General features: G+C 43.2%; 54 protein-coding genes (2 of these 54 cut by a window edge). 4 read left to right on the top strand and 50 right to left on the bottom strand.

Annotated features, from left to right (window positions below):
* The 14 genes from trkA to JMF81_RS04955 form a co-directional block, all read right to left on the bottom strand.
* Window positions 1-962, bottom strand: partial view of a Trk system potassium transporter TrkA gene (gene trkA / locus JMF81_RS05020; protein ID WP_201310356.1) — the 5' portion only. 400 nt of this gene lie to the left of the window's left edge; 962 of the gene's 1,362 nt are visible here — the first part of the coding sequence; its start codon is at window positions 960-962; its stop codon lies beyond the left edge, outside the window.
* A gap of 142 nt (window positions 963-1,104) precedes the next feature.
* Entirely contained in the window at window positions 1,105-1,707 is a 603-nt protein-coding gene (locus tag JMF81_RS05015) for a manganese catalase family protein (RefSeq protein WP_201310355.1), read from the bottom strand.
* 1 nt (window position 1,708) lies between these two features.
* Entirely contained in the window at window positions 1,709-1,969 is a 261-nt protein-coding gene (locus tag JMF81_RS05010) for a spore coat protein CotJB (RefSeq protein WP_201310354.1), read from the bottom strand.
* Entirely contained in the window at window positions 1,966-2,223 is a 258-nt protein-coding gene (locus tag JMF81_RS05005) for a spore coat associated protein CotJA (protein ID WP_243282542.1), read from the bottom strand. Before JMF81_RS05005 ends, JMF81_RS05010 begins: the two co-directional genes overlap by 4 nt.
* A gap of 157 nt (window positions 2,224-2,380) precedes the next feature.
* Complete coding sequence (gene putP, locus JMF81_RS05000; RefSeq protein WP_201310353.1) at window positions 2,381-3,907, bottom strand: sodium/proline symporter PutP; 1,527 nt, start codon at window positions 3,905-3,907, stop codon at window positions 2,381-2,383.
* Between the two features lie 110 nt (window positions 3,908-4,017).
* Window positions 4,018-4,206, bottom strand: coding sequence for a PspC domain-containing protein (locus tag JMF81_RS04995; RefSeq protein WP_201310352.1), 189 nt, complete (start codon window positions 4,204-4,206; stop codon window positions 4,018-4,020).
* A 19-nt stretch (window positions 4,207-4,225) separates the two neighbouring features.
* On the bottom strand, window positions 4,226-5,023 hold the full coding sequence (locus JMF81_RS04990; protein ID WP_201310351.1) for a DUF4097 family beta strand repeat-containing protein: 798 nt from the start codon (window positions 5,021-5,023) through the stop codon (window positions 4,226-4,228).
* The gene (locus JMF81_RS04985) at window positions 5,020-5,733 is read right to left on the bottom strand and encodes a DUF1700 domain-containing protein (protein ID WP_201310350.1); all 714 of its coding nucleotides are present in this window, start codon (window positions 5,731-5,733) and stop codon (window positions 5,020-5,022) included. Before JMF81_RS04985 ends, JMF81_RS04990 begins: the two co-directional genes overlap by 4 nt.
* Window positions 5,730-6,050, bottom strand: coding sequence for a PadR family transcriptional regulator (locus JMF81_RS04980; RefSeq protein WP_201310349.1), 321 nt, complete (start codon window positions 6,048-6,050; stop codon window positions 5,730-5,732). The genes JMF81_RS04985 and JMF81_RS04980 overlap by 4 nt, the downstream gene beginning before the upstream one ends.
* Window positions 6,051-6,225: 175 nt before the next feature.
* The gene (locus tag JMF81_RS04975; RefSeq protein ID WP_201310348.1) at window positions 6,226-7,140 is read right to left on the bottom strand and encodes an RpnC/YadD family protein; all 915 of its coding nucleotides are present in this window, start codon (window positions 7,138-7,140) and stop codon (window positions 6,226-6,228) included.
* Window positions 7,141-7,392: 252 nt separating this feature from the next.
* Window positions 7,393-8,706, bottom strand: a complete 1,314-nt coding sequence (locus tag JMF81_RS04970) for a glycoside hydrolase family 10 protein (protein WP_201310347.1) — start codon at window positions 8,704-8,706, stop codon at window positions 7,393-7,395.
* Window positions 8,666-9,439: an HAD-IIB family hydrolase gene (locus JMF81_RS04965; protein WP_201310346.1), complete on the bottom strand. Its 774-nt coding sequence runs from the start codon at window positions 9,437-9,439 to the stop codon at window positions 8,666-8,668. Before JMF81_RS04965 ends, JMF81_RS04970 begins: the two co-directional genes overlap by 41 nt.
* A 16-nt stretch (window positions 9,440-9,455) precedes the next feature.
* A complete protein-coding gene (aroA, locus tag JMF81_RS04960; RefSeq protein ID WP_201310345.1) occupies window positions 9,456-10,736 on the bottom strand; it encodes a 3-phosphoshikimate 1-carboxyvinyltransferase in 1,281 nt (426 codons plus the stop codon).
* 2 nt (window positions 10,737-10,738) lie between these two features.
* Window positions 10,739-11,848, bottom strand: a complete 1,110-nt coding sequence (locus tag JMF81_RS04955; protein WP_201310344.1) for a prephenate dehydrogenase/arogenate dehydrogenase family protein — start codon at window positions 11,846-11,848, stop codon at window positions 10,739-10,741.
* Between the two features lie 218 nt (window positions 11,849-12,066).
* Here JMF81_RS04955 and JMF81_RS04950 point away from each other — a divergent pair, with 218 nt between their 5' ends.
* The gene (locus JMF81_RS04950) at window positions 12,067-12,603 is read left to right on the top strand and encodes an HD domain-containing protein (protein ID WP_201310343.1); all 537 of its coding nucleotides are present in this window, start codon (window positions 12,067-12,069) and stop codon (window positions 12,601-12,603) included.
* Between the two features lie 98 nt (window positions 12,604-12,701).
* On the opposite strand, the gene phnX is transcribed toward JMF81_RS04950, so the two are convergent.
* The 11 genes from phnX to JMF81_RS04895 all read right to left on the bottom strand — a co-directional run bounded on the left by phnX (window position 12,702) and on the right by JMF81_RS04895 (window position 23,512).
* A complete protein-coding gene (gene phnX / locus JMF81_RS04945) occupies window positions 12,702-13,478 on the bottom strand; it encodes a phosphonoacetaldehyde hydrolase (protein ID WP_201310342.1) in 777 nt (258 codons plus the stop codon).
* Complete coding sequence (locus tag JMF81_RS04940; protein ID WP_201310341.1) at window positions 13,468-14,571, bottom strand: 2-aminoethylphosphonate--pyruvate transaminase; 1,104 nt, start codon at window positions 14,569-14,571, stop codon at window positions 13,468-13,470. The genes phnX and JMF81_RS04940 overlap by 11 nt, the downstream gene beginning before the upstream one ends.
* 4 nt (window positions 14,572-14,575) lie before the next feature.
* Entirely contained in the window at window positions 14,576-15,598 is a 1,023-nt protein-coding gene (locus tag JMF81_RS04935) for an extracellular solute-binding protein (protein WP_243282541.1), read from the bottom strand.
* A 47-nt stretch (window positions 15,599-15,645) separates the two neighbouring features.
* A complete protein-coding gene (locus tag JMF81_RS04930; protein ID WP_201310340.1) occupies window positions 15,646-17,274 on the bottom strand; it encodes an ABC transporter permease subunit in 1,629 nt (542 codons plus the stop codon).
* 30 nt (window positions 17,275-17,304) lie between these two features.
* Entirely contained in the window at window positions 17,305-18,087 is a 783-nt protein-coding gene (locus tag JMF81_RS04925) for an ABC transporter ATP-binding protein (RefSeq protein ID WP_201310339.1), read from the bottom strand.
* A gap of 230 nt (window positions 18,088-18,317) precedes the next feature.
* Complete coding sequence (locus JMF81_RS04920; RefSeq protein WP_201310338.1) at window positions 18,318-19,196, bottom strand: MurR/RpiR family transcriptional regulator; 879 nt, start codon at window positions 19,194-19,196, stop codon at window positions 18,318-18,320.
* 142 nt (window positions 19,197-19,338) lie between these two features.
* Window positions 19,339-20,007: a YoaK family protein gene (locus tag JMF81_RS04915; RefSeq protein WP_201310337.1), complete on the bottom strand. Its 669-nt coding sequence runs from the start codon at window positions 20,005-20,007 to the stop codon at window positions 19,339-19,341.
* The gene (locus tag JMF81_RS04910; RefSeq protein WP_201310336.1) at window positions 20,007-21,287 is read right to left on the bottom strand and encodes a M18 family aminopeptidase; all 1,281 of its coding nucleotides are present in this window, start codon (window positions 21,285-21,287) and stop codon (window positions 20,007-20,009) included. The genes JMF81_RS04915 and JMF81_RS04910 overlap by 1 nt, the downstream gene beginning before the upstream one ends.
* 1 nt (window position 21,288) lies before the next feature.
* Window positions 21,289-21,972 (bottom strand): deoxyribose-phosphate aldolase, encoded by a 684-nt coding sequence (deoC, locus tag JMF81_RS04905; RefSeq protein WP_201310335.1) that lies wholly within the window; start codon window positions 21,970-21,972, stop codon window positions 21,289-21,291.
* Window positions 21,973-22,086: 114 nt separating this feature from the next.
* Entirely contained in the window at window positions 22,087-22,620 is a 534-nt protein-coding gene (locus JMF81_RS04900; RefSeq protein WP_201310334.1) for an alpha/beta hydrolase, read from the bottom strand.
* Complete coding sequence (locus tag JMF81_RS04895; protein ID WP_201310333.1) at window positions 22,568-23,512, bottom strand: LysR family transcriptional regulator; 945 nt, start codon at window positions 23,510-23,512, stop codon at window positions 22,568-22,570. The genes JMF81_RS04900 and JMF81_RS04895 overlap by 53 nt, the downstream gene beginning before the upstream one ends.
* Window positions 23,513-23,635: 123 nt before the next feature.
* On the opposite strand from JMF81_RS04895, the gene JMF81_RS04890 reads away from it, so the two are divergent.
* Entirely contained in the window at window positions 23,636-24,640 is a 1,005-nt protein-coding gene (locus tag JMF81_RS04890) for a YeiH family protein (RefSeq protein WP_201310332.1), read from the top strand.
* Here JMF81_RS04890 and JMF81_RS04885 read toward each other — a convergent pair.
* The 13 genes from JMF81_RS04885 to JMF81_RS04825 all read right to left on the bottom strand — a co-directional run bounded on the left by JMF81_RS04885 (window position 24,633) and on the right by JMF81_RS04825 (window position 41,809).
* Window positions 24,633-25,490: a nitroreductase family protein gene (locus tag JMF81_RS04885; protein WP_201310331.1), complete on the bottom strand. Its 858-nt coding sequence runs from the start codon at window positions 25,488-25,490 to the stop codon at window positions 24,633-24,635. The genes JMF81_RS04890 and JMF81_RS04885 overlap by 8 nt on opposite strands.
* The gene (locus JMF81_RS04880; protein ID WP_201310330.1) at window positions 25,490-26,245 is read right to left on the bottom strand and encodes an ATP-binding cassette domain-containing protein; all 756 of its coding nucleotides are present in this window, start codon (window positions 26,243-26,245) and stop codon (window positions 25,490-25,492) included. Before JMF81_RS04880 ends, JMF81_RS04885 begins: the two co-directional genes overlap by 1 nt.
* A gap of 12 nt (window positions 26,246-26,257) precedes the next feature.
* On the bottom strand, window positions 26,258-27,793 hold the full coding sequence (locus JMF81_RS04875; RefSeq protein ID WP_201310329.1) for an ABC transporter permease/substrate-binding protein: 1,536 nt from the start codon (window positions 27,791-27,793) through the stop codon (window positions 26,258-26,260).
* Window positions 27,794-27,959: 166 nt separating this feature from the next.
* Window positions 27,960-28,676 carry a tRNA threonylcarbamoyladenosine dehydratase gene (locus tag JMF81_RS04870; protein WP_201310393.1) on the bottom strand — a complete coding sequence of 239 codons (717 nt, stop codon included), beginning with the start codon at window positions 28,674-28,676 and terminating at the stop codon, window positions 27,960-27,962.
* A 155-nt stretch (window positions 28,677-28,831) separates the two neighbouring features.
* A complete protein-coding gene (locus tag JMF81_RS04865) occupies window positions 28,832-29,803 on the bottom strand; it encodes a carbohydrate kinase family protein (RefSeq protein WP_201310328.1) in 972 nt (323 codons plus the stop codon).
* Entirely contained in the window at window positions 29,793-31,259 is a 1,467-nt protein-coding gene (locus tag JMF81_RS04860) for a glycoside hydrolase family 32 protein (protein WP_201310327.1), read from the bottom strand. The genes JMF81_RS04865 and JMF81_RS04860 overlap by 11 nt, the downstream gene beginning before the upstream one ends.
* Before the next feature lie 31 nt (window positions 31,260-31,290).
* Window positions 31,291-33,204 (bottom strand): sucrose-specific PTS transporter subunit IIBC, encoded by a 1,914-nt coding sequence (locus JMF81_RS04855; protein ID WP_201310326.1) that lies wholly within the window; start codon window positions 33,202-33,204, stop codon window positions 31,291-31,293.
* A 166-nt stretch (window positions 33,205-33,370) separates the two neighbouring features.
* Window positions 33,371-33,913 carry a putative ABC transporter permease gene (locus tag JMF81_RS04850; protein WP_201310325.1) on the bottom strand — a complete coding sequence of 181 codons (543 nt, stop codon included), beginning with the start codon at window positions 33,911-33,913 and terminating at the stop codon, window positions 33,371-33,373.
* 43 nt (window positions 33,914-33,956) lie between these two features.
* A complete protein-coding gene (locus tag JMF81_RS04845; protein ID WP_201310324.1) occupies window positions 33,957-35,291 on the bottom strand; it encodes an ATP-binding protein in 1,335 nt (444 codons plus the stop codon).
* On the bottom strand, window positions 35,288-36,502 hold the full coding sequence (locus tag JMF81_RS04840; RefSeq protein WP_243282540.1) for a metallophosphoesterase family protein: 1,215 nt from the start codon (window positions 36,500-36,502) through the stop codon (window positions 35,288-35,290). The genes JMF81_RS04845 and JMF81_RS04840 overlap by 4 nt, the downstream gene beginning before the upstream one ends.
* Window positions 36,499-37,515 (bottom strand): LacI family DNA-binding transcriptional regulator, encoded by a 1,017-nt coding sequence (locus JMF81_RS04835; RefSeq protein ID WP_201310323.1) that lies wholly within the window; start codon window positions 37,513-37,515, stop codon window positions 36,499-36,501. The genes JMF81_RS04840 and JMF81_RS04835 overlap by 4 nt, the downstream gene beginning before the upstream one ends.
* 144 nt (window positions 37,516-37,659) lie before the next feature.
* Window positions 37,660-39,594 carry a PTS beta-glucoside transporter subunit IIBCA gene (locus tag JMF81_RS04830; protein ID WP_201310322.1) on the bottom strand — a complete coding sequence of 645 codons (1,935 nt, stop codon included), beginning with the start codon at window positions 39,592-39,594 and terminating at the stop codon, window positions 37,660-37,662.
* Window positions 39,595-39,610: 16 nt separating this feature from the next.
* Window positions 39,611-41,809, bottom strand: coding sequence for an alpha-galactosidase (locus JMF81_RS04825; RefSeq protein ID WP_201310321.1), 2,199 nt, complete (start codon window positions 41,807-41,809; stop codon window positions 39,611-39,613).
* Between the two features lie 123 nt (window positions 41,810-41,932).
* Between JMF81_RS04825 and JMF81_RS04820 the strand changes: the two genes are divergently transcribed.
* Window positions 41,933-42,754 (top strand): AraC family ligand binding domain-containing protein, encoded by an 822-nt coding sequence (locus JMF81_RS04820; RefSeq protein WP_201310320.1) that lies wholly within the window; start codon window positions 41,933-41,935, stop codon window positions 42,752-42,754.
* A 1-nt stretch (window position 42,755) separates the two neighbouring features.
* On the opposite strand, the gene JMF81_RS04815 is transcribed toward JMF81_RS04820, so the two are convergent.
* Genes JMF81_RS04815 through JMF81_RS04805 form a run of 3 tightly spaced genes read right to left on the bottom strand, consistent with a single transcriptional unit; the run spans window position 42,756 to window position 44,634 of the window.
* Window positions 42,756-43,403 carry an ABC-2 transporter permease gene (locus JMF81_RS04815; RefSeq protein WP_201310319.1) on the bottom strand — a complete coding sequence of 216 codons (648 nt, stop codon included), beginning with the start codon at window positions 43,401-43,403 and terminating at the stop codon, window positions 42,756-42,758.
* On the bottom strand, window positions 43,400-44,257 hold the full coding sequence (locus JMF81_RS04810; protein ID WP_201310318.1) for an ABC transporter ATP-binding protein: 858 nt from the start codon (window positions 44,255-44,257) through the stop codon (window positions 43,400-43,402). Before JMF81_RS04810 ends, JMF81_RS04815 begins: the two co-directional genes overlap by 4 nt.
* Window positions 44,254-44,634, bottom strand: coding sequence for a GntR family transcriptional regulator (locus tag JMF81_RS04805; protein WP_201310391.1), 381 nt, complete (start codon window positions 44,632-44,634; stop codon window positions 44,254-44,256). The genes JMF81_RS04810 and JMF81_RS04805 overlap by 4 nt, the downstream gene beginning before the upstream one ends.
* A 172-nt stretch (window positions 44,635-44,806) precedes the next feature.
* Here JMF81_RS04805 and JMF81_RS04800 point away from each other — a divergent pair, with 172 nt between their 5' ends.
* Window positions 44,807-45,001: a hypothetical protein gene (locus JMF81_RS04800; RefSeq protein WP_201310317.1), complete on the top strand. Its 195-nt coding sequence runs from the start codon at window positions 44,807-44,809 to the stop codon at window positions 44,999-45,001.
* A gap of 13 nt (window positions 45,002-45,014) precedes the next feature.
* On the opposite strand, the gene JMF81_RS04795 is transcribed toward JMF81_RS04800, so the two are convergent.
* From JMF81_RS04795 to JMF81_RS04755, 9 genes are all read right to left on the bottom strand, one after another.
* Window positions 45,015-45,821 (bottom strand): methyltransferase domain-containing protein, encoded by an 807-nt coding sequence (locus tag JMF81_RS04795; protein ID WP_201310316.1) that lies wholly within the window; start codon window positions 45,819-45,821, stop codon window positions 45,015-45,017.
* 419 nt (window positions 45,822-46,240) lie between these two features.
* The gene (locus tag JMF81_RS04790; RefSeq protein WP_201310315.1) at window positions 46,241-47,641 is read right to left on the bottom strand and encodes a phospholipase D-like domain-containing protein; all 1,401 of its coding nucleotides are present in this window, start codon (window positions 47,639-47,641) and stop codon (window positions 46,241-46,243) included.
* A gap of 134 nt (window positions 47,642-47,775) precedes the next feature.
* Window positions 47,776-49,200: a 6-phospho-beta-glucosidase gene (locus JMF81_RS04785; RefSeq protein ID WP_201310314.1), complete on the bottom strand. Its 1,425-nt coding sequence runs from the start codon at window positions 49,198-49,200 to the stop codon at window positions 47,776-47,778.
* A gap of 12 nt (window positions 49,201-49,212) precedes the next feature.
* Entirely contained in the window at window positions 49,213-51,147 is a 1,935-nt protein-coding gene (locus JMF81_RS04780; RefSeq protein ID WP_201310313.1) for a beta-glucoside-specific PTS transporter subunit IIABC, read from the bottom strand.
* A gap of 81 nt (window positions 51,148-51,228) precedes the next feature.
* Window positions 51,229-52,002 (bottom strand): BglG family transcription antiterminator LicT, encoded by a 774-nt coding sequence (licT, locus tag JMF81_RS04775; RefSeq protein ID WP_308805585.1) that lies wholly within the window; start codon window positions 52,000-52,002, stop codon window positions 51,229-51,231.
* Window positions 52,003-52,393: 391 nt separating this feature from the next.
* A complete protein-coding gene (gene fucO / locus JMF81_RS04770; protein WP_201310312.1) occupies window positions 52,394-53,539 on the bottom strand; it encodes a lactaldehyde reductase in 1,146 nt (381 codons plus the stop codon).
* A gap of 119 nt (window positions 53,540-53,658) precedes the next feature.
* A complete protein-coding gene (locus JMF81_RS04765) occupies window positions 53,659-54,228 on the bottom strand; it encodes a TetR/AcrR family transcriptional regulator C-terminal domain-containing protein (protein ID WP_243282539.1) in 570 nt (189 codons plus the stop codon).
* Between the two features lie 99 nt (window positions 54,229-54,327).
* Window positions 54,328-56,952, bottom strand: a complete 2,625-nt coding sequence (ppdK, locus tag JMF81_RS04760) for a pyruvate, phosphate dikinase (protein WP_201310311.1) — start codon at window positions 56,950-56,952, stop codon at window positions 54,328-54,330.
* Between the two features lie 355 nt (window positions 56,953-57,307).
* A protein-coding gene (locus JMF81_RS04755; protein WP_201310310.1) for a C39 family peptidase crosses the window boundary here: on the bottom strand, window positions 57,308-57,671 show its 3' portion. 350 nt of this gene lie beyond the right edge of the window; 364 of the gene's 714 nt are visible here — the last part of the coding sequence; the start codon falls outside the window, past its right edge — the gene reads right to left on this strand; its stop codon occupies window positions 57,308-57,310.

Raw genomic sequence — 57,671 nt, 5'->3', positions numbered from 1 at the left:
GCTTCTGTCTGTTCCTGTACATAAAGAGCAAGGAAAATGTTTTCCTCATCATGATTTGTAAGGGCAAGGAACGCATCCATGTCAGACAGTCCTTCTTCCATCAAAAGATCATGATCCATTCCGTTTCCATTGATCACCATAACTTTCGGCAGAAGATCGCTCATCTCCTCACACCGTTCCATTTTCTTATCCACAAGTTTTACATTGATTCCGCTGGCTACCAGCAGTTTACAAAGATAAAACGCGATTTTGCTTCCTCCGACAATCATAACGTCATGAATCTGGTTTTTCTTTTCTCCAATCTTCCGGAAAAATTCCATGGCATTGTCCGGTCTTGCTACAAATGAAATTATATCTTTTTCCTTTAACTCAAACGAACCTGTCGGAATTATTAATTTCTTCTCCCGCTCTACCGCACAGATCAGGATATCACAATTCAAATGCTCGCCAACCATGCTCAGATTCATACCGTCTAATCTGGATCCGGATGGGATGCGATATTTCAGCATTTCAATTCGGCCTTTTGAAAATTTATTAACCTCCATTGCGGATGGAAACCGCATCAGCCTTGCAATCTCATAGGCTGCCCCCAATTCAGGATTTAAGACCATGGAAATACCCATTTCTTCCTTAATAAATGCAATTTCATCATAATACAGAGGATTTCTCACTCTGGCAACAGTCTGACAGTCTCCGGCTTTCTTCGCAATCAGGCAGCACAGAAGATTTAATTCATCGGAATTTGTTACCGCAATTACAATATCTGCTTTCTCAATTCCTGCCTCTACCAGAGTGTTGTAGCTGGCCCCATTTCCTATAACGCCCAGGACATCATAGGTATCTGCCATCTCCTGTACAATATCCGCTTTTTTATCAATGACCGAAATATCATGATTCTCTCCACTCAGCTCTTCCACCAGTGTAGAACCAATCCTTCCGCATCCAACAATAATAATATCCATTTTCTTTTTCTCATCCCCACTTTTTCTATCATTTTATATTATTTCGCTTTCATTCTAACATAACCTCTGCTAAAAGACAAAAAGAGCCATATGAAAATGACTCTTTTTTACAAAATCTTAACGGCTCAAAAATCTTTGTTTTTTAAGACTTACAGTCAAACGCCGGATTGAATGCATAGAAGTTCTTGGAATCCAGTCTCTCCTGAACCCGCCTTAAGGCTTCTCCAAATCTCTGGAAATGCACAATCTCTCTCTGTCTTAAAAATGCGATCGGATCCCTGACATCCGGGTCTTTGATCAGACGGAGCAGGTTGTCATACGTTGTCCTTGCTTTTTGTTCCGCAGCCAGATCCTCACTTAAATCCGTAATCGGATCCCCGACGGACTGAAACATAGAAGCACTGAATGGCTCACCGCTGGCTGCCTGCGGCCAGATTCCTGTTGTATGATCTACATAATACTGATCAAATCCACCGGCTACAATCTGTTCCGGCGTCAGATTGCTGGTCAGCTGGTGAACGATGGTTGCTACCATTTCCAGATGTGCCAGTTCTTCTGTTCCAATATCTGTCAGAACTCCGCAGACTTCTTTATACGGCATTGCAAAACGCTGGGACAGATATCTCATAGATGCTCCGATTTCACCATTTGGTCCGCCATACTGACTGATGATTACTTTGGCAAGTTCCGGATTATTTTGTTTGATCTTAATCGGATATTCCAGTCTCTTCTCATAATTCCACATATCAGCATCCCTCCTTCATCCACGGCCATGAGTCTGTTGCCCACGTAAACGTATCTGTTATTTCTGCAGAATCAATGGTTAAAGGCTCAAAGTATTGGGAATACTCTTTTACAGCCTTATTTCTTGCCTGCTGATACTGGTGAAACTGATGGACTGCTTCCTGATCTTCCGGGTGAGTATCCAGATAAAGCGTTGTATCAACCAGAGCAAAGCTCACCGCATTGATATAATCCAGCAGTTTTTTCTGATCATACTGATTCATCGGCGGCACGCTCCTTTCCCATAAAACGGCTTATTTAATTCCGGAAAAATGGTTCCGTAGTTTAATCCTTCTTCCGGGCAGTACACCTGATCCCAGTGCTGCCACGGCACGTACTGCATTGCTGCCTGCATGGAATCTACGCCTTCATGCCGATGCCACTGATCCCCTTTTTTCATATGAGAATCATACCCACATCTGGAATCCATAGGACGTTCTCTGCGGCAGGAGCAGTTCTGCCCAATATATTTCTCCACAATCATTCTCCTTTCTTACCTGTACTAACATTTTATGTGAACAATAAAAGAATGTGCAGAATGCGGAAAAAAGATACGATGGGAAAAAAGACAAGTTTTTCAAAAAAAGCCGGCTTTCTCAATAAAAAGAAAACCAGCTTAAAAAATTTGTATGATTTTATTCTTCCATACTCAGTTGTTTTGCCTGATCAAACTCCTGTTTCACCACATCATCGGGCTCTTCCGTACATAAACTGACGACGACGATCAGCAAAGATGAAACGATAAATGCCGGGAGAAGACAGTAAATTTCAAAAATTCCTCCAAGCTTTGCCAGAGTAAAGGGCCATACCAGCGCTATGATTCCTCCGCTCAGCATACCGGCAGCCGCCCCTTTCAGATTTGTTCTTTTCCAGAATAGTGAAAACAGCATCAGCGGACCAAACGCTCCTCCAAATCCTGCCCATGCATTCTCCACCAGTCCAAATACTGAACTATTTTCATCCATGGCAATAACGATTCCAATCAATGCGATTAAAATTGTTGTCACTCTGGAAATCATAAGAACATGCTTTTCGGATACTTCTTTTTTCAGTAATCCCTGGAACAGGTCTTTTGAAACACAGGAGGAAGCAATCAGAAGCTGGGAATCTGATGTACTCATGGTTGCCGCCAAAATTCCTGATAATATAATCCCGGCAATAAAGAGCGGTATGATTCCCTGGAACAGGTGTGTTGTCATATAAATAAAAATCCTCTGATTTCCGTTTCCCGCAAGTTCCGGCACATCAGAATACAATGCCGCCCCGGTAAATCCTATGCATACAGCAACCGCAAGAGAAATCAGCACCCAGGTCATCGCGATATTTCTTGATTTCTTTACTTCCTCCGGATCACGGATTGCCATAAAACGCACAAGAATATGAGGCATTCCAAAATACCCCAGTCCCCACGCAAGACCTGAGACGATCGGAAGAATCCCCTGAGAAACCGCATGACCGGATGCCGGATCGTGATATTTCATAATATCAAAAAAACCTTCCAGTCCTCTGCCATACTCTATCACACTGCCGACGCCTCCTGCTGCCACAATGCCCACGATCAAAACTACTACTATGGCAAAAGACATTAAAAGTCCCTGAATCAGATCGGTTGTACTTGCTGCCAGAAATCCGCCCAGAGATGTATAAATAACAATAACCGCCGCACATACAATCATACTTGCCTGATAATTCAATCCAAAAACTGAATTAAACAGTGTTCCGCAGGCTGCAAATCCGGATGCCGTATAAACCGTAAAAAATATCAGGATCATAATCGCTGAGATACTGCTTAAAATTTTCTTATCGTCCTTAAACCGGTTGCTGAAAAAATCCGGCACAGTGATGGAATTCTCTGAAACTTCCGTATAATGGCGCAGTCTTTTCGCTATGATCTTCCAGTTCAGATAAGTTCCAAGAATCAGTCCAATTGCCGTCCATCCCGCCTGACTGAATCCAGTCGCAAACGCAAGACCCGGCAGCCCCATTAACAGCCAGCTGCTCATATCCGAAGCTTCCGCACTCATTGCCGTGACCCATGGCCCCAGGCCTCTTCCTCCCAGAAAATAGTCCTCTGAATTCTGATTTTTCTTGCTGCAGATAAATCCAATTCCTATTACCATAGCCATATATAAAACCATAGCAATCAAAATAGGTATGCTCATAATATAATCCTCCTCTTTTTCCCTACAAAAAAGGGCAGAAAATGAATCTGCCTTTTTCGTGTTAAAATTTCGTTAAGAATTATATCATATTTTTTATCTCTGCTTCAAGTTTATTCCACTTTTTCCGGCATAACGATTGCTGCCACAATGTATACAAAAAATCCATATCCACTGCAGCATACCAATGCGGCCGCAATCCGGACCAGAGTAGGATCCACATCAAAATATTCTGCCAGTCCTCCGCATACGCCACAGATAATTTTATCCTGTCTTGATTTGTATAATCTTTTCTTACTCATACTCTTTTCCTCACGATCTTTATTTATCTTCTTTAAAGTCTATTCTAACATCCCCGCTTCCGGAATCCAATTCCAGACTTTTTGATCCGGCGCCTCCCTGATAGGAAGATTTTACACCAGAATAATTTCTGGAACCAATATGAACATCTCCGGAGCCGCAGTCAATTTCATAATGATAGTCATCCTCTGTTCCCGCAAGCATAAGGGTTAGATTTCCGCTCCCTATATCATTCTCTATGGTGTCTGCTTTCAGCAGACCGATTTCAATATCACCGCTGCCGCAATCAATAGAAACGTCATTTCCTCTGAGTGCATCAATCATGATATCGCCGCTGCCGCAGTCAACCGATATTTCATCACCGGATATATTCTGCGCCGTCATATCTCCGGAACCGCAGTCAATATCCAGTTCCTCCAGCTTCATATTCTCCGGCAGAGTCAGCACGGCCGTACCTCTCGGTTTCCAAAAACGCCGCAGCCAGGAGGCGAACCTTCCCTCATCAATCTTCAGGGTCTCTCCACTGTCTTTCACTTCCGCTCTGACCCAGGATTTTCCGTTATTTTCCAGAGAAATTTCATCACTGGCGCCCTGCTGGATTTTAAGATTGCCGCCTCCTATATCAATTTCCAGCTTCCGGATTCCCTGACTTCCAAAACTGTACTGGGAAGCAGTTTCCTCATCTTTAAAATTTTCTATTACATTATCCATCACCGCCGGTATTGTGGCTCCGCCTCTCCAGGCAGCAATCAGAAATCCGATTCCCGCAACCAGGAATAAAATGACCATGACCGAACATATTTTGAAAAACCTTTTCATACTCCTTCCCCTCCTCTGTGAAATAATTTACGAAATATTCCTACAATCCATCGGATCAATTTAGGGAGCACTCCCCCAATGATCCAAACTGCCAGCATAAGGAGAAGCAGTCCTGCTGCTGCCATAAGACATCCGCAGCCAAGAAGGAGCATTCCGGTCGGCGCCACAGTAAACATTTTCACAATTCCTGAAATGACAACCACAATTCCTCCGATCAGCAGTCCAATACAGGAAGCACAGGCAGCAGCAACGATTCCAAGGATTCCTCCTGCTAAGCCAAGAACGCCGCCTCCAATTCCAAGCACAAGACCCAATGCCGCCGGAATAACAGCGCCGCTGGCCAGAACCAGAATAATAACCAGCAGGATGATATTGCGGTTTCGTGAGCCCTTCATATGCCAGGATTCTTTTTCTTTCCCTTCTTTCATCTTTTTCTCTGTCTGCCCCGGCATCTGATTATGGTCATCATATCGTTTGTTGTAATATCCGTTTTCCGTATATTCCCAATCACCGTCTTTTTCCTTGACAGAGTCTCTGATCATGGCCGCAATCCGCTCCGGTCTTCCCAGTTCCCGGATCACTTCCTGTTCCCGGTCAGGCCCCGCCTCTTCAAAATAATCTTCATAATACTCCAATGCGTCTTTATATTCTTCTTCCGGCAGATCCTGAAGAAGATACGACAATCTTCTTAAATATTCTTCCCGATTCATACTTCTCCTCCCTCAAACATCATAGATATCCGATCAGAATATGTCTTCCATTCTTCTTTGTACAGTCCAAGCTGAGCTCTTCCTTCCGCCGTTATCGTATAATATCTCCGATTCCTGCCCTGATATTCTCTATCATGGACTTCAAGACATCCGTCTTTCTTCAGCCGCCGGAGAACAGGATATAACGTAGATTCTGATACATCCAGTGCCTGACGTACATCCTGGGTAATCTTATAGCCGTAAGTCCCTTCTTCCTCTCTTGATACGACAGCCAGAACAACTGCATCCAGAAGCGCTGCTCCCGTATTAAATACCATCAGCATCCTCCTTCTTATACTTTTCGCAATATTATTTTTTCTTTAATACTATATGAAATATAATATAATTTTGTTTACAGTAAGTCAATACGATTTTAAAAAGTTAAGAAATATGACAGAAAAACAGCCAGTCCGTCATTTTTGCGAACTGGCTGTCGTCGTATTAAGATTCATTTTATATAAGACCATACTCCTTCAGGAGCTTTCTCCGGTAATCTTTATCCTCCCTGACTCGGGAAATCTCTTCTGTCCGGTCTTCTTTCCAGAGGCATTCCAATAACTGCATTCCTAATTCCATTCCTTTTTCCATTCCCTTTTCTATTCCCTTTTCTATTCCCCGGTTTTCTATCCGGTCCAATATTACACACATATTAATCTCCTCCTTCTCCTGGTCCAGATGCAGATTCAGAAAACGCTGATCTTCTGCAAATACTGACATAAACTTAAGCACTGCGTCCACATGACGGATTGGCTGCCGGTTTCCTTCATAGGCTTCTCCTCTCCGTCTCTTTACAAAATATTCTGCTATAATCCTGAAATCGCTCCGAAACATGGCAGTCTGTTCATCCGTAAGATGTGCAATTTCAAATACATGAATTTTGTAATCTTCCCCGCAGAGTCCTTCTACTTCACCGACTCGTTCCCGCAGAGTCTTATTTTTCTTCCAGGGCCGGTTCCCAAAGTATAATACAATGGTCACCACCGGATACCTGACCGATTTTGGCTTTACGCCCTCTGCTCCGCCTCCGTCTGCTTCATTCTCCTGTTTCCCAGAATCCTTCAGCAGCTGTTTTCGATAAGATGCCCCATCGTAATTGATGATCCGCAGAGGCATATCTGCATCAGATGCTGTCTGATTTTCCACTCCCAGATAAACCGTCTTATCTTTCCTGACCCACAGCTTCAGGATGTCCCGCTCTTGCTGATGAAGCCGCGTTGTATCCGCCTTGTACTGCGACAAAACGTCTGTCTCCTGCAGTTCCTCTTCCCTGACGACCTGTTCCCCATGAAAGAGAAACACATTCATAATATCCGCAAATACATCCGGATAATCTTCCAGCAATTTTTCTGTGATATCCTGCTGTCCCATACTTTTCTTACCTCCTCTGTTGTCTGGCAGATATGGGATTCCCACAGAGATATCAGGCAGTCCCATACCTTTTTCTTGTGTGTTAACTTGAAATGCTGGCAGAACCGCCAATAAATGCATTAGATATGCAAAAAGAACAATTCATAAATATAGTTTATCACACAAAATTACATTCGGCAAGGAACGTTTCCTGTTTTTTCCATATATTTTCTATATTTAAATAATATCATATGTATACTTTTTTGTCAATTTTCAATATGATTCTGTTTTCAATGCCTCTGTCAATCTCTCTACCGCTTTCTTTGCTGTCTTCCCGGCCAGATCCCGGTAGTCAAAGAAGGCAAATCCATCCACTTGCTTCTTTCGTCCGTACTCCACCTGGTTTTTCAGTACGTCTGCATCGGATTTCCATTCTTTCTGTTCTTCCAGGCTGTCTCCTTCATCATGGCCTGCCCGGTAAACACCGATTCCCAGATATAATTTCACCGGACTTTTTTTACAGGCCTTTACCCATTGGTCAGTCACCCGGTCGAAAGACGCCGTCGGATGCTTAAATCCCCAGTAAATCTGCGGACAGATATAATCAACATATGCATTGGAAGACAGCCACCGGTAAATATCTACATAATAAGCATACCGGCTGGTCAGCGTTTCAAAATTTCCCGCAGGACTGATACCATATACCACAGAAGAATCGGTTTCCCGGATTGTCTCTTTTATCTGGCGCACAAGGCTGTTTACCTGTCCGCACCGGTAAGTATAAATATCTTTTCCCTGTCTTTTTTCCTCTGACTCGTTATATTCTCTGGCATCAAATGCGGTATTTACATTTTCTTTTGTAAAAGACGGATAAAAGTAATCATCCATATGGATGCCGTCCACATCATAGTTTTCCACAATTTCGCGGACGCCGCTTGTGATCAGTTCCCTGACTTCCTTTTTTGACGGGTTATAGTACAGACTTCCCCCATAGGATAAGACATTCCGTTTCGTGGATTTTCCTTCATGCCATTTTCTCGCTGGATTATCTTTTGACAATTTTCCATAGTCTGCAGAATTTAATGTCACCCGGTATGGATTGATCCAGGCTTCGATCTTCATCCCATTTTCATGAGCCGAAGATACCATGATTTCTAAGGGATCAAATCCCGGATCCTTTCCCTGGGTTCCTGAAATATAGGAAGACCATGGAAAATATTCTGATTTGTAAAGGGCGTCTCCGAAAGGACGCACATGAACAATAATCCGGTTCAGGCCAAGATTTTTCCCTTTCTTCAACACCCCGTTAAAATAAGATTTGAAATTTGACGCGTCTGGCTTCTTATATTCTGCCCGATATGTATCATAATCATAGAAAGAAAACCAGAACGCCCGGTATTCCTCTGATACCGCAGATATATCCTTATTTTCTGTTTTTCTCCGCATCCCTGCCGCCCTCAAAACAGTCTGACTGCAAAGATTTACAAATAAGGCACTTGCAAAAAGCAAGGCCAGAAGCCGAATCCTGCCCATCCTAACTCCTCTCTCAGATCCATCCAAAATGCCTGCATGCTTTCTGAATGCCATCGTTGAGATTTGTCTCCGTCACATAATCTGCAGCGTCTTTCAGTTCCTGACAGCCGTTGCCCATGGCAATGGAAAACCACTCCGGACAAAACATATCCAGGTCATTATAGTCGTCTCCGAAAACAACGACATCCTTTATATCCCCATGAAGGCGTTCCATCATTTTTAAAATTCCGCCTCTCTTATTGTCCGGCTGGAACATCAGATATTCCGGTTCAAACCGAAGATGCCCGATCAGTTCTTTTGATGTCAGCCTTTCTTCCTCTTCTTTGGGCACTGCCACATAAATTTTCAGGAAATGATCCATCTCATCGACATTCAATGCATCATCGATGATATACCTGGTCGGCTCTTTTCTCTTCCCAACCTGGCGCAAAAATAAATCATCTGTCATATAGACGTCTTTTGTATCATCGACAGCAGCACACCATCCGTATCCCAGTTCCTCTGCCTGATGGATGATCTTTCTGCACCCTTCCGTATCCAGAGGAATATTTTCTACAAATTCATTGTGAATCACCAGGCCATTTCCTCCATTGCACACCATGTTGGAAAATCCATTGGCTTTCGTGAACTTTTCCGCCTTATAATGGGCACGTCCCGTGGCGATTGCCACAAAATGTCCGTTCTTTTCCAGCTGATGCAGCGTTTCCAGAGCACTGGGCACAACCTGATGATTGCTGCGGTCTGTCAGCGTACCGTCAATATCAAAAAAGAAATACTTTTTCTCCATATTATATGCACCTTTCTTATGATTCATGCAAAGAATTTAACTGCTCATAGAATGTTGGATAAGATACATCCACACACTCAGCATCATCAATGACAGTCTCTCCTTCTGCATTAATTCCCGCAATCGAAAATGTCATGGCAATCCTGTGGTCATATGCACAGTGGATCTCTGCTCCATGGAGCGGTTTTCCTCCCCGAATGATCATTCCATCTTCTGTTCCCTGTGCGTCTGCCCCCATTTTTATCAGGTGGTCCACTGTCAGAGCAATTCTGTCAGATTCTTTGACTCTGAGTTCCTGGGCATCCCGGATAACAGTTTCACCTTCCGCAAAAGCTGCCAGAAGAGCGATGACTGGAATCTCATCGATCAGGGTTGGAATCAGATCTCCTTCTACCACTGTACCTTTCAGCCTGCTGGTCCGGACGATAAGATCCGCTGCCGGTTCTCCGCCATTATCCCTGACGTTTTCCATCTGAATATCCGCTCCCATCTGACGGCAGACTCGAAGAAGACCATCTCTGGTCGGATTCAGTCCGACATTTTTCAGGCGGATGCAGGAATTCGGAGTGATCAGACCTGCTGCTATAAAATATGCCGCAGAAGAAATATCTCCAGGAACGATGATATCTGTCGCATTCATCTCTTTTGGCGGAGTGATCTCCGCTGTCTTATCATGAGATTCCACATCCACTCCAAAAGCACGCAGCATCAATTCAGTATGATTTCTTGATAATGCCGGTTCTGTAACACTTGTTTTTCCATCTGCATACAATCCTGCCAGCAGCACACAGGATTTTACCTGCGCAGAAGCCACAGGAGAATCATAATGAATCGCTTTTAATTTTTTCCCGTTAATCCGAAGCGGAGCACAGTCATTGCCGTTGACACTGTCGATTTCCGCTCCCATCATCTTAAGCGGCGTCATGATCCGCTTCATAGGGCGCTGGTTTAAAGACGCATCCCCGGAAAGAACAACTTCAAAATCCTGACCGGCAAGAATTCCTGAAATCAGGCGGGTCGTTGTCCCGCTGTTTCCCACATCCAGAATTTCTTCCGGTTTTTCCAGGCCATGAAGCCCTTTTCCATAAACCGTTACATCGGTTCCTTCCTGTTCAATCTCGATTCCCATCTTTCGAAAGCAGTCAATTGTGGCAAGGCAGTCCGCTCCCGCAAGGAAATTGCTGATATGGGTCGTTCCTTTTGCCAGAGATCCAAACATCACGGCTCTGTGGCTGATGGATTTGTCTCCCGGTACGGAAATCTCTCCCTGCAGTTTCTCTATCTTCGTTAGTTTCATGTCTATTTCCTCTCATATACAACGTAATTTTTGTCTCGTAAAATTTCTTTTGCCCGTTTGGCAGACGCATCATCATAAAGCATGATCTTAAGCACACCTTCTTCAAATTCCCGGTTATGTATGATGCCGATATTTTTAATACTGATATTGTTCAGCGCCAGAAGCGTTGTTGTCGTAGACAAAGTTCCCGGTTCATCCGGAATATCTACAAAAATCTCATATGATTTCTCCATCAGTCCTACTGCGCTGTCCGGTACGGAATCCCGATATTCTCCGGCTTCTTTAAAATAGTGGTTCAGGTATTCATGATCCTGGTTATCCAGCGCCTGGATCACCCGCTCCAGGCTGTCTTTTGCCTGACACAGCAGCTTCTTTATATTATCCCGGTTTGAAAGGGAAATCTGTTCCCAGACAATCGGGGAAGAAGAAGCAATCCTCGTAATATCTTTAAATCCTCCGGCAGCCAGCTGTTTTAAGATTCCCTGATCTGTGTCCATATCTTTTACAAGATGAACCAGCTCTGACGCGATAATATGCGGAACATGGCTGATTGCCGCGGTAAACGCATCATGCTGCTCATAGTCAAGCAAAATGGTAAGAGCTCCAAGTTCTTCAATAAATCCGGTGAATTCTTTTACCTTCTCCTCACTGACCTTCTTAGTCGGTGTAATAAAATAATACGCGTTTTCGATCAGACGGTCAGAACTGAATGAAAAGCCTGCCTTCTCAGAACCTACCATAGGGTGGCCCCCGATGAAATATTCTTCCATTCCAAGTTCTTCAATCTTTCTGTGAATCTCACCCTTTACACTTCCTACGTCTGTAAGGATACAGTCTTTTGCAATCGATCCTTTCAAAATCTGGAGATATTTAATATTATGCTGTACCGGAGCACATAAAAAAATATAGCTGCAGTCTGCAAAATCTTTCCCGCAGTCATCAGCTATGACATCTATGATCCGCTCCTTCAGTGCTTCCTTTAAAGTACCGCTGTCTTCATCGAATCCAATGATCTTATAGTTTGGAAAAACTCTTTTGATTGTTTTGGCAATCGAACCTCCAATTAATCCAAGACCTACGAATCCAATGGTAAAATTCTTGTCCATAGTCATTTCTCCTTCAATTCTTCATTTTATTTTACCGTCCGCTTTATTAAAAGTCAATACTTTCTCACTTTAAAGCAAAAAAGCATCATATTCGGATCTTTTCCCCTTTTCGCGGAAAATCAAAAAAATATAACAAAAACTGACCTTACACTATTGAACCTCTGAAAAAAATGATTTATGATACAGTTACAAATAACTAATCTTTATAGAAAAAGGAGTTCCTCATGTTTGAAGAAGCCGTCAAATTCGCAACTCAGGCACACGCCGGTCAGAAAAGAAAAGGAACCAATCTTCCTTTTATCATCCATCCTCTCGAAGTTGCATCCATCGTTGCCGCTATGACCACAGATGAAGAAATGTTATGCGCCGCAGTTCTCCACGATGTACTGGAAGACTGCAGTCATATTTCCAGAAATGATATCCTGGAAAACTTTGGAAAACGGGTTACTGCCCTGGTGGCACAGGAAAGTGAAGATAAGAGTAAAAGCTGGGTCGAAAGAAAAGGGCGTACTATTGAATTCTTAAAAAAGGAAGCGTCACGTAATGCAAAAATCATTGCTCTGGGGGACAAACTTGCCAATATTCGTTCCATGGCCAGAGATTATGAAGCCCTCGGCGATGAATTATGGCTCCGTTTCAATATGAAAGACAAGGATATGCAGGGATGGTACTATAAAGGACTGATCGCAGGTTTTGAAGAATTAAAAGAATACCGTGAATACCAGGAATACTGCAGTCTGGTCCGACAGGTTTTCGGCTGACAGCTGTCTAAAGAGCAGACAGGCCTCAGACAATGCCGCAATTTTAAGGTATTGTCTGAGGCCTGTTGTCAAAAGGTAGAAAACAAAAAGTATCTATTCTATGAAAGAACCAGTTCTGGAAGTTCTTCCATGGTTCTGATCACATCATCTGCTCCTGCTGCCAGAAAGCTTTCTTTCACTCTTTTCACGGCAGCTTCTTTTTCTTCTGCTGAAAGTGCTTCATACTCTTCCTGGGACATTCCCATTTCTGAGCTTCCCTCAATAACTCCGACAGAAAATACCCCTGCGTTTTTTCCTTCAAGAATATCAGAAATCGTATCTCCGACTTTTACCACTTTCTTTACAGAATCAATCTCCAGTTTTTTCATATTTTCAAAAATCATATATGGATATGGACGCCCTTTGGAATTTACCGCATCCGGACTGAACCAGGCATCCGGCTCATAACCGTTTTCCTTCGCTGTCTTTGTTACGATTTCCATCATTTTGTCCGTATATCCTGTAGTAGACCCGATTTTTACCCCATTTTCACGAAGCTTTGCAACTGTTTCCAATACTCCCGGTTTTACTTCCGCATACTGATCCAGAACGCTTAATAACTTAGCTTCATATACATCATACATCGCCTGCACATCTTCTTCGCTGGATGGCCTTCCATATTTCTCCTGCCATAAGTTCTGGATCCTTTCCATGGAAAGCATTGTACGGATATGATCGATCTTTAACATTCCCATAGGTTTTCTGACTTCATCCATGGTAGGTTCTACTCCAAATTCCTTAAATACTTCCGTAAAGGCCTGTACCGGAGCAAAGCATCCATAGTCTACAGTTGTTCCTGCCCAGTCAAAAATGACTGCTTCGATTTTATTTTCCATGATTCTTTTCCTCCAAAAATTCTTTCATGATCTTACAGAGCGCATCCACATCTTCTTTATAAATTTCTCCGATATTTCCAATCCGGAATGTCTCTGCCTCAGTTACTTTTCCCGGATAGATGGCATATCCTCTGTCCTTAATATACTCATACATTTCCGAAAAAGTAAAGCCTGCATTTTCCGGGAAGAAAAATGTTGTGATAATCGGCCCCTGATGTTCTTCATCAATGTAAGTTTCAAGCCCCATCTCTTTAAATCTTCGGATGATCTCTCTGTTATTTTCATAATAACGTTTGGATCTTGCAGGAATTCCTCCTTCTTCTTCCAGCTCTTCCATGGCTTTCGCAAAAGCAAGAACCGTATGGGTCGGTGATGTAAATCTCCATTTTCCGTCTTTATCCATCGTCTCCCACTGATCGTAAAGATCCAGAGAAAGGCTTCTTGCCTGTCCTTTTGTCTGATTCAGAGCATCTCGCTTTGCAATGATAAATGAGAATCCAGGAACTCCCTGAATGCATTTATTGGCGCTGCTGATCAGAAAATCAATACCAAGATCCTGTACCGGAATCTCAACCCCTCCAAAACTGCTCATGGCATCTACGATCATGATCCGGTTTCGGTCTTTTACCACATTTGTAACTTCCTCAATATTATTAAAAATACCGGAAGTTGTCTCACTATGTACCATGGATACATGAGTGATCGTATCGTCTCGATCCAGAATTTCCGCAACTTTTTCTGCATCCGGCACCTTATCATAATCCTGATGATAAATTTCATAAGCAAGCCCTGCATGTTTTGCAATATCCTCCATGCGCTCCCCATAGGCTCCATTTGCCACGATCAGAACTTTATCATTTTCCCCGACGGAACTGGTCAGTACAGATTCCACGCCAAACGTTCCGCTTCCCTGCATTAAGATAACCGTATAGACTTCTTCGCCGGCATGTGCCAGACGAAGAAGTCCTTTTCGGATATCCTGTGTAATCTTTTTATAATCATCATCCCATGTACAATGATCAAACATCATTTCTTTTTTTACTGTATCTGTGGTCGTTAAAGGACCTGGTGTTAATAATTTATATTTTTTCATCTTCCTATTTCCCTTCTGCTTTTTCCATGGCTCTTTCTGATAATTCCTGATGTTTCTTCAACAGGTCAAGTGTCAGTTTTTCTTTATATTCTTTTGGGTTTCCGGATTTCTGGTCTTTATCCTCTGTTTCTCCATTGTAGAGCGGTACCGGATAATTCTTAATCAGCTCAGATCTTCCTTTTTTGATGATACATTCTGCCATATCCATCGCAAGATCACTCTTTTTGCTGTCATCTTTATCTAATACTGCTACAGATTCTGTTAATGTGAAGTTTCCTTCTGTCGGATCTACATAGTCAATCGGAAGTCCGTCTTTTTTATCTGCAACTGCCTGCTGTCTTAAGCCAAATCCAATAGCAGCTTCCCCTGCTCTTACATTTTTAATCGGTCCTGAACCGGAATCTTCAATATGATCTCCTGCATTTTTATAAATATCTGTCAGGATATCTTCTGCCTCGTCTTCTCCATATGCTGAAACAAGTCCCTGAATCAAAAGCCATGCAGTAGATGAAGACTTAATATCTGTTACGGAAATGAATCCTTTGTATTCCGGTTTTGCCAGATCTTTGATTGATTTCGGCGTCGGAAGCTTATTTTCTTTCATTACTTCTGTATTTAAAATAATCGTGCCTTCCTGAGCCGTAATCGGTGATTCATATTTCTCAAACTTGCTTTCATCCTTAAGATTGCGGTCGAAATCAAGATTTTTAAACATCTTGTTCTTTTCCTGGGCACTTTCCACATAAAAAGTACTCATGGTGATCATATCTGCCTCCAGATTCTTTCCTTCTGCCACAAGTTTTCCGCCTAATTCAGAAGTTCCAAACGTCTGGAAAACATACTTTCCTTTATATCCGTTGTCATCCAGAGTCTTTTTCATGGCCTCGACCGCCTCATCATCCGCATTGGAATAGATTACAACCTGATCGCTGTTTCCTTTGGAACTGCATCCCGTCATCACGACTCCCGTGACTGCCAGCATCCCGGCCAGCAGGATTGTCGATGCCTTTTTCATAAACTTTCTCATTGTGTTTTCCTCCTTGAAATTAAGATTAAGGTAATTGAGCTTCGTTTTTATTTAGAATCACGAGATGTTCGTTTTGCCAGCCACTGGAATAAATATTTTGCTATGATATTTACTACCAGAATGAAAAGAGATAAAACAAACACTTCGTTAAATCTGTTGTAATACTGCAGTTCTTTAATCTTTGTCGTAATGACCATTGTATAAGCTCCTGCAATGAAAATAACCGCACTGATCGTTACCATGGCATTAACAAAGTAGTAGCTGAATACTTCCAGAAGTGTACTGAAAGCATTTGGAGTAACAACCCGGATGATCGTTTTGATCCAGGAATCTCCCATGAGCATCGCTGTGGTTTCCCATGAAGCATTCATCTTGGAAAGTGAATTTTTTACCATAAGATACGGTGTTGAAAAATAGTGGACCACATCACAGACAATCAGAATAAGGAAGGTTCCCTGCAGGCTGGTTCCGGAGAACGTCAGCAGAAACGCGATACCTAATACCATACCTGGTATTGTATTGATGACCAGTGCAATGGCTTCGATCACACTTTTCAATTTTTCATTTAATGTACTCCTTGCCGTGATCAGTGCTGCGCCGTAACTCATAAGAACACCAACAACCGCTACACAAAATGCCACAAACAGGGAATTGGTAAATACACTTAGAAGATTCGGATCCTGCAGAACCGATGTAAAATGATCCAGGGTAAATCCAAGCCGGTACGGCCACTCTTCTACAAACGGAACCACAAAGATTACCGCAAAAATAGATAAAATACCAAGCATGATGCAGCCGCTGATTACCATAAAAATTCCATCCCGGACATAGTTTTTTTCAAGTTCTACCGCAGATATCTTGTTATAGCGGATGTTGTAGCGCTCCAGCCATTTCAAAACAACAATGCTGATAATGGATGGAAGCAGCATCACCAGGGCAATGACAGCGCCGCGGTTGAAATCCGGAATGCTTCCCAGCATCTCTTCATAAAGGATTCCCGCGATCGTATCTACTTTTCCTCCTACAGAATCCGGAATACCGAAATCTGTAAAACTAAGGAAAAATGACTGGATAAACGCAGTCGCCAGAGTGCCCAGAAGCGGCCGCAGCACTGCGATATGAAAACTTGCCGCCGCATGGTCTCCCATCAGTTTGGATACCACACTGAACTTTTTGTCCATGTATCCCATTGTATTGTAGATCAGCATAAATGCTGTTGGAATGGTATAAATCACATATCCTAACGTCAGACCCGGGAATCCATACATATAGACATCAATGCCAAACAGTCTGGTCAAAAGCCCCTGTTTTCCAAAAGAATAAATAATCGCAAATCCATATGTGATCGTCGGAAGCAGCATTGGAAGAGATGCTACGCCATGGATAATCTTTTTCCATGGTCCCGGCACGTTTGTATAGTAAATGGTATATGCCAGCAGAAACGCCAGAATCGTTGTGATCAGCGCACTCCATATGGATACCATAAGGCTGTTTTTCAACGCATCTAAAAATCCGACTCCCTGTATTACATCTTTAAAATACTGGATTGTAAAACTTCCTTCTCCGAAAAATGCCTGATTTAGCAGCCGAAGAAACGGCACGATCAAAAAGGCAAGAAAGATAAGGAAGATAACTCCATATATGATCTTAATTTCTACGTTCTTTCTCTTTGCCATTTTTCTGTCCTGTTCTCTGTTCTGTCTCTTTTATGACACACGAACTTCCTTTCCCTCTGTTGTATTTTTTTTGTCTCCAAACAAAGTAAAAATATTATTTCTTTTGATCCTGAGCTGGTTTAAGATAAATTTCTCTACGAATTCTCCGCTTGGTTTATGAATGATTTCATCCGGATTTCCAAACTGCGCGATCTTTCCTTCATTTACGATCATAACCCGGTCTGATAAGGTCAGGGCTTCTTCCGGATCATGGGTTACGATGATCGTTGTCAGATGATATTCTTTCGCAATGGTCTTGATCCTGTCTTTGATGGATTCTTTGATCACTCCGTCCAAAGCACTCAGCGGCTCATCCAGTAAGAGGATTTTAGGTTTCATCACCATGGTTCTTGCCAGAGCCACCCTCTGTTTCTGTCCCCCGGAAAGCTGTTCAATCTTTTTCGTTAAATGCTCTCTCAGCCCCAGAAGATCGATCAGATCCTCCACTTCCTCTTTTGTGGAAATGTCCGGTTTATTCTTTAATCCATATGTAATATTTTTGTACACATTCAGGTTTGGAAATAATGCGTAGTCCTGAAATACGATATTAAATCCTCTTTTTTCCATTGGAATATTGGTCATGTCCTCTCCATTGTAAATTATCTTTCCGCTGTCTGCCTCTGTAATTCCAAGGATCAGGTTCAGCAGCGTTGTTTTTCCACATCCGGACGGTCCTAAAATAGAAACGATCTCTCCGTCCTGAATATCCAGGTTGATTCCGTCTAAGACGGTTGTTCCATCATATGATTTTTTTATATTCTCCAGTTTTAACATAAATTGAAACTCCTTCTTTCTTTCATGATCAACAATCTCTCTATGTTCCCTGTTTTCCGCATAGATTGGACATCTCTAAGTATCTTTTCTCTCGGACGCCTCTCGTGTCACGTTTAAACATGTGTCATTATAGCAATCCGTTTTCCTTCGAACTATCACAAAAAAATAAAGACCATGTTAAGCGGATGTAAAACTTAACATAGTCTTTACATAGAAAACTTGTTATAAAATTACAAATCTTTTTCTACATATGCTTTATCCCGGATCAGCCTGCTGCTGGCATCCAGCTTTTTCGCATACTGGTCATAATTAGAAATCAGAAGTCCCATGTAGATCATATCTACCAGCGCCAGCTGAGATGTTCTGGAAAAAATCGCGTCTCCATAAAACAGCTGCTCCTGACTGGTACAGATCAGAAGATCAGCGTATCTGCTGATCACAGAATCTCTGAAATTGGTGATCACAATTGTTGTCGCCTTGCTCTTTTTGGCTGCTTTCACTGCTTCCACGGTGTCTTCCGAGCATCCGGAATAGGAAATCCCGATTGCGACATCGTCCTCTGTAAGATTCCCGGCGCAGATTCTCTGATGATAATAATCATCCATATATCTGCAGTTTAATCCCAGATATAACAGCTTGGTAAGAAGATCTCTGGCCGCCACATTGGAATTTTCCACACTGTAAATATCGATCATGCGGGCATGATTGATCGCATCGATCACCTTTTTGTAGGTTTTCATGGAAATATTTTTCAGATTTTCTTCTAAAATCTTAGAAGTGGTCGTAACGATCTTCCTTGGAACATCCTCCAGACGGTCTCCTTTTTCCAGTGAAAATCCATACATTGGCTGCTGTATGCCTTTTACTTTCTGATTCTTTGCAAGCTCCATGATCAGCGCATATCGAAAATCTTTAAACCCCAAAAATCCAATGGCTCTGACCATGCGAAGGACGGTAGGCTGACTGACGCCGCACTGATCGGATAATTCTTTCAGTGACATATCCGGAATCTTTTCAAAATGATCCAGCACATAATTAGCTGCTTTCTGCTCCGAAACTCTCATATCTCCATACCGTGTTTCAATTGACAATCTTATTTCACTTTTCATAAAACTCCTTGTAATTTTGCTACAAAAACAGCAGAAAAAATTTTTCATTTCTTATATTTTATCGTATTAAAAGTTTTTCGGATAACAAAAAAGTATTTTTGTTAAATTTAAGTAAAACCGCAGATTTCTTTCCTGAAACCGCCTAATTTCGATATTCCTGCACCATGATCATACCGGACAAAAGAAGTACTATACTGCATAAAAATACAGATTTTTCCTCCGCTATGCCTGTCATAAGCCCGCCGATCACCGCTCCTATGATAAAAAAGGCAATGACGCTGTAATATTTCAATCCTTTTTCAAAAAATGTCCGGTCTTTTGTCTGTCTGTACTGAAACATGGATTCTGTTCCGCTTCTTAAATTTCCCGTACACATCGTACTGGCAAAAGCATTTCCATGCACCTTCCGAAATGTCTGCACCTGTACAGCACACACAAAAGAAATGAGAACATTAGCCATCACATCCATCTTTCCAGACGGAATCAGCCCTACCGCTGCCAAAAGAACTGCTTCCAAAACCACTATGCGCTGTCTCCAGTGAATTTTTCCTTTGGTTTTAAACGTCTTTTTCATAATTTCCACCAGGACAACTCCTGCCGCAAAAGCAAGAATTGGCACCAGATAGTGAATGATCATGGATCCGTTTCTCCTCTGTATATAGACTCCCAGCAAAGCAATATTTCCTGTCTGGGCATTGGCAAACACACCGCCCCGCAAAAGATAACTGTAAGCATCCAGAAACCCTCCTACTATGGCGAGCAAAGCTGCCAGAAACAGACTTTCTGATGTCTGCAGCCGTTTTTCGTCCATCAGAGCTCCACTTCCTTTCCTGTACGGTAAAACGCTGTCATAAGCCGGATCATGGCATCCAGATCTTTTATGCCGGCTGTTTCATAGGAAGAATGCATGGAAAGCTGGGGCATTCCAATATCCGCTGACCGCATGGAAACCTGTCCGGTCAGAATATTCCCCAGAGTAGATCCTCCCGGTACATCTGACCGGTTATAATAAATCTGGTACGGAATTTCTTCTTTTCGGCACAGATACTGTACCACTGCTCCGGACCATGCGTCAGTCGTATATTTCTGTGCCGCATTATATTTTAAAACAATGCCTTTGTTCAGATACGGCCGGTTGGTCGGATCTGCTTTTTCCGTATAGTTTGGATGCACTGCATGTGCATTGTCCGCAGACAGCAGAAAACTATCTGCTGCCGCCATGGCATATCCTTCCTCGTCTTTTCCCATAAGGCTGCAGATCCTCCTCAGCAGTTCCGGTATAAATGTAGATCCCGCTCCCTGCTTGGTTGCGCTTCCCACTTCTTCATTATCAAAAACACAGCACATGGTAATATAATCTTTGGACTTTCCGCTCAGCATGGCCTGGAGAGACGCAAAAGCACACTCCAGATCATCCAGCTTCGGAGAAGCGATCAGTTCTTCCTGAGCTCCAAGCACAGTTCCAGACATACGGTTATATAGAAACATATCATAAGAAAGAATCTGCTCTTCCTTCACCTTTGCCTCCCTGGCCAGCAGAGAGCGAAATCCTCCTTTTCCGGCGGATATTCCAAGAAGCGGCAGCAGATCTTTCTGAGGATTTAATTCTTTACGTTCCCTTCCGGACATATGAATTGCCAGATTTGGAATGATCATCAGATCCCGGTCGATATTACAAAGGAGACTTCTAAGTTTTCCTTTTTCTTCTATTATAATACGTCCCGCCGCAGACAATGGGCGGTCAAACCACGTATCCAGAATCATTCCTCCATATTTTTCAACATTCAGCTTTGTGTAATATTTCTCTGTTTCCATCTCCGGCTGGTCTTTGATCCGGAAAGTCGGAGAATCTCCATGGCTTGCCACAATATGAAATCCTGAAAAATCTTTCTTTGGAATATGAAACGCCGCAATCGTGCTGTCATTCCGCGTTACAAAATAACTTTTTCCTTCTTTCAGATCCCATGCTTCTTTTTCTTTCAATTCCTCGAATCCTGCTGCAGTCAGCTGTTTTTTCACATTTTCCACAACATGAAAACAGCTGGGACTTTCTTCTATAAATTTCAGCAATCTCTCTGCCTGTGAACTCATATCATGCCTCCTGGTATTGTTTCCTGTATTCTTCGATGATTTCTACTCCTGCGCTTGTCCCCAGTCTCTCGGCGCCTGCATCAATCATGGCCAGCGCTGTCTTTAAATCCCGGATGCCTCCTGCCGCTTTTACTTTCACATCATCTCCGACAATGGATTTCATCAGCGCAACATCTTCCGGTGTTGCTCCCCCGGTTCCAAATCCGGTGGATGTTTTGATAAAATCAGGTTTTATCCTTCTCGCAATCTCAGCCGTCTTTTTCTTTTCCTCATCGGTAAGATAACAATTTTCAAAAATTACTTTTGATATAATATTTTCTTTCCTGCAGACTCTTACGATGGACTCCATTTCTCTTTCGATATGACAATAGTTATGATTTTTCAGCTCTGCCACATTGATTACATAATCAATCTCGTCAGCGCCCCTTTCAATGGCATCTTTCGTCTCAAAAATTTTACATTCTAAAGTTGTCTGACCCAGCGGGAATCCGATCGCTGCTCCTACATGAACTGGTGAACCCTTTAATTTTTCTTTGCATCGGCTAATCTGTGCCGGATTGATCGCCACCATTTTAAAATGGTATTTCATCGCCTCGTGACACAATTTTTCAAATGCCGCATCATCAGCAAAAGCTTTTAAATTGGTATGATCGATCATACCTGCCAATTCTTCCTCTGTTACCATATTCCGTTTTCCTCCTTTTGCGCAACCTCCACATCATTCCGTTGCCTTATTGATGTCTTTTACCATTTTACTCTTTTTATCTTAGAAAAAAAAGTCTTTCTTTTCCGCCTGCCGCTACAGCTTTTTCATAATCTGTCTGAGTTTTTCAATATCTCCTATAATATCTCCTGTCTCCAGGGAATGATTCCCTTCATCAATCAGATACAAAGGAATCTTTTTTTCTCTGCACACCTGCTTCAATTTAGAACAGTCGATAAATGGATCGCTGGTTCCGGAAAACACAATGGTTTTCCCTGATTCCAGCAGCGGGATCGTGACCTCCACCGGTGTAAAGCAAATATGTTTCCACTCTTTCCTCCACTTCTGGATCAGTCTGCATGCAGCAACTGATCCAATGCTTTTTGAGATAAAAACGATTTCTTCATATGACTGCGTATCAATCTGCGCAAAAGCTTTTTCTGCCTGCTGTGTTACAATTTCCCCCACAGCCTCCAGATTCTCTTTATTCCATTCCGGAAGATTTTGGTATGTGATTTCTTCTATCTGATATCCTCTCTGACGAAACAGTTTTTTTGCGTAATAAAGCAAAGGCTTATCACTGTGATATCCCAGCCCTGGCAGAATCAATGCCATTCTTTTCTTCTTCATGCATTTGTCCTCCTAATTTCTGAAACTCATGAAAAATTTCCTCGTATTCCTCTGAAAAAATACTATCTTTTCTCCATACAAAATTAAAATCATGAAACACCTGAAAATCTTCCAGCGGAATTTCTTTTAAACTTCCCTTTTCCAGTTCTTTTTGCACTGCCGCCTGATACAAAAAAGTAATGCCGCATCCGGCTTCTGCAAGCGATTTGATTACATGAATGCTGCTGATCTCATGCCGTCTGGAAAAATTCGAAATAGAAAGATTCTGTGTCTGGAGATTTTTCTCTAGGACTTCTCTTGTTCCGGATCCCTGTTCCCGGACAATCAGCCTCTCTCCAAATAAATCCCGAATCTTTCCTGGCGGATGCCGGAACTGATATACCGGGGAAGCCGCAAGAATAAATTTTTCTTTTGACCAGACCCTGTATTCATAGGCATCCTTCTCAAAATATCCTTCTACCACGGCAAAATCAATCTCTCCGTCATCAAGCTTTTTTAAAAGTTCACTGGTATTTCCAATCTCCATTGCCATATCTGTCTCAGGATGTCTGAGAAGGAAATTCCGCATGACCTCCGGAAAAACAAAATCCCCAATGGTCAATGTCGCTCCGCAGATCAGGGATGCTTGTTCTTTCCTGGCTTCCTCCAGTTTTTTTCGAAGATAGAGTTCATCGTGCCGAAATGTTTTTGCACTGTTTAAAAAAAGCCTTCCCTCTCTGGTCAGAGCCATTTTCTTCCCCTGAAACTGAAAAAATGTTGTATGGTACATTTCTTCCAGATATTTAATATGCTGGGATACCGCAGGCTGGGTAATGTTCAAAGCCCGGGCGGCCTTCGTAAAATTCATAAATCTGCAGACTTCCAGAAATGTATCAATTCTGTAATCTAACATAATACCTCGATTCTTGCATAATATTTTTTTATTGTTTCATAATATATTATAATTTTTATTTATGTACCAGTCAATGTATAATATACTTCGATCCAAACAAATGAAAAAGAAAAGAGGTATCTTATGAAAACAAACATAAAAAATTTCCCTGGAATTCTGCTCTGTTTCTGCATCGCAGTTCCCGCATGGTTTTTCGGCAGTCTTTTCCCTGTCATTGGAGGTCCTGTCTTTGCGATCCTGGCAGGAATGATCATAACGATTTTTGTAAAAGAAAAAGGAATCTGCCATAACGGTATCACCTTTACATCCAAAAAAATCCTTCAGCTTGCTGTCGTCCTTCTGGGCTTTGGAATGAACCTTTCCGATATTCTTTCCAAAGGAAAGCAGTCACTGCCGATCATCCTGGCGACAATCTCAACTTCCCTGATTGTCTCTTATATCATTTACCGGCTGCTTCATATGGATGCAAAAATTTCTACTCTGATCGGAATCGGTTCTTCCATCTGCGGCGGTTCCGCCATTGCTGCTGCCGCGCCCGTTATCGAGGCAGATGATGAAGAAATCGCCCAGTCAATTTCTGTCATCTTCCTGTTTAATGTCGCTGCCGCTCTGATCTTTCCTTCCCTCGGTACAGCTTTAGGTCTTTCCAATGAAGGATTCGGACTCTTTGCCGGAACTGCAGTCAATGATACATCTTCCGTTACCGCGGCTGCGGCCGCATGGGATGGAATCCATGGAAGCAATACTCTGGATGCCGCAACCATCGTTAAGCTTACCAGGACTTTGGCCATTATCCCGATCACTCTTGTTCTTGGCATTTTACAGGCACGCAAAAAGAAAGACGGCGCCTCTACATTCAGCTTCAGGCGCGCCTTTCCTATGTTCATCTTATTCTTCGTGCTGGCATCTGTTATTACGACTGTTTTTGCCCTTCCGGGCACTGTCACAAGTCCATTAAAGGACCTGAGCAAGTTTTTTATTGTCATGGCAATGGCTGCCATCGGCCTTAACACAAACATCGTTTCCCTTATAAAGACCGGCACAAAGCCAATCTTCATGGGATTTGTCTGCTGGGTATCCATCGCAGCGGTCAGTCTTTTGCTGCAGATGGCTCTTGGTATTATGTAAAACAAAGACGGTGTACTTTCAATTCATCTTCTTTTTGTACTCCTCTTGCATATGAAATTTCCGGAAAGCCAAACCCTGCCATCATTCCAAAATAATGGTTTTCCGGAATTTCCAGCATTTCCCGGAGATCCGGCATAAGTTTCAGCACTTCAACCGGATAACTCATTATAACCGCTCCAAGTCCATGGGCACTGCACAGCAGCTCGAAATATGCACAGGCGATATCTGTATCCTGCTGCCAGCATCCTCTTCCGGCCGGCGCATGCGGAATTAAAAGATGGGGCGCAGAACAAAACAGCATATCTGGTCTGACTGTCTTTTCCGCTTCTTTTAACTGCCTGTAAGATGTTTCATCAAAACTTTCCGCATAAATTCCCTGCTCTGCCAGCTGATCCATCCTTTGATACACAAGTTTCCGGAATATATCCATCTGCTCTATATCATCAATCAGTGTATATTCTACCTGACTCTTATTGCCTCCGTTAGGTGCATTCTGCAGTACCTCAAGTATATGCCGGATCAGGGAAGGGTCTACATTTTTCTTCACAAACCGCCGGTGAGAACGGCGGTTTGCGATCAGTCTATCTATCACCGGTCCGCTTTTGTTTTTGTCTGGAGGAAGAAGGCTGTTTTCCGGCCGCTTTCCAAGCACAGATATGGCACCCTCAGGGCAGACTGCCAGACAGTGCTGGCATTTCCAGCATCCGTCCCACCCAAATTCTTTTATTTCTATATGGGCCGCTTTCTTCTGCTCATCCAGATAGAAAATGCCGGACGGACATGTCCTGATGCACTTTCCGCATCCAATGCACTGGTCCCGGTTTATCGTCAGATTCGCTAAATTTTCCATTATATTACCATCTCCCCATATTGGTCTGCGCGGTTGTTCAGAAGTTTCTCCACAAATCCATTGGCAGGATGCTGCCGGATTTCTTCCGGAGACGCGTACTGCTGTATCTCTCCATGATCCAGGACCAGCACCCTGGTTCCAAGATAAAGAGCTTCTGCAATATCATGCGTCACAAACAGGATGGTAACTCCGGTTCTCTGATGGATCTGCTTGATTTCTTTCTGCAGCTGTCCTCTGGTAATCTCGTCTACGGCTCCAAAAGGCTCATCCATCAAAAGGATTTCCGGAGACGCCGCCAGCGCTCTGGCGATCCCGACTCTCTGCTGCTGCCCGCCTGACAGCTCCGATGGAAAACGATCCCTCATATCATCACTTAAACCTACGATTTTCATCCATCTTGAAACCGCCTTCCTTGTCTTTTCTTTATCCCTGCGGTTCCACAAATTCGGCACATAGGAAATATTTTCTTCTACTGTCATGTGAGGAAACAGAACATTCCCCTGAATGGAGTACCCAATGCTCCTGCGAAGTTCAATCAGATCTGTATCTGCTATATCTTTTCCTTTTATCATAACATTTCCTGCATCCGGCCGGATCAGCCCATTGACCATTTTCAGCATCGTTGTCTTTCCGCAGCCGGAAGACCCTATAATCGTAAGAAATTCTCCTTCTTCCACTTTTAAAGAAAAATGCTCCATGATCTTTTTCCCATTATATTTCTTCTCAATCTCTTTCCATTCAATTACTGCTGCCATCGTCTCTTCCTCCTACGAAATCAAACCTTTTTCCTTCAGAAATTCTCTCGCCACATCTTCCGGCTCTTTCTGATCTTCCTCAACCATATAATTCAGCTTTGCCATTTCTTTCTCATCCAGAATATCCTCACATTTTTCAAAAACATTCCGGAGTTCCGGATGTTCATCAAGCACTTCTTCCCTTACGATATTTCCACATTCATAGGACGGATAGAATTGCCTGTCATCTTCCAGCACAACAATATCTGAGACACTGTACTGTCCGTCTGTTGTAAAAATCGGCATCACATCAATTTCACCGGAATTGACAGCCTGATATTTAAGCCCGATGTCAAGATCTGAAGTGCTGGCAAACTCAAGCCCGTAAGTTTCGCACAGAGGATCATAGCCGTCTTCTCTCTCATAGAAATCATATTCTGCCCCAAATTTCAGCTGTCCGGACACAGACTGCAGATCCGAAATCTTTTTCAGTCCATACTTCTCTGCCACTTCTTTCCGGACTGCAAGAGCATAACTGTTGGAAAAACCGTACATTCCATCCCACTCCATATCATAGGAGTCATAGGCCTTTTCAAGTTCTGCGAATTTGTCTTCTGTATACAGATCATTTCTTTTTAACACCATATTCCAGGCAGTTCCTGTATATTCAGGATACACATCAAACTCTCCGCTCTTCATGGCAGGCCAGATATTGGATGTGCCTCCGCCAACTCCCTGGGTCATTTCCACCTTAAGATCTGTGTCTTCCTCAATCATGATTTTCAGCATTTCCCCCAGGATATACTGCTCCGTCATCGGCTTGGCTGCAATCCGGATCGTATCTGTTTTCTGTCTTCCGTAATATATTCCGGAAGAGACTGCCAGGATTACCGCTAAAACGGCAGCTGCGGCCGCATACTTTGTCCTTCTGCTTCTATGCCGTCTGTGCTTTTTCTGCATGGATTTTTCTATGAATCCAAGAAGGAAATCGGCCAGAAGCGCGATCAGAGCGATCAGGATACTTCCTGCTACCGTCATAGCCGTATTGTTCGTTGTAATTCCCCTGTAAATTGCCACGCCCAGGCCGCCTGCTCCGATAAATGACGCGATGCCGGCCAGCGCCAGGGTCATAGTCACCATACTGCGGATTCCAGACATAATGACCGGCGCTGCCAGAGGAATCTTAATCTTCGTCAGAATCTGCAGCCGGGTGCTTCCCATTCCTTTTGCCGCTTCTGTCATGGCAGGATCCACGTTGGTTATGCCGGTATATGTGTTTCTCACCATCGGAAGCAGGGCATAGATGGTAAGCGCCAGAACAGCTGTAATGTTTCCGATGCCTGACAATGGAATCAAAAATCCCAGCATGGAAATCGATGGAATCGTGTAAAGAAAATTCACGACTCCGATCACCGGTCTGGAAAATCTCGGATACTCACTTAAAAGGATTCCGATCAATCCTCCCGCTGCGATCGCAATTACAATGGCAATCGCAGAAATCATAAGATGTTCCAGACATAAATCAATGAAAAAACTTTTTCTTTCATAAATCAGGTTCCAAATATCCATTTCGTCTCCTTCCCAAACATAAGACTTATTTTAATTGTTTGTCCCTTTCTTTATGTATAATCATAGTTTTTTCCAGACATTCTTCAAGCAGGCACTTTTTTATAGGGATAGTTACCTTTTCGTGACTCTTGCGTATTTTCAGCCATTCGCAGCTTTGGGAATTGATTTATTTTTCAGAGATTCCGGAAAGATCTTTGATGACCTCTCCCGCAATGATCAGTCCTGCCACCGATGGTACAAAGGCGGTGCTTCCCGGAATCTGACGTTTTCCATCTTCTGAAATCCTGACCGCTGGCTCCATTGCCTTTTCTTTGGAATATACGACTTTCAGCGCCGGAACATTTCTCTTTTTCAGTTCTTTTCGCATCACTTTCGCCAGAGGGCAGACTGACGTATCATAAATATCCGCTACCTGAAACATGGTCGGATCCAGCTTGTTTCCTGCTCCCATGCTGCTGATTACGGGCGTTCCCGCCTTCTGTCCCTGAAGCACAAGTTCGATCTTTCCGGTAACAGTATCAATGGCATCTACAACATAATCATAAGAGGCAAAATCAAACTGATCCGCGTTTTCCGGCAGGAAAAAAGTCTGGTATGTTTCCACCACGGTCTCCGGATTAATCTGCGCGATTCTCTCTTTCATTACTTCTACTTTTGGTCTTCCGACTGTCTGATGAGTCGCTATAATCTGCCGGTTGATGTTAGATTCCGATACCTCATCCGCATCTACCAGCACCAAATGCCCAATCCCGCTTCTTGCCAGTGCTTCCACTGTAAATCCTCCAACTCCTCCAATTCCAAACACCGCAACCGCTGCCTTATTTAATTTTCGGATTCCTTCTTCTCCAAGGAGCAGTCCTGTTCTCATAAATTGTTCCTTTATTTCCATAATAATTCCTTTCTGTCTTTGATTTGCATGTTTCATTATAACGGCTTCTTTTCATTTCCACAATCGGCTGAAATATTTTCAAAAAAAAGAAAATCTGCCGCGGAATCCAAAAATTCCGCGGCAGATTGCATTCTCGCTCCTGCGATTCTCTATTTTCTGTTTTTGATCCACTCCTGGATTTCATCCATCGTAGCCATGGCTGCCAAAGCTCCTTCTTTGGTGCTGGTATTGGCTGCATAAGCATTGGCAAAATCAAGATATTCATATAATTTGTCTTTGCTCACACTGTCAAGATCATCTATTTCATCCCTGAGGATACAGAACAGAAAGGCTCCGATAAAGGAATCTCCTGCGCCGGTTGTATCCCGTACATCAATGGAATATCCCGGTGCTTCTACCACTCCGTCTTTGGTATAAATCTCTGCGCCGTCTGCTCCTTTGGTATAAATCACATATTTTGCTCTTCCTGACAAAAGATCCGGAACTGCGTCTTTGATATCAGTCTTTCCGGTAATAAATTCCAGTTCCTCATCGGAAATCTTGATAATATCCGCATATGGGATGAAATCATTCACTGTCTTTTTCAAAGCATCCAGATCATCCCATAAAGAGAAACGGAGATTCGGGTCAAAAGATACCTTAACTCCCTGCTCAATTGCCATGTCGATCAGTTTCTTATGGGCTTCTTTCATCGGGGATTCTACAAGATCCACGCTGCAGAAATGAATCATTCCACAGTCATCCAGAATATTTTCCGGAATGTCATCCACACTGTATCTCAGATCCGCGCTGTTCTTCCGGTAAAATTTAAAATCACGGTTTCCATCCGCTGCCAGGGATACGAACGCAAGCGCTGTCTCTCCTTCCTGATCTCTCTCGATGTTTGATGTATCGATTCCCGCGTCATTTAAAACATCGATAATATAATCACCAAACGGATCATCCCCTAATTTGGTAAGCATCTTAGACGGAATTCCCAGCTTCGTTACAGCTCCGATCACATTCGCCGGCGCTCCGCCTGCCACCCGGGTAAAAGATGGGACATCCTTCAGTCTCTCCCCTTTTACATCCGGAATAAAATCAATCAATGCCTCTCCGATTCCACATAACTTATTCTTCATTGCATCCTCCTTCGATCAGAAAAGACTTTAATGGATAGATGGTCAGCATACCTTCACACTGCCCTTCGATGGAAATCTCGCCTTTCAGGCTGTAAATCCTGGTTGTAAACACTTCTTCTCCATGGTTCACAAAAATCTCCAGAGAGGAGGTATCTGCAAAAATCTGCAGCTGTTCCAAAGATTCCAGTCGAACCTTTCTTGTCGTCCTGCCAGATCCATATGCTCCCAGGTCCAGTGTAAGAACTTCATCTTCATAGGAAAGCGTAATTCCTTCCCTTAAAGTCATCTTCATATTTTTACATTTATTATACTCGACAACTGCCTCGTAAACAACATCATCACAAATCTTTTTCTCATTTCCGTCAAATTCTGCCATTTTCGTTCCGCCGCAGCGAAGTTTTCTTAACTCTTCAATCGGCTCCTGAATAAATTTTCCATCCCGCAATGAAATCTGACGAGGTATTGTCAAAGCATGCTGCCATCCATCTTCCGTTGTCGGATTCGTATACTCCGCATCCGGGATTCCCATCCATCCGATCAGGATTCTTCTTCCCCGCTCATCTTCAAAAGTCTGCGGTGCATAGAAATCAAACCCTCGATCCATCAGTTTAATCTCTTCAATCCTGGATTCTTTTGTGTCAAAATCATAACTCAGTTTCATTGCCGCTGTCTGGTGCGGATTGTGATAATCAAATCCCTGAGGTTTTATGCCCTGCGGGCAGCAGGTCAGAATAAGCTGTCCATCAATTTCAAATACATCCGGACATTCCCACATATACCCAAAAGGTTCTTCCGTTGTAATGCGGTCAAAATATTTCCAGTGCCTCAGATCTTCTGACTGATACAGAAGAATCATTCCAACGCTCTTTTTATCCCTTGCTCCGAGAACCATATAATATTTTCCGTCATGTTTTAAAATCTTAGGATCTCTGACATGATTGCTGATATCTTCCGGATAGTCATCCGTTGTCATCAGAAGTTCTTTTTCAGAAAAATGATATCCGTCCTCGCTGGTGAACATAACCGTATTGCTTCCCCGTCCTGAGTTAATATAGTCGTAATCATCCCGGTCAAAATATTTTACATTTCCGGTATAGTAATAATAGATCTTATCATTGTCAACGAACGCAGATCCGGAATACACCCCATGGGCATCGAAATCCTGGTCCGGAAACAATACCGGACCATAATCTCGATAATGGATAAAATCTTTTGTGGTGCAGTGAGCCCACATTTTCAATTCTCCCGTCGGTTCAAAAGGTGTATACTGATAGTAAATATGATAGGTTCCGTGAAACTGGCATAAACCATTTGGGTCATTCAGCCATCCTGTCTCCGGCATCAGATGAAATTTAAGTCTTCTCGGATCTTTTGCGACTTTATCTCTGTATGCTTTGTTTTCCTGATACCATGCATCATAATCTTTTTTCAGAACTTTTTTATATTTCTCAAACATCCTTTTTTCCCTTTCTGGAATTACTTCATTATTATTTTAATGTCATGATCTTCGTACTGTTATCCGCTTTGTCAGCCGGTGATACTTCCAGTTCTTTTCCTTTCGCGTCCGCTACCAGGAACATAGTCTGGGTCTGATACCCTTTCTCTTTTACCAGATCCATATTGAAAGACAACAGCTTATCACCTTTCTTTACTTCATCACCTGTATTTACATATAATTCGAAACCTTCTCCGTCCATCTTAACGGTATCAATTCCTGCATGGATCAGAAGCTCTGCTCCTGAGTTCAGTGTAATGCCAATGGCATGCTTTGTTGGGAACACCAGGCTGATCTTTCCATCTGCAGGAGCATAGATCACTCCTTCTTCCGGATTGATTGCCACACCATCTCCCATTGCTTTCGATGCAAATGCCGCATCGTTTGATTTCTCGATTGGAAGGACTTCTCCCTTCATTGGAGAATAAAGATCTTCCGGTCCTGTCACTGTTTTTACTTCCTGTACTTCTTCTGTTTTTGTTTCTTTTTTCTTGTTTGTCTGTTCTTCTGCTCCAAGGTTAAATTTCTTCCAGAAAATCACTGTCATCAGTGCAGATACTGCCATGGATAAGACAAGTCCGATCAGGAAGTTCGGATAATCCTGCGGCTTCATGGAAATAATTCCAGGAATTCCGGCAGCTCCCATTGCCTGTGCCAGTACTTTTGTTGCGGCACAGTAGGCACTTCCTACTCCGGATCCGATGATCGCTGCATAGAATGGGTATTTTAATTTCAGTGTTACACCAAACATTGCCGGCTCTGTGATTCCTAAAAGCGCGGAAACACCAGATGCAGAACAGATAGATTTCATCTTTTCATTCTTTGTTAAGAACAGAACTGCGATAACGGCTGCTCCCTGTGCCACGTTGTTCATACTTGCTGTCGTAAAGATAAAACTTCCGCCTGTATGTGCTGCGTCTGCGATCAGCTGAGTTTCAATCGCGATAAAACTATGATGCATACCGGTCAGACAGATTGGTGCGTAAGCAAGACCAAACAGTCCGCCTCCGATAAATCCAAGCGTGTTATAAAGCCATGTGATGCCTGCTGCAAGAAGGTTACCTGCTTCTCTTAAAACTGGTCCGACAATGATGAATGTCAGGAAAGAAGTTACCATGATAGATAACAACGGCGTAGTTAAGTTATCCAGCCATGTCGGTGTTACCTTATGCAATTTCTTTTCAATCGTTGCAAGGATAAATGCGACAGCTAATACCGGAAGGACAGTTCCCTGATATCCGATGGCTTCAATATGGAATCCGAAAATATTCCAGATTGGCGGATCGGCAATACCGATGCTGTAAGCACTTAACAGATCCGGGTGAACCATGATCATTCCCATTGCTGCTCCAAGATATGGATTTCCTCCAAATTTCTTTGTCGCGCTGAATCCAATCAATACTGGAAGGAATGTAAACGGCGCATTTGAAAATGTATTGATCGCTGTAGCCAATCCTTTCCACTGCGGATATAATTCAATAATAGATTTTCCATCAATCAATGCGGAAGTCAGGATATTATTGATACCCATCAGCAGACCGCCGGCTACGATCGCCGGGATGATCGGCACGAAGATATCACTTAATACCTTGACAAGTCTCTGTATGATATTCCCTTTTTCCTCTTCCGGCTCCTCATCTGCCGCTGGTCCGACATCGCCTCCCAGCTGCTTCTGCACTTCATCGCAGACCAGATTTACAAGTCCTGATCCAAAAATGATCTGAAACTGTGACTGAGTGAGGAACACTCCTTTTACTCCTTCAATGTCACTGACTGCATCTTCGTCTCTTAAGTCGTTGTTCTTAAGCTGCAGTCTCAAACGTGTTGCACAATGCTGAACGGATTTGATATTATCTTTTCCGCCGACATTTTCGATAACCTGACTGGCAATCTTTGCGTAATCCATATCTTCTCTCCTTTTCTTGATTTAGTTGTGGTATCGGTTCCATATTTGTATTATATGGCTGTATTGTATTTTTGTCAATACTTTTTGTGGTATCGGTTCCATATTTCTCGTTTTTTTTAAGGACATCTGCACTGGCAGACGCCCTTTGATATTTTTCCTTTATTTTTTATCTCATGGTTATGATAGAATCAAGGATCAGCAGGATCAGCAAAAGTCCGGCTGCTGCATACGTCATCCGGCGATTCATATGGCCTGTTATTTTTTCAAATACCGGCTGCAGAAGATATAAAAAAATCATGCCTCCGATTCCAAACCGGATACTTGGGTTTAACGCAATCCGCCCCTGAAAATTAAAAGCAAATCTCTCATAATCCCACATCCATCCGCCGGTCACTGCTTCCATAATATAGCTTCCGATCAGTTCCGTTATCGTTGTCACTGCCATAATTCCTAAAAATACAAAAACCGGAGTTACATACAGCCTCCCCAGGTATAATTTCTTTTTCTGCACTCCTCCCAGAGTCAGCAAAAGCAGCAGGGCTCCTACTCCATAAATAATGCAGTACGGGCCAAACAAAACCCCTCTGTTGGAAAATCCCCACCGGTATACAACAACCTCAAGGAATACCTCATACAGCCATCCGATCACTGAATACATCATAAAATAAAGAAACCATCTGGATGCCTGAAGCAGTTTATTCTTTTTCATACTTTCCTTCTCCTCTTTTGTTTTACAACCGTTCTTCCTATTTTTACAATACGATCACATGAAAGTCAATCTTCAATTTCTCCAGAATATTGAGAATTTCTCTTCGTCCGGTGAAGATCAGAATCTGCCTCTCACAGTTCTGGGACAGATAAGCTAACGTATTCTTCAATCTCTCATCATCATAATTACCGAACACATCATCCAAAAACAGCGGAAATTCATCTTCTCCATACAGCAGCTCTCCTGCCGCAAGACGCAGAGCAAAATAGAGCTGTTCCACGGCCCCATTGCTCAGATATTTCATGTCAATGTATCTTCCGTCCTGTCTTACCATCATTTCCATGGACTGATCCATTACAGCTTTGTCATATCTTGCACCGGTCATCTGGCAGAAAATATCCGATATCTTTTCATTTAATTCTTCACCAAAAGTTTTCTGAATATCCGCCGCGGCCGTTTCAATGCCCCAGATGGCGCGGTCGATCCATCGCACTTCCTGTTCCGCTTCTTTTTTCTGCGTCAAAGCAGACTGATATTCTTTTTTCAAATCTTCGATTTCCTGTTTCTGCTCCAGCAGATGTTCCTTTTCCAAACGGACCACTTCCAGTTTGTGACAGATTTCATTCTTTCTGATTTCTTCCTGGTCAACACCAAACAGTCTCCGAATCCACTGCAAAATTCTCTGCAGCAAAGACAGCCTTGGCTTCTGATTCAGCTGCCGGTACAGCTCTTCTTCCTGCGTTTCATACTTTTTTAATTCGTTCTCCTGGAATGACGCTTCTCCCAGACGCTGGCGAAGCTGCTCACTTCGGTAAAAAGCAGGATTTTTCCTGGCATTGCGCCGCTTTCCTTTCAATATATTAACCGCCTTGCGGATATCCAGCCGTGCATCCTGACTGTTTCTCAAATTTGCCATAGAATTCTGCAGAATTTTCTGCATTTCTTTTCCTGTGCGAATATCGGCCTGAGTTAAAGAGGCTGTATTTTGGAATGATTCCGCAGAATTTTCAAACAACACTCCCTGCAGACTTTGTTTCGGAAGCGGAATTTCCTCCATGGTATCTTCCAGAAACAGGCGAAACTGCCGATTCCCGGTCTCAAATGTCCTCTGGATCCGATATCTCTGTCCTTCTTTTTCAACCAGCAGATATCCGCCATATCTGCCTCCTTCCACCGGCATATATCTGGTATAGTCATCTTTTCTGGCGGCTGTCCCTCTGCTCTTTTCCAGCCCAAACAGCATATGGAACATAAACTGGCGCAGTGTTGTCTTTCCCGTCTCATTGTTTCCATAAATAACCTGAATTCCCTCGGATAATTCCGTATGATAATCATGAAATTTTCCAAAGCCGTCAATCCCGATTTCTTTTATCTTCATACTTCTCTCTCCTCTGATAATTCCAGTGCTTCCATGGCATACGCCAGCGCTTTCGGTTCATCTTCCAATAATTCTGCCACCCTCCGCATCAGGAGATTATCTTCCCTGGAAAGATCCCGTCTCTCCCATATGCTCTTTGTCTGATCCGTAATCCCGGAAATCCGGTATCTTTCCTGAATTCTTTCTATATCCAGTTCAATCTGCGGATCCATCGTTCCCTGCAGGATAATTTCGTGGATATTTTCACTTCCCCGGTAGGAAATTTCTGTGTCAATCCGGTCCAGAATTTCTTCTCCGCTCATTTCTTCTGTTACATAGACTTCCGTCCGGACATATTCCCTCCTGGAAAACGGGTGAAATGTAATGATCTGCCGTTCTTCACTGATTTCTCCTTCCATAAAGCCATGACGTCCTGTCTCCGTATGATCCAAAGGTTCCAGAGATCCTGCATACGCCATCAGGTCCTCAAAAATCACTTCCGGTTTATGGATATGTCCCAGAGCAATATAATCAAATCCGGACCATTTCAGACGTTCTCTGTGAATTGGTATATGCTTTTCGTCTCCCCCGTGAGCCAGAAGGATCCTGATTTCATCTCCCTCCTCTTCCGGCCGCAGCGAGTCATAAAGAGGGTCTTCGATCTGATCCTGCCAGTAGCTGAAACCATAAACTGTCGTATTAAGCTCAGGAAAGCTTATTTTCTCCAGTTCCGGTCCCTTCAAAAGAAACGTATCTGATTCCCATTCATAGGCTTCCAGACCGGTTCCTTTTTTCAAATAATCATGATTTCCCGCAATCCAGACTGTTTTTGTATGATCCAGCTGCTTTAGAAGATAGTCTGCCTCCCGAAGATCTGTAAGTGACGGCTGCCGTTCAAAAAAATCACCCGAAATCAGCAGAAGATCTGTTTTCTGTTCTTTTGCACGCTCAAGAACCCTGCGAAAGGTTTCCTTGATTTCTTTTGCGCGCTCTTTCCCCCAGGGCTTCTCTCTCTCCGGACGTGCGCCCCAGTGTACATCTGCAATGTGGATCAGCTTCATCTGATTTCTCTCCTCTCTGATTTTATGATCTGTCATCATCATATCATACCCCTGTCTTTTTTCCAAAGACATTCCGGCAGGATTGCCTGAAATCTTTCCGCAATAAAAAAACTCCCCTTCATCCAGACACAGCTTTCTGCCGTTATCTGCATAAAAGGGAGTTTTGATCATAACAAATCCGGGCTTTCAGCGCACCGATAGTTTTTTACGCTTCCGCCTTTGATAAACTTATAGTCAACCACCTGTTTTTTGGAAACCCGTTTTTTCTGAATCATCTTCAGAATCGTCTCTGCCCCAAAATATCCCATACCGTAAGAATCAAATTTCAGCGTGGTAAGTTCCGGCGTCAGCAGGGTGCTCTCATCATACCCGCCAAAACCAACAACCGAGACATCTTCCGGTATCTTCTTCCCTGCTTTCTGCAGGATCTTATAGGCTCCAAAAGCCAGACGGTCTGTAGCGCATATCATCGCATCGACATCCGGGGCCTTCTCCAGAATCTCCCGGGCTACAGTCTGTCCCCCGATAAAACTGTAATCACTTTTTCCGATGATCAGATCTGTGATCCCATACTCTTTCAATCCATCGATCACACCTTGTTTTCTCCGGATTCCTACTGCCACGTCTGTCTCATAAACTCCGATATATCCTACTTTTTGATGCCCGGTCTTCCCGATATAGGCGCCTATGTATCTGCCGGCACTGTAATCATCATCAATGATTGAAATTCCTTCCTCATATTCCTGAGCCAGCACCACAATTGGGATCTGGGTCTCGGCAAATAATTCCCGGTGGTCTTTTGTAATGGCGATGGAACTGATCAGAATCCCATCTACATTCATCTGAATCAGGCGCTGAATGTTTTCCAGTTCCTGGTCGATATCATGATCTGAACTCTGAATCAGCGTTGTATAATTCTTCTCTCTAAGGTAACGGTCAATGCTGGTGACAACGCGTCCGGTAATCTTTGAGTTCAGTGTTGGGACAATAACTCCGATCAGCCTGCTCTGCTTCGCCTTCAGTCTGGCAAAAGCATTTGGCTTATAGTTATATTCTTCTATTATTTTCTGAATCTTTTCTCTCGTTTCCTGCTTCACATAGCCTCCGTTGAAAAAACGAGATACCGTACTCTTCCCAACACCTGACAACTCCGCGATATCTGCCATTGTCATCTTCTTTGTCATGAACCATCACCTTCTTTTTTCTTCTTAAAACAGGATTCCCTGTCTTTTCACAAACACAGGCTGTTTCATTGATCTGAAGCAGCCTGCGCCTGACTCTCTTATTATACCCGACCAGGGCTTAAGAGACAATATTCATTTATGAAATTATTTTACCCGGATTACCTCGGTTGTATTGTCAGCTTTCGGTGCCGGAGTTACGGTAACGGTCTTTCCTTTTGCGTCTGCCACCAGGAACATAATCTGAGGGCTGAATCCATTCTTTTCCACCAGTTCTTTATCAAATGTGATCAGCTTATCTCCTTTTTTCACACGTTCTCCTGCTTTTACAAATTCCCTGAATCCTTTTCCTTCCATTTTTACAGTATCAATGCCTGCATGAATCAGAAGTTCTACTCCGGAATCCAAAGTAATGCCAACGGCATGTTTCGTTGGAAATACCAAACTGATTTTCCCATCGGCCGGTGCTGTGATTTCTCCATTTTCCGGATTAACCGCCACACCGTCTCCCATTGCTTTTGACGCAAATGCCGGATCCGCCGCCTGGTCGATTGGAAGAACTTCTCCCCTGGCCGGAGAATACAGGATTTCTTCCTTATCCGTATCATGATTTTCTTTAGAATCTGCACTGACTTCTTCGTCTGCTTCTATCTCTGCCGTTTGTTCATCACCATTTCCTGTTTTATCGGTAATTCCCAGAATAAAGGTAACGATAAACCCGGCCGCAAGAGCAGTTACATGAGCAATAATATAATTAACATATCCTCCATGGGCAGGATCCGCAAGAGCGATTCCCGGAACAACAGTTGTTCCAAATCCAAGAGCCGCCAGGTTTGTCAGATAGACGACTGCTCCCCCGATCGCGCCTCCGATACAGCCGCCGGCCAGCGGATAACGATATCTGATATTTACACCAAACAGCGCCGGTTCCGTGATTCCAAACAGTACAGAAATAAAACTTGGAATACAAAGTTCTTTTGTTTTCATTTCTTTATAATGTCTTGCCAGATATCCTAGAACAGCTCCGCCCTGGGCGATGATTGCCACTGACATTAAAGGATTCAGGAAGTTGCGTCCGGTATCCGCAAGAAGCTGTGCTTCAATCGCTCCAAATACATGATGAAGTCCTGTGATAACGATCAGCTGCTGCACACCAGAGAAAATCGCATATCCGATCAGTCCGAAAGACTGGGTCATCCATACGAGCCCTGTGGTAATGCCTGACGCAAGCCCGCGCCCGATCGGGCCTACAATAAAGAACAGAAGCAGTGCGCTGACCAGAGTTGTAAGCAGCGGAGATACCAGCAGCCGGATAACTTCCGGAACTTTGCGTTCAAAGAAAATATCCAGTTTTGCCGTTACAACGCCGATCAGCAGCGCAACGATAATTCCACCCTGAAATCCGACTAATTCCACCGGAAATCCGAAAATATGAAGAACTTCCACATCCACGGTTCCCTGAGCCGCCGCATAAGCGTCTGCCAGACTGTTTGACAGCATGATGCATCCTATTACAATTCCCAGAATCGGACGTCCGCCGAATCGCTTGCACGCGCTGTAAGCAACCGCCAGCGGCAGGAATCCGAAAATTGCCCCAGATGAAATATTGATGATACGGTTTAATCCATATAATGTTGCATTTTGCTGTACGATTTCCATGTTCCCCAGGACTCCGGAAATACCTGTCAGCAGAGCCGCCGCCAGGATTCCCGGCATGATGTCGATAAATACATCAGAAAGTGCCTTTAACACCCTTTGAAGCGGATTCATCTTTTCATTGGCTTCTGTTTTCAAATCACTCAGACTCATGTTTTTCATCTGAACATCATCGGCAAATACTTCGTAAACGGCATTGACCAGTCCTGCCCCAAAAATAATCTGGAGCTGATCTCCCGCAACGAAAACTCCTTTTACCAGATCCACATTCTCTATGCCTTTCATATCTACAACATCCAGATCTTTTAATACGATTCTCAGTCTTGTTGCACAGTGAGCCGTTCCCTGGATATTATCTTTGCCTCCGACCAGCCGGATCAAGTCCTGGGATATTTTCTCATAACGTTCATTCTTTTCCTGACTCATTCTAATTCCTCCCTGTTTATAAGAAGCTGTTTTCATCTATCCTCTGGAAATGATAGCATTTGCTTCGGAAATCCTGCTTGCAGAGCGGAATGCTGATTCCGCTGTACATAAGCTCATCTCCTCCGTAAATATTTCCAGTTTCCATGTCCTGATAATATGCGTCACATTCTAGTCCCTTTAATTTCATAATCTGGACAGGTGATGCCGGCCGGCTCAGAATTTCAAAATAAAATCCTACTACATCCTTCCCGTCCTCTGATACAAAATTCCATTGTGCCAGATTTCCATCAAATGGATTTTTGATTCTGAAAAGCCTTCCAAATTGGATGGTCTCCCGAATTGTTTTATAAAAATCAATCTGCTGTTTAATTTGTTTTAACTCTTCCTGACTGCATCTGGTAAGATCCAGTTCATAGCCAAGATTCGCACTCATTGCTACATATCCCCGGGTTTCAAGAGAAGTCTGACGTCCGGTCTGCTGATTCGGACATCCGCTCACATGGGCGCCCATGGTGATTGGCGGATATGTAAGAGATGTTGCATACTGTATTTTCATTCTGCAGACAGCATCTGTGTTGTCGCTGCACCAGGTCTGAGGCATATAATACAGCATCCCCGGGTCAAATCTTCCTCCGCCGCTTGAGCAGCTTTCAAATAAAATATCCGGATATCTTGTTGTCAGAGTATCCAGAATCCGGTACAGCCCCAGAACATACCGGTGAGTAATTTCTCCCTGTCTTTCTGCCGGAAAAGCTCCGCTTCCTACATCGGTCAAATGACGATTCATATCCCATTTCACATAATCGATCCGCGCGCAATCTAATACGTTGGAAATACTTTCAATCACATAATCACAGACCTCTTTTCTGGACAGATCCAAAACCAGCTGCCCTCTTCCAAAGGTGTAAGGTCTTCCCGGCGTATGCAGGACATAATCCGGATGCTTCCGATACAGACAACTGTCTATGGAAATCATCTCCGGTTCCAGCCAGATTCCGAACATAAGACCTTTTTCATGGATTTTTTCTTCCAGTCCTTTCAGGCCGTCCGGCAGCTTTCGTCTGTCTTCCGTCCAGTCTCCAAGAGAGCTTTTCGTGTCATCTCTTTTGCCAAACCATCCGTCATCCAGAACAAAAAGCTCTGCTCCGACTTCTGCTGCCTTATCTGCAATTTCCAGGATTTTTTCCTCTGTAAAATCAAAAAATGTTGCCTCCCAGTTATTGATCAGAATTGGCCGGATTTTTTTTGCGAACTGACTTCTGATCAGATGATTCTGATAAAAATCATGATACGTCTGTGACATCTGATTCAGGCCTTCTGACGCATAAACCATGATCACCTCTGGCGTATGGAATTCTTCTTCCGGCTCTAACAGCCACTGTCCATTCCATGGATTCATCCCCATCTGAAATCTTGTATTTTCAAATGCGTCTGTCTGAACCGCAGCAATAAAATTACCGCTGTATACAAAGTTTGCCGCATAAACCTCTCCAAAATCTTCTGTTGTCTCCGGACGGAGCAGTGCCATAAATGGCGCCTGCTGCGGTGAACTCGTTCCTCTCAGACTTTCAATCTGAATCGTACCGCTCTTTAATGGACGGCGATCCATATTTCTTTCATTATTATGAGCGCCGTACAGTGTTAAAACGTCAAACCCTGCCTCACGGATATCCACAGACATACTTAACATTTTTGTCAGCATGACCTTTTCTTTCCCTGTATTTTTAAAGTGCACACTCCTGGCTATGACATTTTGGTCCTGGAACACGTGATACCACAATTCAACTTTCAAACCGGAGATTTGATCAAGCATATGAACTTTTAGTGTATCTACCTCATTGTCATTTCCAAAAGAAGCCGGCAGTCCCGGCAGAGGCTCTTTTCCGGAAACAATTTCATGGCTCTGATAGATCAGGTCACTGATCCTTCCTCCTTTTTCGTCCCGGATTCCATAAGCACAGTTCCTGAAATCACCATTCCCTGTCTGCGGATATTCCTGAGGCAAAGTATCCAATGAAAATGTACGGTCCAAATCATCGGGATTCGGTGCAAATCCACGGTCTTTCCAGATGATCTTCCGGCTTCCTCCGTATTGATTCAGCTTTCTTCCCCAATATAAATGAGTCAGATGTCCCCGGATCACTCCCATAACATAACTTGTATCTTTTGCCTGCAGATGAAAGATCTGATTTTCTTTTTCATAGACAATTGACATCTTCTCACCTCCTCGTCTTGTCCCTTGCAATTTTTATTATATCAGCTTATACTTTTAATTATATGGACTTTTGTTGTTTATATATGGCGCTTTGTTGACCTTGCCAGGAAAGGAATTCCCAATATGACAGATTTTCATTTTTCCAATGATTTTACAAGAAATATTGACGCTATGGTCTACACCTGCGGATACGAAGACTGTAAACCAGGTCATAGTTACGGACCTGCTATCAGAAGCGGTTATATTGTACATTACATTTTAAAAGGAAAAGGATTTTTTCAGTGCAGAAACAAAATTTACCGTCTGCATTCCGGAGACGCCTTCTGCATCCATCCCAATGAGAGAATTTACTATGAAGCAGATTCCCATGAACCATGGTCTTACAGCTGGATCGGAATGCGTGGAATCAAAATCCAGCAGTATCTGAAACGGACTTCTTTTTATGATGCTCCTTATCTCCATCTGAATGAAGACCCTGAGCTTCTCCGGTGTCATGAAAAAATGCTGGAAGCATCCATGCTTTCAGAAAACAGAGATCTGATGATGAATAGTGTTCTATATGAATATTTATATCTTTTAACGCAAAAATTTCCCAGGGAGAATCTGTCTCCCCAGGAAAAACAAAATCATTATGTTCAGGAAACTCTGCAGTATCTGGAAAATCATTATGAGGAAAATTTCAGTCTGCAGGATATTTCAGCTCAGCTTAATATTGAACGTTCTTATCTGTATCGTCTGTTTAAATCTTCCGTTGGCGTCTCCATGAAGGATTACCTTCTGGATCTGCGGATCAGCCGGGCATGCTCCCTTCTGTCAAACAGCAGCCTTTCCATATCTGACATCTCAAGATCCGTCGGTTATAAGGACCCGCTGTATTTTTCCAAACTTTTTAAGAAGAAGAAGGACTGCTCACCGAGCCAGTACCGCAGAAATTTTATCTCATAGCCTACCACTCTTTTTTATGATAAAGCCAGACAGACAGCGGGTAGGTTGCTGCCAGAAGAGCAATGGAAATCAGAGGAAGCAGCAGAATGAACAAATCCAGATTGATTCCTGCAAGGAAATTAACGATCATAGGAAGGTCTTCGGCTCCTGCGAAAATCCCTCCCGCTGCAACTGCCACAATAATGATAAAGAAAATGAGATATACTCTTGCTTTTTCCATTCCAAACCGGATATTCAGCGGAAGCATCAGGGCCATAGGAAAAACACCTACTGTAATCATAGCAGCCAGTATTGTAAAAAACTGCTCTTTTGCGTTTCCCACGCCCGGAATGAAATAGAAAATGGCAGAAAACAGCAGATACACTCCTACCGCCACGATCAGCGCAATCACACCCAGCAGATATTTTTCCAGTACCAGATGTCCGGATGAAACCGGGAAGCACCGGCTGTATTTCTGCCATCCGCTTTTTTCATCATATCCCATGGTATTTAACGGAATCATGGCAACCAGAATCATCATATAACAGCCCCAGAATACAGCATTTCCCTGTCCTGTCGCAGATGAAAAACCCGCAACTGCCAGCAAAATCAGAAACCATCGATATTGATAGCGTATTTCATACCAGTCTTTCAGCAGTAATCCTTTCATTTCATTCCTCTCCTTTCTTTTTTAGATAAAAAGATGATAATGTCTTCCAGTGTCGGAACTTCTGTCTGATATCCTTCCGGAATCCGGGATTTCTCTACCAGTGCTTCTACCCCATAACCATAATCCCGGATTCCCGCGACAGCCTGCTGGTCCAGTTCCTCCAGTTCTTCCTCAGAGCATTTTAAAATCCCATAAGCTTCCAGCATCTGATCTTTTTCCCCACAGATGATCAGTCTGCCTTTCTGGATAAAGGCGATGTAATCACACAGCTTTTCCAGATCTCCTACGATATGAGATGAAATCAGGATAGAATGGTTTTCATCTCTGGTAAAATCATTAAACAGATCCAGAATCTCATCCCGCACCACCGGATCCAGTCCACTGGTAGGTTCATCCAGTATCAGCAGTTTTGCATTATGAGACATGGCAACCGCAATCGACAGTTTCCGCTGCATTCCTCTGGAAAACTCTTTGAAACGTTTCTTCTTCCTCGGAAGGGAAAAAAAATCTGTCAGCCGGTAAAATTCTTCTTCGTCCCATTTCTTATAGATGTTTTTCATGATTTTATTAACCTGCTCCACGGTTATTCCTTCCGGAAACTGAGATTCATCCAGCACGATTCCTATCTCTTCTTTGCTGGATGCCAGAGAATCTTCGGTTTTTTCTCCGAATACTCTGATCTCTCCGTGATCCTTCCGGACCAGGTCCAGAATCATTTTGATCGTTGTGCTTTTTCCGGCTCCATTTTCCCCGATCAGTCCCATAATATACCCTGACGGGAGACATAGATTCAGATCTTTAATCTGAAATTGTCCGTAATCTTTCTCCACATGACGCATTTCTATTGCATTCATCCTTCCACATCCTTTCCCATAATCTGAAACATTTCCATGACTTCATCAGCTGACATTCCGCAGACTTTCGCCAGTTCCCAGATTTTCTCCATATAACTTTCCATCTTCTTCAAATTCTCTTCCCGGATCAGTTCCAGATTCTTCTCTGCCACAAAGGATCCTTTTCCGGCAACAGAATTGATAAATCCATCTTTCTCAAGTTCATCATATGCTCTCTTTGTTGTAATCACACTGATTCTGAGATCTTTGGCAAGTCCGCGGATGGACGGGAGCATATCGCCTTCTTTCAGCTTTCCCGCAATGATCATATCTTTCATCTGCTTATATATCTGTTCATAAATAGGGTCTCCTTTTGCATTGCTGATAATGATCTTCAGAGAAATCCCTCCTTCCAATGTTTATTTCATTCTTACTGTATATGTACAGTATATACAGTTATAACAGATATGTCAATCACTTTTCTGACTTTTATACGGCAAAACAGGTAGTAAAAGAAAAAGAACTGCGTTTTTTAATCTGCATCTGGAGAAGAGAAAGGAGAAAATTAATATGTGCGAAATATTAGACCGCATTGAAAACCGCGGAAAGAAGGAAGGTATCCGAATGGGCCGGGAGATGGAGCAGGAGCACATCAGCAAACTGATCGTTCTTCTGAGCCATGACGGCAGCCTGCAGGAAATCGAAAAAATTGGAGAAGATCCGGCATATTGCCAGCAGCTTCTCCAAAAATACAATCTCATATAGAGAGACACACATTTCATTTTTCACTGGCCGGATCATCCGCCTTTTTTCGCGCCTTCAGATGGATTCTTCGAAAAGCCTCCAAATACCGGCCATCCGGCTGTACCGTTTCCCGCAGCATTTTTTCTATCATTTCCTGACGAAATTCTTTCCCTTCACGAGCCGGAAGCCTTTCCATAAACGGAACCAGGCTGGGCTGATCCATCCACCCGATCAGTGCCTCCGCATTTTCAAAATAAGTATCCCTGTTTTCTTCCGATACTTCTATTTCCGTAAAATCACAGGATTCTGCCAATTTCCGATATTCTGACACCACAGGCATATACCATGGCCACTGAAAATCCTGGAAATATTTTTTGTATTTTTCTTCTTTTATCTTTGCCCGCACCGCTTCAAAAAAATTTTTACAATTCCCGTCTCCGGCAAAATTCCACAGCAGCATGCCGCCTGGTTTCAGTGCTTTCCAGCTGCGTCTCAGCAGATTTTTATGATCCAGAATCCAGTGAAGCGCCGCATTGGAAAAAATCACATCGTAATTTTCATGGAACTCCATCTGGCTGATATCCATACACAAAAATTCCAGATTTTCTTTTTTATTCTGCCTGGCAGTCCGTATCATCCCCTGTGACGCGTCAATGCCGGTCACTCGTCCTTCCGGTACCATCCCGGCAAGCCTGGCCGTAAGCACCCCGTCTCCGCATCCGAGATCCAGAATGATTTCACTGCCTTTCAGATTCAGTTCTTCTATCAGATGATTCCCCCATTTTTTCTGATGTCCGGAAACTTTTTTATATTTTTCGCCGTCAAACTCAAATGCTGTCATATTTTCCCTCCTTATCTTTTTCCCCTATCATACCATGCAGAAATATTTTTCTGCAAAGTTTTTTCTCATAAGGCCGCAAACCGAAAAAGACCGAACCCTGTCAATCAGGGGCCGGTCTTTCACTGGGGAATATAAAATTAATTCAAGTTAACATCCTTTATATACTATTTCCATTTTACATGAAAATTATGAAATATATGTTTTTCTATTCTCCTTGTAAATCAGTGCAGCTGCCACGCCGGCGGCAATTACAGCGAAAATCTTTAACAGTCTCATTTGTTTCCCTCCTGTTCCTGCTCTGAAAGCGGTATAAAAATTGTTTTCTGCTTACAAGGAACAGGATACATCTGTTTTGTGTTCATAATGTTTGCTTTTTGTGTTTGAATTGTTAAAATGCAGTTTTTCTCTACACGTATATATTATACCATATATCTCACATATTGTATAATATATGAAAGTACTGTGATCAGCCTGTTCTTTCCGGAATCAATCTTACGTTCCTTTACTCCCTTCTTCTCCATATACTTCCCGTTTTTATCCACGGTCAGGGAACCATCCTGCAGTGTCTGAAGATTTTGAGCCAGCTGATCGGCAATCTCTTTTCCCTGGACAACGAGCATGGTTTCCGTATCCACATACGTACTCCTGCAGTCAAAATTGTAAGATCCCACAACCGCCAGATCATCATCAATGACCATTGACTTTCCATGTGTAGAATGACGTCCCATATATTCACAAATCTGAACTCCGGTGTCCAGAATATTCTGTCTGTTCCTCCGGTAATCTGCAGAAGCGCAGATATTGTCTCCGGAAGCAATGGAATTCAGGATGATCGTTGTGTCGGGTACCTTTCGTTTCACTTCCTTCATGCCCTCATACATTTCATCCGAAAATACCGCATACGGAGTATGGATCAATACTCTTTCGTCTGCGTCCAGCATCAGCTGCTTCATCGTTTCCCACACATATGGTTCTTTTCCATAGATATGTGTTGGATTGGTCACCAATGTGGCCTTTTTGACCGGCACTGTAATCGTTTCATAATCCAGATCAGGAACCTTCAGTTCTTTGTTATGTTTTAAAAGACGGCTGATTTCTTTCGAACGTTTTTTCTCTGACCATCGGTTAAATTTTGTTTTACAGACATCCAGATTCCATACTTCTTTAAAATACTCTTTTACCTGCCGGACCGCACTGTTTTTCAGCCCTCCTGTGTTCACCACCAGGATTTCCCGGTCCAGTCCGACACTTTTTCCTTTATGAGTCCCGATAAAATAATCAAACATATTCCTTCCGCCCATCAAAAGATACCGGTCGTCTGTCACCAGATATTTATCATGAAGGCATCCATGGATCGTCCACGGTTTCAGCGGATTTGGCGTATTATAAAATCGGATCTCAATATTGGGATGACTGCCTGCCGCCTGAAAAATCTCTTTTCCGCTCATATGAACAGTTCCATAAAGGCCATCTACCAGAATCTTTACCTTAACCCCTCTCTGGGCTGCCGCTGTCAACGCGGCAAAAATATCATCCGTGCTTTCTCCTTCCCGAATGTCAAACGTTGATATAATGATCTCTTTTTCTGCCTTTCGAATCATATCCAGCCGGACATCCAGCGCTTCCTGATTTCCCTCTACAATCTTTGCCCGGTCCGTTTCCTTTTCGCCCGGGTTCTGATAAAAATCCTCCGCCCGGATCTGCTCTTTCCCTGCGTCACTTACACTTTTCTGATGAATAAACGGCGCCAGCATGCCGACGATTACATACAGAATATATGCCAGAAAAACAGCCAGGACAATCCTTCGTTTCTTTTTCATCTTTTCCTGCCTCCTCTGTAAATTATTTTACATTTTACCAGTATATCATATAATCTGTCTGTTTTCTCGCGGATATTAAAATCTGTATTTTTTATACAAAAAAGCCAGCCTTCCCGGCTGACTTCTTTGCTTTTCTATAATTCTTCCCCGTTGCTTTCAATCACTTTCTTATACCAGTAGAAAGACTTTTTCCTTCTGCGTTCCAGGGTGCCTGTTCCGTCTTCCTGCTTGTCCACATAAATGAATCCGTACCGTTTTTTCATTTCGCCGCTTCCAGCGCTGATCAGATCAATCGGCGCCCAGGAAGTATATCCCATCAGATCAACCCCGTCTTCTTCTACCGCGTCACGCATGGCCTTGATATGGTCTCTCAGATAATCAATCCTGTAATCATCTGAAATTTCACCATGTTCATCGACTGTATCCACGGCTCCAAGACCGTTTTCTACAATAAACATCGGCTTCTGGTACCGGTCATACACCTCATTTAATGTAATCCGAAGTCCAAGAGGATCGATAGGCCAGCCCCACTGGCTGAATTTCAAATAAGGATTTTTTGCGGATTTAAAGAGATTTCCTTCCGCTTCTTCCTGGTCTCCTCCCGGCGCTGCAATACACCTGCTGTTGTAATAAGAAAACGAAATAAAATCTACCGGATATTTTCTCAGAATTTCCTCGTCACCTGGTTCCATTTCCGGAAAAACACCATTTTTCTTCAGTCTCGCTTTTGCGTAAGACGGATAATATCCCCTTGCCTGAACATCCGCGAAGAAATAGTTTTCCTGATCCACCACAAGAGCTTCCCATACATCTTCCGGGCGGCAGGAATACGGATATGCGCTTCCGGCGGCAAACATACATCCGACTTTGTTTTCCGGGTTTATTTCATGTGCCATACGGACTGCCAGGGCGCTGGCTACCAGTTCATGATGAGCAGCCTGATATTTAATCTTTTCTTCTTCCTCATCTTCTTCGAAATAAATTCCTGCTCCCATAAACGGCGCATGCAGGATCATATTGATTTCGTTAAAAGTAAGCCAGTATGTTACCGCATCTTTATAACGGGTGAAGAGCACTTCGCACAGACGCAGATAACAATCGATCATTCTCCGGCTTCTCCAGCCTCCCCATTTTTTAATGAGATAAATTGGACAGTCAAAATGTGATATGGTTACCAGCGGTTCAATTCCATACTTTTTACATTCTGCGAAAACTTCGTCATAAAATCTCAAACCTTCTTCATTCGGTTCCTCTTCATCTCCATTTGGAAAAATCCTGGTCCAGGCAATGCTCATTCGATAGGTTTTAAATCCCATCTCGCCAAACAGTGCAATGTCTTCTTTAAAATGATGATACATATCTACTGCTTCCGCTGCCGGATAACGATGTTCCCCATCCATCTCCAGCATTTTCATATGACCTGTAATCACGGCATTTCTGTCTTTTCCTGCCGGGCACACATCCACGTTGGCGAGCCCTCTGCCGCCCTCAAAGATTCCGCCCTCACACTGATTGGCCGCGGTCGCTCCGCCCCACATAAAATCTTTTCGAAATCCCATAGCATTCACCTCTTATTTCACAATATTTAACAGAACTTCTCCTGCTTTGATTTCCTCTTTATCTGTCTCTACAATATCCAGATAATCATCCATATTGGTGATCAGTACCGGAGTTTCCAGGCAGTATCCTTTTCCTTTGATAAAGTCCATATCAAAAGATACCAGTTTCTGTCCCTGTGTTACATGATCTCCCTGTTTTACAAAAGCTTCAAACCCTTCTCCTTCCAGCTGCACTGTATCCAGTCCAATGTGAATCAGAAGTTCTGCTCCGCCGTCTGTTTTCATTCCGATTGCGTGAAGGGTTGGGAATAACGCTGAAATTTCCCCGTCTGCCGGTGCATATACGGTTCCTTCGGAAGGAACGATCGCAGCTCCTTTTCCAAGAACTCCGGAAGCGAATGCGTCATCCTGGATATTTTCCAGTTTCAGCACTTTTCCACTCATCGGGCTTACAATTTCAGATGCGTTCAGCAGACTTCCTGCTTCCTTTTTCACTGGAGCCTGTTTTGTATCTTCTGTCTGCACTTCTGCATTTTTCTTCGGATCATCTTTATAAAGAATCATAGTGGCAATAAACGCAATAATCATCGTGATTACAACACCCACAACCGCAACGATCAGATTGCCCATACTTCCATCTGGTTCGATCATGGCCGGAAACTCAAAAATTCCCATTCCGCCCATCATAAATTTACGGAAGTTAAATGCTCCATAGAATCCTCCGCCAATGCATCCTGCGATACAGCTGATGACAAACGGTTTCTTTAATGGAAGCAGAATACCATAAATTGCCGGTTCCGTTACTCCGAAAATACCGGAAATAAAGTTTGGCAGTGCCATTTCCTTTAAATGTTTGTCTTTTGTCTTGAAAAAGATAGCCAGCACTACGGCAGATGTCGCGAAAGTACAGGCAAAGAACGGCATCATAACATTGTCGTATCCATTGGTCATGATGTTGTTGATATATACCGGAATAAATCCCCAGTGAAGACCAAAAATAACAAGGATCTGCCATGTCAGTCCTACGATTGCTCCCGCCAGCATCGGGCTTGCGTTTCGAACGGCCATAACCGCTTCAGCAATGATTGTTGAACCAAACGTTGCCACAGGTCCGATCACCAGAAGTCCGATCGGAATCGTGATCAGCAGTGTCAGCATCGGTACAAAGAAAAATTTCACAAGATCCGGAACAATCTTATTAAAAAGCTTTGAGCATTTTGATGCAAAGTATACGACAAAGATAACCGGGATTACCGTTCCTGTATAATCCATGGCGATCATTGGAATTCCGAAAAATGTCGTATATACCTGAGATTCAAACATAGTTCCGGCAAATAGTGTATACAAAGCATCTCCGCCGGCAGATAATGCTGAGTTCTGAATGGTCGGATAGCACATGATCGCTCCAATTACAAGACCGATCATTGGTTTTAAGTTAAACTTCTTCGCTGCTGTATATCCAAGGAACAGCGGCAGGAAATTGAACAGGCCATCACCAATGGCATTTAAAACAAGATATCCGCCGCAGGTATCGGTATAAAGTCCGATGGCAACAAACAAGGCATTCAGACCTTTGACCATACCGCAGGCAGCCATGATTCCAAGGATCGGCTGGAAAATTCCCGAAATGACATCGATCGCCCGGTTAAACAGGTTTCCGGATGGAGCATCTTCTCCATGATCCGCCTGATCCTCATCCAGTCCAAGAAGAGGCATCACGTCCGCATACACTTCCGGCACATGATTTCCGATGACGACCTGATACTGGCCGCCGCTCTTCATTAAAGTTACGACTCCGTCCATATTTTTGATCACATCATCATTCGCTTTTCCTTCATCCTTTAACTTAAAGCGAAGTCTTGTAATACAGTGGGTCAGACTGCTGACGTTTTCTTTTCCGCCTACATTTTTGACAATTTCTTTTGCCAGATTCTCGTATTTTCCCATTTTTCTCTCCTCCATAAAAATAATTTGGTTTATCTATGAAGGTTTGGCCAACTTAATGTCACCATCCAGGCATACTGTTTTTTATCTGCCGGTCTTATTGATCACCCGCTCAATGTGGATCGTCAGATAGATTTCTTCCTCTTTTGACAGCTGATGTCCATATTTCTTCTGTATAAATTCAGAAATCCGTCCGACACAGCGGTATGATTCCGGATATTTCTTCCGAATCACATTCCAGAGGTCGTCACTGTCATCCTCCTCGTAAAATTTATGATCCAGCAGACGCTTTGCAAAGAATTTCAGATGTGTAATAAATCTGTAGTAATACACATCATCCTCATCAAAATCAATGTGGAAATAGTATTTTACGATGTTGATCAGTTCCTGCATGATCTTTGTAATTTCGTACATATCATGCATGACTTCCTCATCCATCTGGGCATTTGCCAGATGAAGCGCAATAAATCCGGCTTCATCCTCCGGAAGCCGCACTTTGCACTGTTTTTCGATCAGATCCAGTGCCCACAATCCAATCTGGTATTCATCCCGGTAAAACCTCTGAATATCCCACAGCAGGACATTTTTCACCGTGATGCCATCCAGAAAGCGAAGGATTGATGTATGGACGTGGTCAATCAGAGAAATATAGATCATATCATTCAGCCTGCGCCCCAGACGCTTCTTTGCTTCAGCTATGATTTCTTCTCCCAGAGAAATATGTTCCATTGGAATGTCCTGGATCAGTTCTCTGAATTTGTTATGAGCTTCCGGTGTGGAAAGATGAAATTCCTTATCAATCATCTCATCCGGGATTTCCTCTCCTGCCTTTTTCTTAAAACAGATTCCCCGTCCCATAACAATCTGTTACTGTCCTTCTTCATTTAAAATGACTGCCACATTGTTATTCAGTACTTTAAAAATCCTCATCAATACTTTTCCTCCTGTACGGATTGATGTGCTCTGTTTCGGGCATAAAAAAAACCTATATGCACAAAAAAACCTGAAAGATGTCTTCCAAATCAATTTCTGCATATAGGTTTAGCTTGTCTGCACAATCACTATCCCTTTTTTTCTACTGGTATAGCATAAATTGTACAGAACCGTCAACTGAAACATGATAAAATCTTCCTCTGCTTTTTCTTATCTCATTTCCGGTCCTGATTTTCCGCAAACCATAAAATACCGCTGTCCTGCAGAAAACAGAACAGCGGCCTGATTTTTTGATTCTTATCTGTTATTTTACAAATTACATAATCTTTCTGAACAGCTCTTTCAGATCTTCTACGCCTGCATCTTTTGGATTACCCGGAGCACATGCGTCCTCATGGGCTGATTCTGCAAGGAAATCAAGATCTTCTTCTTTAATGGCATCCAGTTTTGCAGGGATTCCTACATCCTCAGACAGCTGACGTACTGCGTCAATGGCAGCTTTACGATATTCTTCCTGAGACATATCGTCAACGCCTTTGACTCCCATCGCTCTTGCGATCTCACGATATTTTTCTCCTGTGCTGTCAGCGTTATATTCCATGACGATCGGAAGCATCATTGCGCAGGCAACACCATGCGGTGTATCATAGACAGCCCCAAGTGTATGAGCCATAGAGTGGGCAATTCCTAATCCTACATTGGAGAATCCCATTCCGGCAATATACTGTCCCAGAGCCATACCTTCACGTCCTTCTTTTTCATTGGCCACAGCACTGCGCAAAGATCTGGAAATGATTTCAATGGCTTTCAGATGGAACATATCTGTCATCTCCCATGCTGCCTTTGTTGTATATCCTTCAATGGCATGAGTCAGAGCGTCCATACCAGTGGAAGCTGTCAGTCCTTTTGGCATAGATGCCATCATATCCGGATCAACAACCGCAATGACCGGCATATCATGAGAGTCAACACATACAAATTTTCTCTTCTTCTCAACATCTGTGATGACATAGTTGATTGTTACTTCCGCAGCGGTTCCTGCTGTTGTCGGAACTGCGATGATCGGAACACATGGATTCTTGGTAGGCGCTGTTCCTTCCAGGCTTCTTACGTCTTCAAATTCCGGATTGGCAATGATAATACCGATGGCTTTTGCCGTGTCCATGGAAGAACCGCCGCCGATAGCGATGATATAGTCTGCCTCGGCATCTTTAAATGCCTGTACACCATGCTGTACATTTTCAATCGTCGGATTTGCTTTGATGTCAGAGTAAATTTCATAGGCAAGTCCCGCATTATCCAGCACATCCGTTACCTTTCCTGTGACACCAAATTTGATCAGATCCGGATCAGAACATACAAACGCCTTTTTATACGCTCTTGCCTTTGCTTCTGCCGCAATCTCCTGGATTGCTCCTGCTCCGTGATAGGATGTTTCATTGAGCATAATTCTGTCTGCCATAATCATCAATCTCCTTTTCTTTTTTATTTTTGTCCGCCGGTTCTCTCCGGCTTACTCTGTTTATATTTTAACAATATCCGATGAAAATAAAAAGTTACAAAAGGAGCAATCTGTCACATTTACAAAAGTTCCAGTTCCTTAAACACGCCTGCCAGTTCTTCCGGCATAGCAGCGATCAGAGATTCCGCCAGCTGTTCCGGCGTTCCTTCTATCCTTCCGAACACCCACTGTACTGTCATATAAACAGAGCCCTGGCAGTACATTTCCAGAAGAAATCTTAAATGCACTGACATGGTCCGTCCGGACTTTTGCTCTATCCTTTCCGTGTAAAACTTAAGAATCAGATGGAAATCGTGATCCCTGAGATTATTCTGATCATCATTTTTAAAAGCAGCCTTAAAAAACAGCTTTTCCTTTTCAATGTAATGAAATTTATTGACCAGTCCTTCCCGGACTGTCTTTCCCTCTCCCATATGCTCAAAAGATTCCAGAAGGATCTTGTCAAAATACCAGTTTACCAGATCATATTTATCCTGAAAATTCCGGTAAAAAGTTTGTCTTGTCGTTCCGCATGTTTCCGTAATCTCTTTTACTGTGATCTTTTCCACCGGCGAATGTCTCATACATTCTTTCATCGCTTCTGCCAGCCGGTATTTCATCCTCTCTTTCGTTCTCCGCATATCCGCCATGGGCATTCCTCCTGTGATCTGATAGAAAAAACGGACGGCACTCATCCACACAGATGATGTGCCGTCCAGATACAATCAACGCTTTTGCGATCGATTGTATTATTTATTATTGATAACTGCCTGTGCAGCTGCCAGTCTTGCGATTGGTACACGGAATGGTGAGCAGGATACATAATCCAGTCCGGCTCTGTAGCAGAAATCGATCGTTGATGGATCTCCACCATGCTCTCCACAGATTCCAAGATGGATATCCGGACGAGTTGCTTTTCCTTTCTTAGCTGCCATTTCAACTAACTGACCTACACCTTTCTGATCCAGTTTTGCGAATGGGTCAGACTCGTAAATCTTGTTGTCATAGTATGCATCTAAGAACTTACCAGCATCATCACGGGAGAATCCGAATGTCATCTGTGTTAAGTCGTTTGTTCCGAAGGAGAAGAATTCTGCTTCTTCTGCGATCTCGTCAGCAAGAAGTGCAGCACGAGGAATCTCGATCATAGTACCAACTTTGTACTGAATGTCAGACTCATAGTATGCTTTTACTTTTTCAGCTGTCTCAACGACTACATTCTTAACGAATGCAAGCTCTTTCTTTTCTCCTACCAATGGGATCATGATTTCAGGAACGATGTCATATCCTTTTTCCTGTTTTACTTCGATGGCAGCTTCCATAACGGCTCTTGTCTGCATCTTGGCAATCTCTGGGTAAGTAACTGCCAGACGGCATCCACGATGACCCATCATTGGGTTGAACTCATGAAGAGCTGCACGTCTCATGTTGATCTCTTCTACTGTAACTCCCATATCCTGTGCGAGAGCTGTGATCTCTTCCATTGTGTTAGGAAGGAACTCATGAAGAGGCGGATCTAAGAAACGGATTGTGACCGGTCTTCCTTCCATTACCTCGTATAATTCTTTGAAGTCTTTCTTCTGATAAGGAATCAGCTGATTTAATGCGACTTCTCTTGCTTCCTTCGTTGTAGAGAGGATCATACGGCGAATCTTTGGAATTCTCTCTGCATCGAAGAACATATGCTCTGTACGGCAGAGTCCGATACCTTCTGCACCGAATTTTACTGCGTTTAAAGCATCTGCAGGTGTATCTGCATTTGTTCTTACCTGTAATGTACGGATCTCATCTGCCCATTTCATAAGACGGTCAAAGTTACCGCTGATGCTTGCAGGCACGGTACGAACTTCACCAAGGTAAATCTTACCTGTAGAACCATCCAGAGAAATGTAATCTCCTTCATGGACTGTCTTTCCGCCTAATGTGAAGGATTTTCCATCTTCTGCAAATTCGATCTCTCCGCATCCTGCTACGCAGGCTGTTCCCATACCACGGGCAACTACGGCTGCATGAGATGTCATTCCTCCGCGGGCTGTCAGGATACCTTCAGCCGCATGCATACCTTCGATGTCTTCCGGAGATGTCTCCAGACGAACAAGGATAACTTTTAATCCTGCTTCATGATGGATCTTAGCTGTCTCTGCATCAAAGTAAACTTTACCAGCTGCAGCTCCAGGAGATGCTGGAAGAGCCTGTCCGATCGGCACTGCTGCTTTTAAAGCTTCCTGATCGAAGTTTGGATGCAGCAACTGATCCAGTGATTTCGCTTCTACTCTGGATACAGCTTCTTCTTTTGTAATCTTTCCTTCATCTACTAATTCACAGGCAATGCGCAGAGCAGCTGCTGCTGTTCTCTTACCATTTCTTGTCTGAAGGAAGTATAATTTACCTTCCTGGATTGTAAATTCCATATCCTGCATATCACGGTAATGCTCTTCCAGTGTATGAGCAATGTTCATAAACTGTTCATAGCACTCCGGCAGGTCTTCTTTCAATTTGGTGATCGGCTGCGGTGTACGAACGCCGGCAACAACGTCTTCACCCTGAGCATTGATCAGGTATTCACCATAAATCTGTTTCTCACCTGTAGATGGGTTTCTTGTAAACGCAACACCTGTTCCTGATGTATCTCCCATGTTACCGAATACCATGGTCTGTACGTTAACAGCGGTTCCCCAGTCTCCAGGAATATCGTTCATTCGGCGGTAATAGATCGCACGAGGATTATCCCAGGAACGGAATACAGCTTTGATTGCTTCGAATAACTGATCTTTCGGATCCTGAGGGAAATCTTCTCCCAAAGCTGTCTTGTAGATTGCTTTGTATCTCTTGATGACTTCCTTCATATCATCTGCGTCCAGATCTGTATCATATTCTACGCCTTTTTCAGCTTTCATCTGATCCAGTACTTCTTCGAACTTATCTTTGTCCACTTCTTTTACGACATCAGCGAACATCTGGATAAAACGGCGATAAGAATCATATGCGAAACGAGGATTTCCTGTCTTCTTTGCAAATCCTTCCACTGCTTCGTCATTCAGACCTAAGTTCAGGATCGTATCCATCATACCCGGCATGGATACACGGGCTCCGGAACGAACGGATACTAAAAGAGGATCTTCCAGATCTCCGAATTTCTTGCCCTGAATCTTTTCCAGGTCTGCCATTGCTGCATATACCTGCTCTGCAACCTCATCACTGATTTTTTCTCCGCACTCGTAGTAATTTGTGCAGGCCTCTGTGGTTACAGTAAAGCCCTGAGGGATTGGCAGGTTCAATCCGGTCATCTCAGCCAGATTGGCACCTTTTCCGCCAAGAAGATTACGCATATCAGCGTTTCCTTCGCTAAATTTGTAAACCCATTTTGTTGACATGTTTATACCTCCTAAATACATATTGTCAAATCATATGTCATTGGACTAATTGTATCACAAAATTTATATTTTGGGAAATGTTTTTATATGTTTTTACCAATATTTTTTATTCTTTTATCATATCATTATAGATACTGCATATGTATGTCTGTATATTTTTCCCTTTTCTATAAAAAGAATACAAAAAGAGGGAGACCCGCAATGCCCCAACGGAAGCACTGTCATGTATCCGGTGGATTCTAGTCTGTTGTCATCGCAAAAAGACGAAGAACGATTCCACTGCCCTTACGAAGATTAGAAAAGCCGCATCCTCTGATGTCCCAAAAGACATTCAAAGGATGCGGCTTTCTGCCACTTATTCCTGTATGATATTTTCAATCGCAGCCGGTACCGCATTCAGCTGTTCCTGCTCCTGCTGTACTTTTTCTTTATAATTGACTTTCTCTGTTTTCTTCTCTCTTTTGCTGATCTCCCAGAATGGACCGCCTACTTTTGCTCCCTGTTTTCCCTGGCTGACCACTTCTTTCAGAGACCATGTCTTCGCGGTATTTGCCCGGCTTCCTACGTCTGCCACCTGAACCTTGTCCTCTCCGACCATCTTCGTCAGAACAATAAAATGTCCGTTGTCAGTAAAATCTCCCGGGCCCATCAAAGCAATGACAGGATGTCCCGCACGCAGAGCTTTCTTAATGGACTGGATATCCATTCCTAATCCGGTG

Source organism: Anaerostipes butyraticus (assembly GCF_016586355.1).
GTDB classification, from domain to species: Bacteria; Bacillota; Clostridia; order Lachnospirales; family Lachnospiraceae; genus Anaerostipes; species Anaerostipes butyraticus.
This window is presented reverse-complemented; position numbering and strand designations above follow the sequence as displayed.

What these genes read in the sequence shown, in the direction of transcription:
- JMF81_RS05015 (WP_201310355.1), bottom strand. Translation starts at nt 1,707, where the DNA reads ATGTGGAATTATGAGAAGAGACTGGAATATCCGATTAAGATCAAACAA.
- JMF81_RS05010 (WP_201310354.1), bottom strand. Translation starts at nt 1,969, where the DNA reads ATGAATCAGTATGATCAGAAAAAACTGCTGGATTATATCAATGCGGTG.
- putP (WP_201310353.1), bottom strand. Translation starts at nt 3,907, where the DNA reads ATGAGCATACCTATTTTGATTGCTATGGTTTTATATATGGCTATGGTA.
- JMF81_RS04995 (WP_201310352.1), bottom strand. Translation starts at nt 4,206, where the DNA reads ATGAGTAAGAAAAGATTATACAAATCAAGACAGGATAAAATTATCTGT.
- JMF81_RS04990 (WP_201310351.1), bottom strand. Translation starts at nt 5,023, where the DNA reads ATGAAAAGGTTTTTCAAAATATGTTCGGTCATGGTCATTTTATTCCTG.
- JMF81_RS04985 (WP_201310350.1), bottom strand. Translation starts at nt 5,733, where the DNA reads ATGAATCGGGAAGAATATTTAAGAAGATTGTCGTATCTTCTTCAGGAT.
- JMF81_RS04980 (WP_201310349.1), bottom strand. Translation starts at nt 6,050, where the DNA reads ATGGTATTTAATACGGGAGCAGCGCTTCTGGATGCAGTTGTTCTGGCT.
- JMF81_RS04975 (WP_201310348.1), bottom strand. Translation starts at nt 7,140, where the DNA reads ATGGGACAGCAGGATATCACAGAAAAATTGCTGGAAGATTATCCGGAT.
- JMF81_RS04970 (WP_201310347.1), bottom strand. Translation starts at nt 8,706, where the DNA reads ATGGCATTCAGAAAGCATGCAGGCATTTTGGATGGATCTGAGAGAGGA.
- JMF81_RS04965 (WP_201310346.1), bottom strand. Translation starts at nt 9,439, where the DNA reads ATGGAGAAAAAGTATTTCTTTTTTGATATTGACGGTACGCTGACAGAC.
- aroA (WP_201310345.1), bottom strand. Translation starts at nt 10,736, where the DNA reads ATGAAACTAACGAAGATAGAGAAACTGCAGGGAGAGATTTCCGTACCG.
- JMF81_RS04955 (WP_201310344.1), bottom strand. Translation starts at nt 11,848, where the DNA reads ATGACTATGGACAAGAATTTTACCATTGGATTCGTAGGTCTTGGATTA.
- JMF81_RS04950 (WP_201310343.1), top strand. Translation starts at nt 12,067, where the DNA reads ATGTTTGAAGAAGCCGTCAAATTCGCAACTCAGGCACACGCCGGTCAG.
- phnX (WP_201310342.1), bottom strand. Translation starts at nt 13,478, where the DNA reads ATGGAAAATAAAATCGAAGCAGTCATTTTTGACTGGGCAGGAACAACT.
- JMF81_RS04940 (WP_201310341.1), bottom strand. Translation starts at nt 14,571, where the DNA reads ATGAAAAAATATAAATTATTAACACCAGGTCCTTTAACGACCACAGAT.
- JMF81_RS04935 (WP_243282541.1), bottom strand. Translation starts at nt 15,598, where the DNA reads ATGAGAAAGTTTATGAAAAAGGCATCGACAATCCTGCTGGCCGGGATG.
- JMF81_RS04930 (WP_201310340.1), bottom strand. Translation starts at nt 17,274, where the DNA reads ATGGCAAAGAGAAAGAACGTAGAAATTAAGATCATATATGGAGTTATC.
- JMF81_RS04925 (WP_201310339.1), bottom strand. Translation starts at nt 18,087, where the DNA reads ATGTTAAAACTGGAGAATATAAAAAAATCATATGATGGAACAACCGTC.
- JMF81_RS04920 (WP_201310338.1), bottom strand. Translation starts at nt 19,196, where the DNA reads ATGAAAAGTGAAATAAGATTGTCAATTGAAACACGGTATGGAGATATG.
- JMF81_RS04915 (WP_201310337.1), bottom strand. Translation starts at nt 20,007, where the DNA reads ATGGACGAAAAACGGCTGCAGACATCAGAAAGTCTGTTTCTGGCAGCT.
- JMF81_RS04910 (WP_201310336.1), bottom strand. Translation starts at nt 21,287, where the DNA reads ATGAGTTCACAGGCAGAGAGATTGCTGAAATTTATAGAAGAAAGTCCC.
- deoC (WP_201310335.1), bottom strand. Translation starts at nt 21,972, where the DNA reads ATGGTAACAGAGGAAGAATTGGCAGGTATGATCGATCATACCAATTTA.
- JMF81_RS04900 (WP_201310334.1), bottom strand. Translation starts at nt 22,620, where the DNA reads ATGAAGAAGAAAAGAATGGCATTGATTCTGCCAGGGCTGGGATATCAC.
- JMF81_RS04895 (WP_201310333.1), bottom strand. Translation starts at nt 23,512, where the DNA reads ATGTTAGATTACAGAATTGATACATTTCTGGAAGTCTGCAGATTTATG.
- JMF81_RS04890 (WP_201310332.1), top strand. Translation starts at nt 23,636, where the DNA reads ATGAAAACAAACATAAAAAATTTCCCTGGAATTCTGCTCTGTTTCTGC.
- JMF81_RS04885 (WP_201310331.1), bottom strand. Translation starts at nt 25,490, where the DNA reads ATGGAAAATTTAGCGAATCTGACGATAAACCGGGACCAGTGCATTGGA.
- JMF81_RS04880 (WP_201310330.1), bottom strand. Translation starts at nt 26,245, where the DNA reads ATGGCAGCAGTAATTGAATGGAAAGAGATTGAGAAGAAATATAATGGG.
- JMF81_RS04875 (WP_201310329.1), bottom strand. Translation starts at nt 27,793, where the DNA reads ATGGATATTTGGAACCTGATTTATGAAAGAAAAAGTTTTTTCATTGAT.
- JMF81_RS04865 (WP_201310328.1), bottom strand. Translation starts at nt 29,803, where the DNA reads ATGAAGAATAAGTTATGTGGAATCGGAGAGGCATTGATTGATTTTATT.
- JMF81_RS04860 (WP_201310327.1), bottom strand. Translation starts at nt 31,259, where the DNA reads ATGTTTGAGAAATATAAAAAAGTTCTGAAAAAAGATTATGATGCATGG.
- JMF81_RS04855 (WP_201310326.1), bottom strand. Translation starts at nt 33,204, where the DNA reads ATGGATTACGCAAAGATTGCCAGTCAGGTTATCGAAAATGTCGGCGGA.
- JMF81_RS04850 (WP_201310325.1), bottom strand. Translation starts at nt 33,913, where the DNA reads ATGAAAAAGAATAAACTGCTTCAGGCATCCAGATGGTTTCTTTATTTT.
- JMF81_RS04845 (WP_201310324.1), bottom strand. Translation starts at nt 35,291, where the DNA reads ATGAAGATAAAAGAAATCGGGATTGACGGCTTTGGAAAATTTCATGAT.
- JMF81_RS04840 (WP_243282540.1), bottom strand. Translation starts at nt 36,502, where the DNA reads ATGATCAAAACTCCCTTTTATGCAGATAACGGCAGAAAGCTGTGTCTG.
- JMF81_RS04835 (WP_201310323.1), bottom strand. Translation starts at nt 37,515, where the DNA reads ATGACAAAGAAGATGACAATGGCAGATATCGCGGAGTTGTCAGGTGTT.
- JMF81_RS04830 (WP_201310322.1), bottom strand. Translation starts at nt 39,594, where the DNA reads ATGAGTCAGGAAAAGAATGAACGTTATGAGAAAATATCCCAGGACTTG.
- JMF81_RS04825 (WP_201310321.1), bottom strand. Translation starts at nt 41,809, where the DNA reads ATGTCAATTGTCTATGAAAAAGAAAATCAGATCTTTCATCTGCAGGCA.
- JMF81_RS04820 (WP_201310320.1), top strand. Translation starts at nt 41,933, where the DNA reads ATGACAGATTTTCATTTTTCCAATGATTTTACAAGAAATATTGACGCT.
- JMF81_RS04815 (WP_201310319.1), bottom strand. Translation starts at nt 43,403, where the DNA reads ATGAAAGGATTACTGCTGAAAGACTGGTATGAAATACGCTATCAATAT.
- JMF81_RS04810 (WP_201310318.1), bottom strand. Translation starts at nt 44,257, where the DNA reads ATGAATGCAATAGAAATGCGTCATGTGGAGAAAGATTACGGACAATTT.
- JMF81_RS04800 (WP_201310317.1), top strand. Translation starts at nt 44,807, where the DNA reads ATGTGCGAAATATTAGACCGCATTGAAAACCGCGGAAAGAAGGAAGGT.
- JMF81_RS04795 (WP_201310316.1), bottom strand. Translation starts at nt 45,821, where the DNA reads ATGACAGCATTTGAGTTTGACGGCGAAAAATATAAAAAAGTTTCCGGA.
- JMF81_RS04790 (WP_201310315.1), bottom strand. Translation starts at nt 47,641, where the DNA reads ATGAAAAAGAAACGAAGGATTGTCCTGGCTGTTTTTCTGGCATATATT.
- JMF81_RS04785 (WP_201310314.1), bottom strand. Translation starts at nt 49,200, where the DNA reads ATGGGATTTCGAAAAGATTTTATGTGGGGCGGAGCGACCGCGGCCAAT.
- JMF81_RS04780 (WP_201310313.1), bottom strand. Translation starts at nt 51,147, where the DNA reads ATGGGAAAATACGAGAATCTGGCAAAAGAAATTGTCAAAAATGTAGGC.
- licT (WP_308805585.1), bottom strand. Translation starts at nt 52,002, where the DNA reads ATGGGACGGGGAATCTGTTTTAAGAAAAAGGCAGGAGAGGAAATCCCG.
- fucO (WP_201310312.1), bottom strand. Translation starts at nt 53,539, where the DNA reads ATGGCAGACAGAATTATGCTCAATGAAACATCCTATCACGGAGCAGGA.
- JMF81_RS04765 (WP_243282539.1), bottom strand. Translation starts at nt 54,228, where the DNA reads ATGGCGGATATGCGGAGAACGAAAGAGAGGATGAAATACCGGCTGGCA.
- ppdK (WP_201310311.1), bottom strand. Translation starts at nt 56,952, where the DNA reads ATGTCAACAAAATGGGTTTACAAATTTAGCGAAGGAAACGCTGATATG.